Below are 57,045 nucleotides of genomic sequence, written 5' to 3' on the forward strand. Positions count from 1 at the left end.
CACCACAACTGATGAGGTGTCCCATGCAACTGCCAGAGCAGCAGCGACAGTCCGATTCATCCTGGCTTTTGCAGAGGCGCGACCTGGCACCTGAAGAGTTCGCCACCTACCTGTTAGAGCTGGGGACTCTGGTGCTGCGGCGTCGACTGGGTGCGCCCACCGCCCGACAGCCTCGCCCTTCGAAACGTTGAACAGATAACCGCATACCAAAAAAACCAAGGAGCCCCCCATGGAATCTGCGATCGATAAGCACCTCAAATGCCCGCGGACGTTGTCTCGTCGCGTCCCCGATGAATACCAGCCCCCCTTCCCCATGTGGGTTGCGCGCGCCGATGAGCAACTGGAACAGGTGGTGATGGGATATTTGGGAGTGCAGTACCGCGGGGACGACCAGCGTGCAGCGGCCCTGCACGCCATGCGCCACATCGCCGCGAGCCTGAGTTTGCCCGACGGCCCCCTGAGCCATGACCTGACTCACCACACCGACAACAGCGGTTACGACAACCTGATGATCGTCGGTTACTGGAAAGACCCGGCCGCCCATTGCCGCTGGCTGCGCTCGCCTGAGGTAATCGAATGGTGGTCATCGGAGGATCGCCTGAGCGACGGTCTCGGTTACTTTCGGGAGATCGTCGCGCCGCGGGCCGAGCAGTTCGAGACGTTATATGGCTTTCGCGAGGAATTACCCGGTGTCGGCGCCCTGATGAACACCATCAGTGACGAAATCGAAGAGCACGGTTACTGGGGATCCATGCGTGACCGCTTCCCGATTTCCCAGACCGACTGGATGGCACCTTCCGGTGAACTGACGGTGATCGCTGGCGACCCGGCCAAAGGTGGGCGCGTGGTCGTGCAAGGCCACGACAATATCGCACTGATCCGCTCCGGCCAGGACTGGGCGGATGCTGGCGAAGAAGAACGATCACTCTATCTCAACGAAATTCTGCCGACGCTGCAGGCGGGTATGGATTTCCTGCGCGACAGTGGCAAGGACCTGGGTTGCTACAGCAATCGCTTCGTGAATTACATCGACCTGGACGGCAATCTTCTGAACCTGAGCTACAACATTGGCCACTGGCGCTCCCTGGAAAAACTCGAGCGCTGGGCCGAATCCCATCCGACCCATCTGCGGATCTTCGTGACCTTCTTTCGGGTCGCCACCAGCCTGTCGAAGCTACGGCTTTATCACGAAGTCTCGGTATCCGACGCCAAGGATCAAGTGTTCGAGTACATCAACTGCCACCCGCAGACCGGCATGTTGCGTGACGCGGTGATCCCTAAAACCTGACGTCTGACGCTACCCGGCGTCCACGGGCGGTCTCGATCCGAATTCCGCCCTGACACGGATCTCGCTCCCAAACATCTTTTGGCCCCCCATCTCTAGCGCATGGGGTTGGGGGCCCTTTTGTCAGGAAATCGATCATGAAGTTGAGTCACTCTTTACTCGTGCTATGCATGCTGCCGTTTGTTAAAAGCCAGGCCATCGAGGTAGCTCCCGGCGATTTCGAGCCATTGCCGGCCGGCGCCAACGCCTTGCTGCTCTACTACCAGCACGCTGACCGCTCGGACCTGTACCAGAACGGCCACAAGGTCTCCGACGACGCCAGGCTCAGTTCGGACATCGGCATCCTGCGTTATGTGCACGCCATCGGCCTGTCAGAAAACCTCTCATGGGAACCGCAGATTCTGTTGCCTTTCGGCCAGATGAACGCCTCGGGAGATATCGGTGCCTTGGGCGATACCCGCGGCATCGGCGACCCGATCATTACCGCGCCGCTTAAGTGGACGTTGCCCACCGCAAACAAAGACATCTTCGCCTTGGCACCCTATCTGTACTTCCCGGTGGGGAGCTACGACAAAAACGATGCCCTGAACCTCGGCGAGAACCGCTGGCGCGCTACGCTACAGGCGGCGTACATCCACCATTTCTCCCCGAAATGGGCGCTGGACACGGTGGCCGAAGCCTCTTGGGTGTCGGCCAACAATGACTTCGGCCCGACCGGGGCGAAACTGGAAGAAAACACCCGTTACGAGTACCAGGCCGCCGTGCGCTACAACTGGACGCCGAGCACCACCTTCGCCGTTGGCGGCGGCTACATCACCGGCTCGGCGACTACCGTCAACGGGATCGATCAGCACGATGGGGTATCCACTTCCTACGGGCGTTTCACCGTCACGCACTTCATCGAGCCCACGCTGCAGATTCAAGCGCAGATCGGCACGGACATCGAGGTTGAACAAGGCTTCAAGGAAGGCGCACGCCTGAACCTGCGCGTCTTGAAAGTGTTCTGAGCGCGCCACGCTTGGCAGGTTGTCCTTTTCAACCAAGTGGCTGTCCTTCTCAGCCAAGCAACGGCAGAGAGGGATGCCTAACGTGATCCCTGTAACCCACTCGATTGATGTCGCTCCAGGTACCCGGCGCAAGGTGTGTTTCGAATCATCCTCGAATGCTCCCGTACAGGCTGACCCGTTGTCGATCACAGACGTCGATCACAAACAAAAAAATAGGAAAACCATGGCCATTGTTCGCCCTACCCTCGACCAACTGCAGGACATCGCTGGCCGGCTGAATATGCAGCTGACCCACGAGCAGGCAGCGGAATACCTGGCACTGATGCAACCAAGTTTCGACGCATATGACCTGGTCGACGAGTTGCCGGATTTCACCCCGCCAGTGCGCTACGACCGCAGCTCGGGCTATCGCCCGTCAAACCCGCAAAACCTGCTCAACGCCTGGTATTACAGGACCGAGGTGAATGGCGCCCGTGAGGGCAAACTTGCCGGCAAAACTATTGCGCTCAAGGACAACATCTCCTTGGCTGGCGTCCCGATGATGAACGGCGCTTCTATCCTGGAAGGGTTTGTACCGTCCTTTGACGCAACCGTGGTGACCCGTTTGCTAGACGCCGGGGCTACCATCCTGGGCAAGGCGACCTGTGAGCACTACTGCCTCTCCGGTGGCAGCCACACCTCTGATCCGGCGCCCGTACACAACCCATACCGGCACGGTTTCGCTGCCGGCGGATCCTCCTCCGGAAGCGCTGCATTGGTGGCAGCCGGCGAGGTGGACCTGGCGGTTGGCGGCGATCAAGGCGGCTCGATCCGCATCCCTTCAGCGTTCTGCGGCACCTATGGCATGAAGCCGACCCACGGCCTGGTGCCCTACACCGGGATCATGGCGATCGAGGCCACCATCGACCATGCCGGTCCCATCACCCGCAACGTGCGTGACAACGCGTTGATGCTGGAAGTCATGGCCGGTGCCGACGGGCTCGATCCTCGCCAGGCCGCCCCTCAAGTCGACGCCTACTGCGACTATCTGCAGCGAGGTGTGAGCGGACTGCGGATCGGCATCCTGCAGGAAGGCTTCCAGCTGGCCAACCAGGATCCACGAGTTGCGAACAAGGTACGCGGCGCCATCGCCCGACTCGAAGCCTTGGGAGCCCGCGTCGAAGAGGTCTCCGTTCCCGAGCACAACCTGGCAGGTTCGCTGTGGCACCCCATCGGCTGCGAAGGTCTGACCATGCAAATGATGCATGGCAATGGCGCAGGCTTTAACTGGAAGGGGCTCTACGACGTTGGCCTGCTGGATAAACAGGCCGGTTGGCGGGAACAAGCGGACGCATTGTCCGCCTCGCTCAAGCTGTGCATGTTTGTCGGCCAGTACGGCCTGGAACGCTACAACGGTCGTTTCTACGCCAAGGCACAGAACATCGCACGCTTCGCCCGGGCCGGTTACGACAAGGCACTGCAGAACTACGACCTGCTTGTCATGCCGACCGTGCCGATCATTGCCCAGCCCCACCCTGAGCCGGGTTGTTCGATCACCGAGTACGTGGCCCGAGCGCTGGAAATGATCGGCAACACTGCGCCGCAGGACATTACCGGCCATCCGGCCATGTCGATCCCATGCGGTCTGGTGGACGGCCTGCCCGTTGGGCTGATGTTCGTTGGCAAGCACTATGCCGAAGGCACAATTTACCAGGCGGCGGCAGCGTTCGAGGCCGATGTCGACTGGAAGACGTTGTAAGGCTGCCTCCCCCCAAACCTCCCGGACATCAATAAAAAACCGGGGGCTGTTCTTCACTTTTTTGACCGTGTTAAACCGATGAGGAGTTACACCATGAGCGCCACTGTATCCCCAGCATCCACTTCGACGCCCAGCGAGCGAGCCTGGGCCTTGTTCAAGGTGATGAAAGACAAGGAACTGATTCCAGAGGGCTATATCGAGCAGCTGACCGAATTGATGGTGCACCAATGGAGCCCGGAAAACGGCGCCCGTGTAGTCGCCAAGGCCTGGGTCGATCCACAGTTCCGGGAGCTGTTGCTCAGAGACGGCACCGCCGCGTGCGCGCAGTTCGGTTTCACCGGCCCACAAGGCGAATACATCGTGGCCCTGGAAGATTTGCCCCAGCTGAAAAACGTCATCGTCTGCAGCCTGTGCTCTTGCACCAACTGGCCGGTCCTGGGGTTGCCGCCGGAGTGGTACAAGGGTTTTGAGTTCCGTGCACGCCTGGTTCGTGAAGGACGCACCGTGCTGCGTGAGATGGGCACAGAGTTGCCAAGCGATGTGGTCGTCAAAGTCTGGGATACCAGCGCGGAAAGCCGCTACCTGGTATTGCCCGTAAGGCCCGAAGGCTCCGAGCACATGAGTGAAGAAGAGCTTCAGAAACTGGTGACCAAGGATGTGCTGATCGGGGTTGCCCTGCCCCGCGTACGTTGACCCAAAAGACGCTCTTCATCTTCTAATTTTCGGAGGTTTTTATTATGGATGGCTTTCACGATCTCGGTGGTTTTCAAGGCTTTGGCAAGGTTCCCCATGTCATCAATAGCCAGGATTACAAACAAGTATTCAAACAGGAATGGGAGCACCTGGCTTACAGCCTGATGTTTATCGGCGCCGACCAGTTGAAAAAATTCAGCGTCGATGAAATACGTCACGCCGTCGAACGACTTGATGTCCGCCAGCACGTTGGCACGCAATATTACGAGCGCTACGTTATCGCCACGGCCACGTTGCTGGTCGAAACCGGCGTCATTACCCAGGAAGAACTCGATCAGGCATTGGGTTCAACCTTCAAATTGGCCAACCCTCCCCACGACAAGGGCCGCCCCGCCATCACTGGCCGCCCGCCATTTGAAGTGGGCGACCGGGTAGTGGTTCGCGACGAGTACGTGGCCGGACACGTGCGCATGCCGGCGTATGTGCGCGGCAAGGAAGGCATCGTCCGACACCGCACCTCGGAAAAATGGCCGTTCCCGGACGCCATCGGTCACGGCGATTTGAGCGCAGCGCACCAGCCCACCTACCACGTCGAATTCCAGGTGAAGGATCTGTGGGGCGATGCCGCGGATGATGGCCTGGTTGTCGTCGACCTGTTCGAAAGCTATCTGGACAAGGCCGTCGATGCGAAAACGGGGGCCGCATGATTGACGGGGCCCTGTCGGGCCGGCTGCCGGTGACGGTCCTTTCAGGCTTCCTCGGCTCCGGCAAGACGACCCTGCTCAACCACATCCTGCGCAATCGCGCAGGCATGCGGGTGGCGGTCATCGTCAACGACATGAGCGAAGTCAACATCGACGCCGAGGACGTAGCACGCAATGTGTCGCTGCACCGCGGCAGCGATGAACTGGTCGAGATGAGCAACGGCTGCATCTGCTGCACGCTGCGCGCTGATCTGCTTGAGCAGATCAGCCTGCTGGCGCGTCAGCAGCGCTTCGATTACCTGCTGATCGAGTCAACTGGAATCTCCGAACCGATGCCGGTCGCCGAGACCTTCGCCTTCCTCGACTCGCAAGGTTTCAGTCTGAGCGAACTGGCGCGGCTCGATACCTTGGTCACCGTCGTCGACGGCAGCAACTTCCAGGCGCTGCTGGCCTCGCGGGACACCGTTGGCGGCGTGGACGAAACGGGCACGCCATTACGCCACTTGTCCGATCTGCTGATCGAACAGGTGGAGTACGCCAACGTCATCCTCGTCAGTCGTCTGGACCTGATAGGCGAGAAAGGCTTTCTGGAACTGAGCGCCCTCCTCGCAGGCCTCAATCCGAAGGCAGAAATCCTGCCCATGACCCACGGTGCCATCGATCTGTCGAAAATCCTCGACACCGGCCGCTTCGATTTGCCGAGTCTGGTGCAGTCACCCGGCTGGATGAAAAGTCTGGAAGCCAGTGACGAGCATCCTCCCGAGTCGGACACCTATGGAATTGCTTCCTGGGTGTATCAGGAGCGTGCGCCATTCCATCCGCTACGTCTGCTGGAGTTCCTGCAGCGGCCTTGGCTCAACGGGCGGCTACTGCGTTGCAAAGGCTACTTCTGGGTCGCCAGCCGGCATCTGGACATCGGCATGCTGGTGCAAAGTGGCGGGCAATTTCGTTGGGACTATGTCGGGCGCTGGTGGGCATTCATCGCGCAATCGCAATGGCCCCAGGACGACTATCGCCGACAAGGGATTCTGGCCAAATGGGACGACATCACCGGTGATTGCCGGCAGGAAATCGTCTTCATCGGTCAGGGTCTCGACCTGGATATGTTGAAGCGGCAACTGGACGCCTGCCTGTTGACCCCGGAAGAGATCATGGACGGTCCACAGATGTGGCCAACCTTGCCGGGCGCAACCTCCTTCGACCTCCAGGCATTGTCACACTGACTGCTCGGTGAACAGCCTTTCAATACACCCACTTTAGCGAGGCAGGGCAAACCTCGTTATGACCTTTGACTTCAATTTCACAGACTGAGAGGCGCTGTATGTTGTTCTTCAGCAGAACTACTCATCGGACACTGGCTTCACTCGCCGACAGGCTGGATCGACCCGAGATCGCTGACTCATCGATCACGTCGGCCGATCCGCTGTTGCGGCGGATTCTGACAAGGGTGGAGAGCCTTCTCAGCGAGCGGCGAGATCTGCGGGCGCGAGAAGAGAAGCTGAGCCAAAACCTTGAGCAAATCACCTCACGCCTCGCCGAGCGGGACGTTCAGTTGCAACAGCTGGAGACTCGCTGGGAGCTCGCCGTTCAAGGGTCGGGTGACCTGTTCTGGGAATTGGAGCTCGGCGCAACCACACAACCAGATACCGATAGCGCACTGCGGTGGTCGGGGTCCTGGCCGATCCAGACACCGATGCCCGACCAGCTCAATCTCTGGAGCGAGCGGCTGCACCCGGGTGACCGTCAGCGCAACCACGATGCGTTGTCGAAGCATCTTGCAGATCGCAGCGGCCGAACATCCTATGCCCTGGACGTTCGAATGGCCTTCGAAGGTGAATATCGCTGGTGCTGCATCAGCGGAAAATCCCGCCGCGATGCCCAAGGCATGCCCGTGACCATCGCCGGAGTGTTGCGCGACATCCATGCACAACGCTTGCAGGACGAGGCGCTTTCACTGGCTGCCACCCGTTTCGAGATTGCCCGGGAAATGCTTCACGACGGGCTCTGGGACATCGAGGTGGTAGCTGGTGATCCGGCCAATCCGAAGAACGCCATCTGGTGGTCTTCACAGATGCGTCGCTTGCTCGGCCATACAACGGCCGAAGAGTTTCCCAACACGTTGGAAGCCTGGTCGTCACGCCTGCATCCCGAGGACAGCCAGCGCGCTATAGGCGCCTTCGTCGCACACGTCGATGATCGCAGCGGCAAGACTCCCTTCGACGTCGACTACCGGCTCAGGCACAAGAACGGTGAGTACCGTTGGTTCCGCGGCCGCGGCCAGACCCGGCGTGCGGCTGACGGTTCGCCGTTGCGAGTCGTAGGCGCGATCACCGATATCCACGCGAGTCACGAGGAGGGTCAGTTGCGCGAGATACAGGAACGCCAGCACCAGGCCATGCAGGAAAACCTCACCAAACTGACGCAGATCGTTGCCGCCATTCAGGGCATCGCCAACCAGACCAACCTGTTGGCGCTTAACGCAGCGATCGAGGCCGCCCGCGCAGGCGAGGCCGGTTGCGGCTTCGCCGTGGTTGCCGACGAAGTTCGCAAGCTCGCCACTCGCACCAGCCAGGCGACTCAACAGGCTGCCGACATGATAGAGGGCTACTGACCCGCCCCGAAATAGCCGCCCCTTGTTTGCCATATCGAACCGAAAGAAAGACTGTTTAAGTCGTGAGTCGTTTGAAATCCGATGTCACGCCGCAATTTTTTAAACCGCCGCTATCTATCCGTGAATGAAACACCCCATCGGTTGCATCCAGCCTTTGGGGTGCAATTCATCAAGCCATCAAGAGCGTCCTACGGAACCTGTGACCGGAAGATTCCCCAGCAAGTGGAGCCCGGTACTCTTCACGAAAGCGTCATAGTCCATCGGTCTCTCGATACGGGTTTCAGCGTTGGGCAGTACGTAGGCCCAGGCACGCTTGGACGATGCGTCGTAAACCAGCTTGAACAGACGGGTCGGCACCCAGACCTTGTTGTCGCCGATGGTGGTGTGGCCTGAGTCAAAGAGCGGGCCGGTAAAGACAAAAACATTGCCATCGGCGCGCTTGGCAAATTTTCTGACATCCGCCTCGACCTTGCTCCAGATCTTCCGGTTGTTGGTGGGGTCTTGCGGCACCATGTTCGACAGCGCAAAGGATTGGGCCATTGCATTGGGGTTCGGTGCATCGGCTGCCGGGGATTGATGGCCACGGTCCACGGCTGGGTGTTGGCTACGGTAGTCGCTCAACTCTGCCCGTCCACTCTTGGGGATGCGTGGGTCCGGGTAGAACTGGTTGGTGCGCTCCTCCCCTTTGGCATCCTGCAACTGGGCGGCATTAAGGCGTTCGACCACTACCAGCGGCGTCTTGCTGGTTTGCGAGTACAGCACCGCAAAGTTGTCGGAACACAGGGCCAGGGGTTTCATGGTTGCAGGCACAGTGGCCATGTTGATCGGTTTGGCTGCCGGGAACAGATCTGTGCAGCCGTCAAACGATGCCAGTTTCTGTTTGTTTGAATAAAGCTCCAGGGCCGCGTTCCGGTTGATCGAACCCGAGTGGGACGCTTGTTCCTGATGCTGGGTGGGCGGTTTGAGGAGATCCAGCAGACTGCGGGCTTCTGCCCCGGTCGAGAGCAAAACAAGGGCCGACAGCCCAACTGCAATTTTGCGTAGGTGCATGCTTTTAATCTTCGAATTGGATTGAGGGGTAAACGTACGGCGAGTCCCGATTCACGGAACCAGGTGGAGGCGGTTGCTGATTATCTTGCGGTGAGCATGCTTTCACTGTCCTTGATCAAAATGCCGATACGGATCCGGTCGGCTCCGAGCAGTACGACCGCTGACGGTCGTGCGGGTTTTATTGACCATGACAAGTCACTTTAGTGCTGAGCAGCGTTTACATTCTACTGACTCAAATGAATCAGCAGCTCATGACCATTGGGCCTATCTAAGCGGGCTCCTTAACTGGCGCGAAGCGTTGCACGTACTCCTTTGGACTAACCCCCATCCGTCGCACGAAGGCTTTTCTGAGTACGTCAACACTGTGATAGCCGCAACATGCGAATCAAGGTCCTCACACTGGTGGCGAGCCTGTCTGCCAGTATCTCGACTGTAAGCTCCGAATGTAGATGCTCACTGATCCATACGCATAACTCATCCAGGTTCGAACCGGTCGCATGCTGCGACTGGAGTGCGACGCTGAACTGTGCCTGGCTGCCTGGACGTCGCAGAAACAGAACCAGATTCAATGGTTCACCCCTGAAAAAAGCAACGTGAATTCTCTGCTTTTTGAACGCCTGGCTACCATCGCTGTCGGCCTGCAGACTGTTTGGAACCCGATGTTCAGTCACCGCGCAGTATCAGCGCATGCGCACCGTCCCACTCAGCGAAGACTTTTTGGCCGCAGTGCATGCCAAGCAAGTTGTAATCGGCATGCGGCTTCTGCACCTGTAGCTCGAGCCCACCGCTGGCTTCGAGGTAAATGTTAACCATAGAACCGATGAACTCTTCGCCCACTACGGTGCAGGCCAGCCGGTTGCGCCGGACAGGCTGCTCGGTCAGGTCGATATGCTCGGCGCTGACGCAGACAGTCAGTCGCTCTCCAGGGGCGACCGTCTTACCCTCCGGCAGCCGCGCCAGGAATCCGCCGTGCTCCGAATCGAGATGGACCAACCCCCCATGGTCGAAGCCGACGACAGTGCCGCAAAAAATGTTTTTACCGCCAACGAACTCGGCGACGAAGCGGTTGTGTGGCTCAAGGAAAACCTCCTGGGGCGAGCCAATCTGTTCAACTCGGCCCTGACTCATGATCACAACGCGATCTGCCATTGCAAAAGCTTCGGACTGACTGTGGGTGACGTAGACGAAGGTGATACCAAGGTCTTTCTGCAGCCCGGTCAGCACACCTTGCATACGTATGCTCAGGTGAGCATCGAGAGCGCTCAGCGGCTCATCCAGTAGCAGGATCGGCGGTTCTGTGACCAGCGATCGTGCCAGCGCCACGCGTTGGCGCTGGCCACCGGAAAGCAGACTGATATCGCGAGTGGCGAAGTCCTGCAATCCAAGTCGCTCAAGCCAGAGCAACGCTTTCTTGCGCCTCTCAGCCTTGGCCATGCCACGCATCCGCAGACCGAATTCGACATTCTCCAGCACGTTAAGAAACGGGAACAGTGCCAGGTTTTGCCAGACCAGCGGCGTCTCCCGTTCCCAGGAGCAGAGGTCGTTGATGCGTTCTCCATTAAGTCGAATTTCGCCCTCGCTTGGTTTATCGAGCCCCGCCAGCATGCGCAGCGTTGTGGTCTTGCCGCAGCCGCTCGACCCCATGATCGCGACGAACTCGCCTTTGTAAATCTCCAGGTTCATGCGCTCGACAGCCTGGTAGCTGCCGAAATGTTTGACCACGTTGTCGAATACCACCAGCGGTTGAGTCATGACTGAATCCTCGGAAAATTGTCAGGGTGGTATCAGGTGCTCGCGGGTTTGCGCCGCCGCATCAATAGCAGTTGCGCGAGAATTACCAGGGTCATGGTCGTGATAAAGACGATCGTGCCGATCGCGTTGATGGTCGGGCTCACTTGCCCTTGCAGGGTGTTGAGGATGCGCACGGGGACCGTCTCGTTAAGCCCCGATACGAACCAGGCGACGGCGAACTCATCGAAGGAAACGGCCATGGTCACAAACAGCGCGGCGAATAGACTCGGCGCCGTGAATGGCAGGATTACATAACGCATGGCCTTCCACTGATTGGCACCCAGGTTCCATGCAGCAGCCTCGATGTTCGGGTCCATCTGCGCCAGGCGCATCCTGATCACCGCCATCGCGAACGGTGCACATATCACGATGTGGCTGATCATCACGGCGTAGATCTCGCCGGACAGTCCGATCCGCGACAGGAAAGCGAGCATCGCCAGCCCCATGATCACCACTGGAATGGTGGGCGGAAGCATCGCGAGCGCCATATAGATCGACTTGCCGAAGAACTGGTAGCGCAAGTCCGTGTAGGCCGCAGTGAATCCGAGCAGGGTCGATACGAGCGACACGACCACGCCCACCGTGAGACTGTTCTTGAATGCCTGCCAAACCGCCGGATCGGCGGCGATCGTTTCGTACCAGTGCAGGCTGAAGCCACCCAGTGGCAAGGACGGGAAACGGTCGATGTTGAACGAGAACACGAAGCTGCCGGCAATGGGTGTAAAGATGAAAATGAACACCAGTACGACAAAGCTGCGCAGCAAGAAGTTAATCAATCGATGCTCGTTCATGCGCGCCTCCGGTAAGCGAAACGAACCGCGCCAAAAGCCGCGATGAGCAGCGTCACGATCATCATCGTGGCGATCACCGCCGCGCGCGGCCATTGCTGACCGGACTTGGTGGTGTCAGTGATCAGCGTGCTCAAGGTCGGCGGCTGCCCCCCGCCCAGGTAGAGCGGGCTGACAAAGTCGCCGAAGGTCAGGATGAAGCAGAACAGTGCCGCGACGACAATACCTATTCGTGCCGAAGGAACCACCACCAGCAACACCGTGCGCAGTCGTCCGCAACCGAGGTTATGCGCAGCCTCGATCAACGAGCGATCGATGTACATCAGGCTGAACAGGTGCAGCAGCACCACCAGTGGCAGGCACAGCGTGAAGTAGCCGACATAGGTACCGAACGCAGTGTTCAGCATCGCAAACGGTTCCAGCCCAAGCAGGCCGAGCGCGGCATTGAAAATGCCGTTATCGCTAAGGAACACCTGCCACGAATAGGTGCGCACCAGGTAACTGGTGAAGAACGGCGTGATCAGCAGCAACACCAGCAACTGCTTTGTCGACTCGCGGAACTTGAAGGCGATCGTGTAGGCGCAGGGGAACGCCACCAGGCTGACCAGCACGGTGGCGCCCGTCGCCATTGCCAGGGTATGAACATAGGCGTCCCAAAAGAAACCGCGGCTGAGCATGTAGCTCCAGTTCAGCCACTCGAACGTCGGCATCATTCGGAAGTTGCGCACCACCCAGAAGCTGATCGCCACCAGGAATACCAGCGGGAGTAAAAAAAAGATCAACTGCCAGATCAGGATCGGCATCGAGAGGCTGAGGCCGTACCAGGGCATGCGGAAAACCTTCTTGCCACCGCTCTGGCGCATCAACGTCTCGGCAGCAGCGTTGTCGGTGAGCACCGGCGGCGAAGTCTTTAACTTGTCTGAAAGCATTGCGACACCTCCACGCGTCTCGTCAAGCACCCTTGTATTGCGACCAGAAGTCGTTCCATTCCTCCAGGCTCTGCTGGATCGGGAGCTCGCGGTACTTGATGCGACCGTCGCGGATGTCATCCATGACGTTGCGCTGACCGAGCACCATGCCTTGGCGCTTCGCTTCGGCGGGATCGACCTGATTCAGCAGTTCCCAGCCTTTTTTGCTCGGGATGAGCGCTGGATAAGCGGCCATCTTCGCCGACTTGACCTGACCTTGCGGTGAGGTGATGTATTGGATGAACTTCTTCGCCAGGTCCGGGCTATGAGCTTTTCTGGCGATGCAGTAGGACTCCGTCCATTGCAACCCGCCCTCCTCCGGTAGCACGGTTTTCACCGGCGCGCCGGCGCGCTGCAAGACACCGGTAATCCAGTCGCCGATGCCGCACATGGCATGGATCTGACCGCTTTTCAGCGAAGAAAAGGTTCCACCGTAATCGAAGAATCCACCGATCTGCGGGCGCAGGCTCATCATCTTCTGCTGGACGGTTTGCCAGTGCGCGGTATCGATGTCGTAAGGGCGCGCGTTGCCATTGAACAAACTGACCTGCCCAAGGTTCGGCAGGTGCCAGTCGAAGTGCCCGACCTTGCCTTTGAGGCTTTGATCCCAGAACACGTCATAGCTGCGGACCTTGGCTTCGGGAACGAGCTGAGTGTTGTAGGCGATGCCGAGAAAGCCAAAGCGAATCAGCACCGAATAGAGCTTGTCTCCCTGCCAGTGACCGGGGAAATGCTGGAACTGCGGGTAGAAGTCGTCAAACGGGTAGTCCGCGGGGTCGAGTTGTTCGATGTATTCGGCGGCGTTGAGTTGCTGAACATATTCGGCGTCGGACAGGATCAGATCGAAGGTGCCGGGCGGGGATTGCGAGATCAGCCCCAGCATGTTGTCCCCTCCGGTGTAGTACTTGGCCCGGACCTTGACCCCGTATTGGCGTTCGAAATCGGCGACGATGTCCGGCTCGGCGTGCCCGGCCCATGCCAGGATGACCAGTTCTTTTTCCGCTGCGGCAAAGCTTCTCAAGGGTAGGAAACTCGAAAGCGCTGCGGTGCCTGCCAGGAGGCTGGTGGTCTTGAGAAATGTACGGCGTGAAAGGTCGATGCGATTTTTCATTATTGTCTCTCCCGGGTGATGGAAAGTGCCTCTGTCCGTTTCATCCTTTTGCGCTTGCTTGCTGCTGCCGCTGCCAACCCCACGCATCATTGGCTGGCTGGATGCATTGCAGCAGGTCGCCATCACCCGTTTTTGTGCGCGTCCGACCTGGACTTTGTCAGATCCGACTCACGGCCCTTCTCACTCAAAAGCGGCCGATAACCGGACAGAAATGACAAGTTAAAGGGTGTTTTGTCATTTACGGGTCGGATTTAGACAAATCGGCGCCCTCCCCCTCTGATCGAATTGCTCTACGCGCCACCTTCGATTCCTGCAATCCAAAGGGTCGGTCAGACCATAGGCAAACGCCCCCATCCACCGGTTAAAAGTCACCAAGCGGTCAATCACTTTCAGAGGGTGTGTAGATGAACAACAGTGTCGTTATTGGAGAACTCACCTGGCCAGAGTATGCCGAGAAGGTCGCTACCGGCTGCCCGATCTTTCTGCCAGTGGGCGCACTTGAACAGCATGGCCATCACCTGTGCATGGAGGTCGATGTTCTGCTGCCGACCGCGATATGCAAAGCGGTAGCGCAGAATGTCAGCGGCCTGGTTCTGCCTGCACTCGCCTATGGCTACAAGTCTCAGCAGAAATCAGGAGGCGGCAACCACTTTCCTGGAACGACCAGTCTCGATGGCGCCACGCTGACCCACACCGTGCAGGACATCATCAGAGAACTGGCGCGCCATGGCGCACGCAAACTGGTGATGATGAATGGTCACTATGAAAACTCGATGTTCATTGTCGAGGGTATTGACCTTGCGCTTCGTGAACTTCGTTACGGTGGCATCAATGACTTCAAAGTGGTGGTGCTGTCCTATTGGGACTTCGTTAACGATCCTGGCGTCATCGAAAAGCTGTATCCCGATGGATTCCTCGGCTGGGATATAGAACATGGCGGTGTTTTCGAAACGTCCTTGATGTTGGCTCTTCACCCCGACAAGGTCGATCTGAGTCGTGCCGTTGATCACCCGCCAGCGACCTTCCCGCCTTACGACGTCTTCCCCATCATCCCGGAGCGCACACCGGCCTGCGGAACACTGTCATCCCCTAAAGGCTCCAGTCGCGAGAAAGGCGAGTTGATTCTTGAAGTGTGTGTCTCGGGCATCAGCGCCGCAGTACGAGAGGCTTTTGATTTAGAAACATAACGAGCACAAGGGTGTGCCAAAACAAGAACCCGCAGTTAACCCTCCAAAGCATAATAAAAAGGGTAAGTCTCATGTCTAGCAGCTCAACTCTGGCCCCAGGCCTCAAGCAGCGTCACGTCACCATGTTGTCCATTGCCGGTGCCATCGGTGCCGGCCTGTTCATCGGCTCAGGACACGCCATCGCTTCTGCGGGACCGGCCGCCATTCTGGCGTACATTTTTTCCGGCACCCTGGTGGTGCTGGTCATGCGCATGCTGGGAGAAATGGCCGTAGCATCGCCTGATACAGGCTCATTTTCGACCTATGCCGAGCGGGCGATGGGACGTAGCGCCGGTTTCACCATCGGCTGGCTGTACTGGTGGTTCTGGGTGTTGGTCATTCCCATCGAAGCCATTGCCGCCGCCGCGATTTTGCACGCCTGGTTTCCCTCGATACAAACCTGGGAGTTTGCGATCGCGGTAACCGGTCTGCTGACGTTGACCAACCTGTTCAGTGTCGCTCGTTACGGGGAGTTCGAATTCTGGTTCGCCATGCTCAAAGTCATTGCGGTACTGGGCTTTATCGCGCTTGGCGCGCTTGCCCTGGTCGGTGCATTGCCTGATACGACCGTGAGTGGTGTCGTTCAATTGAGCAAAGAGTTTGGTGGCTTCATGCCCAACGGCATGACCGCCGTTATCGGCGCGATGCTCACCACAGTATTCAGCTTCATGGGCACAGAAATCGTCACCATTGCAGCGGCCGAATCCCAGAACCCCTCCAAACAGATCACCCGCGCGACAAACTCCGTCGTCTGGCGCATGGGGATCTTCTATATCGTCTCGGTGTTCCTCATCATCTCCATCGTGCCCTGGAACGACCCGATGCTGATGCAAGTCGGCTCTTATCAGAGAGCGCTTGAGTTGATGAATATTCCCCACGCAAAAATGATTGTAGATATCGTCGTACTGATTGCTGTCGCCAGTTGCCTTAACTCAGCCATTTATACAGCGTCACGCATGGTCTACTCGTTGAGCAAACGCGGGGATGGCCCTCAAGTCCTTCAGAAAACCTCATCTTCAGGGGTGCCCTATATTGCGGTGCTGGCCAGTACAGCGGTTGGCTTCCTGACTACAGCACTGAATTATTTTGCCCCCAACGAAGTGTTCTCCTTCCTCCTGGCCAGCTCTGGCGCTGTTGCGCTGCTGGTCTATCTGGCCATTGCTGTTTCTCAACTGATACTTCGCAAGAAGATGAATGCTTCAGGACAGCCGATCGCCTTCAAGATGTGGTTTTACCCTTGGCTCAGCTACCTGGTTATCTTCTGCATCTTGAGCATCCTGATTGTCATGCTGATTTTGCCCGAGCACCGCATGGAAGTGATTGCTACGGGTGCACTTACACTGTCCATTGTCTGTATGGGTGCCATTTTCAACGCCAGGAAGAGCACCGTGCGCAAAGCAGAATTGGCGTGAACAAATAAACCCCAGACGCTTTATTTACATACCGCACCAACGATTAACCGTTCACCTCTTTCCGGCCCGCTTACCACGATGAGCGGGCCGGTTTTTTTTTGCCCGTCCCCCCTTCTTCCTCCTCGATATGCCTATTGATCCGGGACACAGTGTAAGATCCAGAAACCCATAAGCAGGGTTAACAACCATAAAAACGAGATGATGTTGCCGATGTCGGCGGCTTGCCGCAGAGCGCGTCACTTATGCAGTTGAGGAGCGGTAATGATGGCGAAACTCCAAGTGGCGAAACCCACTACAGGACGTTCGGCTAATGAACAACGGCCGGTAAAAACCGTGGGCTTTCTGGTCATCCCCAACTTCACCACCATCGGCTTCGCCTCCGCCGTTGAAACCTTGCGCATGGCCAATATGGCAGCGCGTAAACCGATGTTCCGCACGATTATCATCGCCGCCAGCCTGGAGCCGGTCACCGCCAGCAATGGCATGCGCATCCTGCCCGACTACACCATCACCGATGCACCCAAGCTCGACATATTGTTCGTTGTCGGCTCCAACCCGATCGTCTCAAATCACAGCAGCAGACCGTTGCTTAATTGGCTACGCAAGTTGGCACATGATCAGGTACCACTGGGCGGTATTTGCACAGGAAGTCATTTGTTGGCACGTGCCGATTTGCTCAAGGGCTATCGCTGCACGATTCACTGGGAAGACATCGAAGCGCTGAAGGAGCGTTTCCCGGGGATCATCATTTCCAACCAGCTGTTCGAGCTGGATCGGGATCGCTACACCTGCTCCGGTGGCGTGGCGTCCATGGACATGACGCTGCAATTGATTGCCCGCGAACCGGGTGGTCGGGATATCGCGGCCCACGCGGCCGAATTGCTACTGTGTGATCGGGTGCGTGGCGCGCAGGAGCAACAGCGGGTGCCATTGCGGCAAAAACTGGGCACGTCCCAGCCCAAGCTCAGTCAGATGGTGGCGATCATGGAAGCCAATCTCGAGGAGCCGGTGGGCCTTGAGGAACTCGCGCGTTTGAACGAGGTGTCGGTGCGGCAACTGGAACGGCTGTTTCACAAGCACCTGCAACGCACGCCGAGCCAGTACTACCTGGAATTGCGCCTTTCACGGGCGCGGCAATTGCTGCTGCGCAGCGAATCGCAAGTACGCGATATCGCCCTGGCCTGCGGCTTTGTATCACCTGCGCACTTCTCCAAATGCTATAGCCGCTTCTTCGGGGTATCGCCTATCGGTGAGCGCAAACAAGTGGCTGCGGTGCATTGATTGGGTACTCGTGATGGCAGGCGGGCATTCAATATTGATGTTGACTGGACTGGCTTCTTCGCGAGCTGGCTCGCTCCCACATTAAACCGCGTCCGTCTGGACAACTCGGTCACTGTGGAAGCGAGCCAGCGTTCCGATAAATGCCTCTAAAACGCACCAGATCTGTCAGTCCTGCAAGGCTGTATGCGCAGTCTCCCGGCTAGCCAGCATGGCAACCAACGCCACCGCCGCTGCGGCCAGCAGGTACCAGGCCGGGGCCATTTTGTTGCCGGTCAGTTGAATCAACCAGGTCGCGATAAACGGCGCGGTGCCGCCGAACACGGCATTGGCGATATTGAAGCTGAAGGCAAAACCACTGAAACGTACGCGGGTGGGGAATATCTCGGCGAGGAAGCACGGCAAGGTGCCGTCGTTCATCGCCAGGATGGCGCCGAAGGCAATCTGGATCATCAAAATCACGATCAGCGGCTGGTTTTCCAGCATGCCGAACAGCGGAAATGTCAGCGCCAGGAACAGCACCGAAGCGGTCAGCAACATGGTTTTGCGGCCGAACCGGTCAGACAGCTTGCCCATCAGAAAAATCAGGCCGATGTAGGTCGCCAGCGACACCGTCGACGCCAGAAACGAATCACTCTCGCTCATGCCCATCTCGGTGGACAGATACGTTGGCATGTAGCTGAGCAACAGGTAAAACGCCACTGCGTTCAGGCAAGTCACGCCAATCCCGATGAACACGCTGCGCCGATGTACGGTCAGCAGTTCGCGAACGGGAGCGTGGGTCGCGCACTCCTTCGCTTCAAGGCGTTTTTCCATCTCCAGGAACTTGGGTGTGTCTTGCAAACTCATGCGGATATAGCGCCCCACCAGCCCGAACGGTGCCGCCAGCAAAAAGGGCAAGCGCCACCCCCAACTGTGCAGGTCCTCGACACTCATCCACGCATGCAGCCCCGCCACGAACACCGCGCCAAACAGCAGACCGGCCGCCGTACTCGCCGGGACAATGCTGGTGTACAAACCGCGTTTACCCTCGGGGGCGTACTCGGCCAGAAAGGCCGATGCCCCGGCGTATTCACCCGAAGCGGAGAAGCCCTGGAACAAGCGAATCAGCAGCAACAATGCCGGTGCCCACAGGCCGATATGGTTGTAAGTCGGCAGGATCCCGATGCAGAAGGTCGAGATCGACATGATCAGAATCGACCAGGACAACGCACTGCGTCGCCCGTACTTGTCACCAAAGTGGCCCCAGACCAGTCCCCCCAGCGGGCGGACGATAAACGACAGCGCGAACACTGCAAATGTTGCCAGCAGCGCGGTCGCCTTGTCGGTTTGCGGAAAAAACGTCAGCGCGATGACAGTGGCCAGATAGCCGTAGGCCGCGTAGTCGAACCACTCGACGAAGTTACCCATGAAGCTGGCACTGGCTGCGCGCCGCAAGGCCTTGCGCTCGGACGTCTGTTCAAGTGTCTGGGCCAGGGACGGCGTAAGGCTTGCGCTTTGTGGGCTCATTAGGCACCTCCGGTTGTAGAGGTGCGGTTATCGAGAAAGGAAGTCGGGACGTAGAACATGACAAATACCCTCTATTGTTTTACTTGGCAGGGTTAAGGGTCAGTAGATGCTGCGCGTTCTTGACGAGCATGCGTTGTTTTTTTCAGGTTTATCTCAGCCGCCGGGAAGATTTTTGCCACTCACCGAAGTAAAACGCCGCACAGGTTCACTGTGCGGCGCAAGGTCTTACTTTTGGATGATGTTGTGTTCCGGGCCATACGGGAATTTGGTGATGTTTTCCCCGCCTTGTTCGTTGACGATCAGGATGTCGTGTTCACGATAACCGCCAGCACCCGGAAGGCCCTCGGGCAGCATGATCATCGGCTCAATGGAAACCACCATGCCCGGCTCCAATACGGTGTCGATGTCTTCGCGCAGTTCCAGCCCCGCTTCGCGGCCGTAGTAATGGCTCAGCGTACCGAAGGAGTGGCCGTAGCCGAAGGTGCGGTATTGCAGCAGATCGTGTTCCAGGAAGATCTCGTTCAATTGCAGGGCGATATCGCAGCAGCGCATGCCCGGCTTGATCAGTTTCAGACCGGCCTCATGCACTTTGACGTTCACTTCCCACAAGCGCAGATGCTCGTCGGAACAGTGATCCAGGAACAAGGTACGTTCCAGTGCGGTGTAGTAACCGGCGATCATCGGGAAGCAATTGAGGCTGAGGATGTCGCCCTTGTTGACCTTGCGCGACGTCACCGGGTTATGGGCGCCGTCGGTGTTGATGCCGGACTGGAACCAGGTCCAGGTGTCCATCAGTTCTGAGTCAGGGAACGTGCGGGCAATCTCGCGCACCATGGCCTGGGTGGCGTGCAGAGCCACTTCGTATTCTGGAACCTGATCGCGCAAGGCTTCGACGATCGCGGCACCGCCAATGTCCGCGACGCGGGCACCATGACGGATGATCGCGTGTTCTTCGGCGGACTTGATCATGCGCATACGCATGCAGGGCGCGCCGATATCCACCAGTTCGGCCTGCGGATAACGACTGGCAAGCTTGTCGCGGTTGAGCAAATTCAGATGGTCGAACTCAATGCCGATACGCCCGGCCTTGGGTAATGCTTGCTGGATCGCGACGAAATAGTTATCACGCTGCCAGTCGGTGTAGACGATGTTTTCAGTGCCCATGGTGCGGCGCCAAGGTTGACCGCCATCGATGTTGGCGCTGATGGTCACGGCACTGTCCTGAGTCACGACCAATGCGTACTGACGACCGAACGAGCAATAGAGGAAATCGCTGTAGTAGTTGATGTTGTGATAGGACGTGAAGACTGCCGCGTCGATATCGTTCTGCGCCAGGTACGCCCGTAATTTGGACTGGCGATTGGCATATTCCTGAGCCGAGAACGTCGGAGTCACTTTTTCGCCGTTCTTGATCTGAATGGTTTTCGGCATTTGCATGTCATTTATCCTTGTCAGTGATTGAGCGACGGAGGCGCCACTCTGGCGGGCCGCTGAAGATCATTCGAACAGATGCAAGGTGAGGTTTTTTGCGCGAATCCGACCTGTAGTTGATCAGATCCGCTCTTTGCGAAGGTGGCCCAGAGGGTCATTCGACAGAAACGACAATGCCCCCGGCAAGCGCAATGAAAGCCGCTTGGAGGGGGCATTGGCAGTGTAGGAGCGAGCTTGCTCACGATAGCGGTGACAGCCAACATCGGTGTCGACTTTCAGGGCCTCATCGCGAGCAAGTCCGCTTCCGCATGTTCGCGCGCGTGCGCACCAAAGTATTGACGGTAGCAACGGAAAAAGTGCTGCAGCGAAACAAATCCGCACTGTTGAGCGATATCCGTCATCGGCCGTTCACCAGCCTGCAATAACCGACGTGCCTGTTGCAGGCGCAAGTCCAGATAGTGCCGTGATGGCGAACACCCCAGATTGCGTTTGAACAGCCGCTCCAGATGCCGGCGGGAAATGCCCATGGCCTCAGCCAGTTCGTCGATACCCAATGTGCGGGTCAGGTGACCATTCATCAACGCCAGTGTCGCCTGAAGTTTTGCCGGGGCGTTGTGCATCGGTTGCAGAGGCCTGGCCTGACGGGCTGCGTGTTTTTCCATACGCAGCACCAGGCCGCGACCATGGGTCCGGGCCAGCAGTTCGTGCATCAGCCCTTGAACGGCCTGCGGGCCGACGCACGTCAGACGCTGGCGGTCGACACAGAAGGGTGCGGCCACCGGGCTCAAATCGCGCAAAGCGGCAAACGACAGCGATGGATCGGGCTCCGGCAGGCTGCAGCGGAAACCGTCCAGCGCGCCAATCTGCGCCAGCAGCCAACCGGCCTTGCCCAATGCGCCCAGGCCCACCGGCTGCGCGGCCCAGTGGGACAACTGCTGGTGCAGGACTGGATGCTCCGTTCGAGTGTGCAGGTTGTCGCCGCCACAGAGGATCAACACATCCAGGGGTTGTGTCTGATCCAGTCGCGTGGTCGTGGTGGCAATGCCGTTGCTGGCGTTCAGATCCCGGCCTTCCAGGCTGAGAATCTGCCACTGGCAGACGCTGCGTCCGGCCACCTGGTTGGCCAAGCGCAAAGGTTCCAGCGCATTGGCCAGCGCATACAAGTCAAAGGCTTCCAGCAACCAGAAGCCGATGCGCAGTGCCGGCGGTTGTTGCTGGCACGATTTAGTCAGTTTCAGCATGTACCGCTCTCCTGTTGCTCAAGGTGGCTCAGCACTCAATGGAGCTGACGGCCAGCCCGCCACGGGAGGTCTCTTTGTATTTGTCATGCATGTCGGCACCGGTATCGCGCATGGTGCGGATGACCCGGTCAAGAGAGATGAAATGGGTGCCGTCGCCGCGCAAGGCCATTTGTGCAGCATTGATCGCTTTCACCGCTGCGATGGCGTTGCGCTCGATGCACGGCACTTGCACCAATCCACCGACAGGGTCGCAGGTCAATCCGAGGTTGTGTTCCAGGCCGATTTCCGCCGCGTTTTCCACTTGTTCGGGACTGGCTCCCAGGATTTCCGAAAGGCCGGCAGCAGCCATCGCGCAGGCTGAACCAACCTCGCCCTGACAACCGACCTCGGCCCCAGAGATCGACGCATTGCGTTTGCACAGAATGCCGACAGCCGCCGCAGCGAGAAAATAGTCCACCACGTCGCTGTCCTTGGCCTCCGGGCAGAACTTCATGTAGTACTGCAACACCGCCGGAATAATCCCCGCAGCTCCGTTCGTGGGTGCGGTGACCATGCGCCCGCCCGCGGCATTTTCTTCGTTGACCGCCAAGGCGAACAGGTTTACCCACTCCATGGCGCTCAAGGTCGAACCGATGACATTCGGTTTGCCGATTTCCAGCAGGCTGCGGTGCAGGCGCGCCGCACGGCGCTGCACATTCAATCCGCCAGGTAATACGCCTTGGTGCTTGAGCCCGGCGTCCATGCAAGTACGCATCGCCTGCCAGATCTGCGCCAACCCCTGGCGGATCTCGTCTTCACTGCGCCATGCCCTCTCGTTCGCCAGCATCAGCTGGGAAATGCGCAGCCCATGGGCGTTGCACTGGCTCAACAACTGTGCCGCTGTACTGAAGTCATAGGGCAGTTCGGTCAGATCTTGATCGAGTTGGCCACTCGCCGCCTGTTGCTGATCGATGACAAAGCCACCGCCAATGGAATAGTAGGTTTCGCACAGTAGTAAACGATCAGCGGCAAACGCGCTCAAGGTCATGGCGTTCGGATGGTAAGGCAGGTTCTCATCCAGTAGGCGCATGTCCCGCTGCCAGACAAAAGGCACAGGGTATTGACCGGCCAGCGGCAGGCATTGTGTCTTACGCAGATCCCTCAGCCGTGGCTCGATCTGTAACGGGTCGATCTTGTCTGGCCACTCCCCCATCAACCCCATGATTACCGCTTTATCGGTGCCGTGGCCAATACCCGTGGCCGACAGCGAACCATACAAACGCACCTCGACGCGCTGCACCTGCGCCAGCATTTCCCGTTCGCGCAAGACCTCGACAAACAAAGCTCCGGCACGCATCGGGCCGACGGTGTGGGAACTGGAGGGGCCGACTCCAATCTTGAACAAGTCAAAAACACTGATAGCCATCGTTGATCTCCGCGCGCCGCTTTCAAGGTTGTTAGGAACCAACCGAATTGTCGGCGTCAGGGATCATCCAGACGTGTCAGAAATCGACTCCAAAGTGTTCGTCACTACCAATTGCGGGTTGAAGGTCAATAAGTGGCCACAGGTCTCAGGGAGATCACGCCAATGGTCCAAATCGTTCCCCGTTCCCCGTTCCCATTGAAAATCTAGCAGAAGCTTATGGCGATCCGATTTAGAAACCCAAAACCACTCAGCTTTCGTGGACTGAGTGGTCTTGGGGCTGTCTTGCGACAACTCGTTCAGGGCTGCGCTTCTAACTCACGAGCACACCCCTTGTGCAATTCGGCCGCGAGCTTCTCCTCGTCCAGTGCCCCTTCCCACTTGGCAATGAACAGCGTGGCCACACCGTTGCCGATGACATTGATCAACGCCCCGCCCTCGGAAATAAACCGGTAGACCCCAAGTACCAACACCAGCCCCGCCGCCGGAATCACATCCAGGCTGCCGAGAGTGGCCGCGAGGGTAATGAATGCACCGCCGGTGACACTGGCCGCGCCTTTGGAGGTCAGCAGCAGAATCAACAACAAGGTGACCTGGTGCCACAGGTCAAGCGGGATATCCAGCGCCTGGGCGATGAAAATCGCCAGTACCGTCATGTTGATGCAGCTGCCATCGAGGTTGAAGCAGTAACCCGAAGGCACCACCAACCCCACCACCGATTTTTCGCACCCCAGGCGCTCAAGCTTGCCCATCAACCGAGGCAATGCCGACTCCGAAGATGAGGTACCCAGCACCAGAAACAGTTCATCGCGGATGTACTTGAGAAACTGCCACAGGCTGAAACCGGCCAGACGCGCGACCAGGTTGAGAATCACGAACACAAAAAACAGCGCCGTCACGTAGTAGCAGATCAGCAAGTTGCCATACGCCCCCAGGGAACCGACGCCGTACTTGCCGATGGTAAAGGCCATGCCGCCGAAGGCCCCGAGCGGTGAGACATACATCACGATCTTGACCATGCGGAAGAACGCCTGGGCCACCAGGTCGATCAGGTTCAACAGCGGCTTACCGGCGGCACCGAGCATCTGCAAGGCGAAGGCAAACAGGATGGAGATGAACAGCACCTGGAGAATATCGCCTTCGGCAAACGCGCCAAACACGGTACTGGGCACGATATGGGTGAGGAAACCCACCACACTCTGTTCATGGGCCAGCTTGCTGTAACTGTCGATGGCATGGCCGTCGAGGGTCGCCGGGTTGATGTGCATCCCCGTTCCCGGTTGCATCAGGTTGACCCCGACCAGCCCGATCACCAGCGCCAGGGTGGTCAGCACTTCGAAGTACAGCAGCGACTTGAAGCCGACCCGGCCGATGCGTTTGAGGCTCTGCATACTGGCAATGCCACTGACCACGGTGCAGAAGATGATCGGGGCAATCAGCATCTTGATCAGCTTGATGAACGTGTCGCCCAGCGGCTTCATTTCTTCGCCGAGGCTGGGGTAGAAATGACCGAAGATGATGCCCAGCACAATCGCCAGCAGCACCTGCACATACAGGTGGCGGAACACGCGGCGCAGTCGTGAATGGCTCGGCGGTTTTTCGGCAATCGAGGGTGTAATTGTTGTTGTCATGATGGCGTCCTCGCAGGCGTGATGCATTTCCCCGGGCAGCTGACGGTGCACGACCGATCGCCTGGGAAAGAGTGTTTCGGGGGGGATGGTTACTTCTGGACGTACTCGGAAATCTCGATCAGGTTGAGATCGGGATCACGCAGGTACACCGAGCGAATCGATCCCCTGGCCCCGGTCCGAGCTACCGGGCCGTCGACCAGAGGCCAGTTCACCGCTTTGAGGTGGGCGATGACCTGATCCAGTGGCACGCTGGCGATAACGCACAGGTCCAGGGAACCCGGCACCGGCAGGTGGGCCTTGGGTTCGATTTCATGACCGCGCACATGCATGTTGATTTTCTGGTTGCCGAAGGTGAAGGCCACCCGGCCTTCGCCGAATTTTTCCAGGTGCATGCCCATCACTTCGGTGTAGAAATGAATGGTCGCTTGCGGGTCAGAAGCGGTCACGACAATGTGGTCGACGTGATCAATCATCCCCGCCACCGGGGCGCCTGGCGGTGCGATGGCCGCGGCCACGGCAGGCGTTACCTGCAACAATGCGCCCAGGGACAGTGCGGCAATGAACAACGAGACAAGCTGACGGACCGGTGTGATTGTTATTGTTTTCATAAGTGGACCTTCTTGTTAGGTGGTGAAGCATTTACGACACGAGGTTGATCAGGTTCCCCGAGTGGTAGCCCTGCAGGTTTCCAAGGATGCCGTCGGCCAGCCGTTGCAGGCTGCTCTGGCTGGCCCAGGCCACATGGGGAGTGACGATCAGGTTGGTGTGATGGCTGTTGAGCAAGGGGTGGTCGGCCGGAGGTGGTTCCTGGCACAGCACATCGAGGGCCGCGCCACCGAGGCGGCCGCTGTCCAGTGCATCGAGCACTGCGGCCTCATCTACCAACGGTCCGCGAGCCGTATTGATCAGCAAGGTGCCGGGTTTCATCTGTGCCAGTTCCGGCGCTCCGATCAGGTGTCGGGTGTGCTCGGTCAGCGGACAGTGCAGAGAAATCACATCGCTTTGCGCCAGCACCGTTTCAAAAGACTGGTAACCCTTTCGCACCGGCACCACGCCACGGTGTTCGGCAAACAGCAATTGCATGCCCAGGGCGCTCGCCAGACGCGCAGTGGCCAGGCCGATGCCGCCCCGGCCGATGATGCCCAGCACGCTGCCTTGAACATCCTGAATCGGCGCGCGATGCACGCAAAAATGTCGCGAACCCGGCCAGTCCCGCAGCGCGGCAGCCTGATAGACGAACAACTGTCGACGCAGGGCGAAGATCGACGCGATCACCGACTCGGCGACGCTTTGCGCCGAGTACGCCGGGACGTTACACACCGTCACGGCAAAATCGCGGCAGGCCGCCAGGTCAATGCAGTCATAACCGGTGGCCGCGACGCAGATGAATCGCAGGTTCGGCAATTGCTCAAGTTCAGCCCGGCCGATGCGCACCTTGTTGGTGATCACGGCATCGGCATCCCGGGCGGCGTCCACCACCTGGTCCGGCGTTGTGTCGGGGCGGTCCTGCCAGGACGTAACCCAGGCCGGGCGAGCAATGCTCACGGGCAGGCTGTCGCTGTCGAGAAACACTACTTTCATGCTGCACGCTCCGGCTGGACGGGTTCGGAAATCTCGATCAGGTTCAGGTCCGGATCACGCACATACACCGAACGGATCGGCCCGGTGGCACCGGTGCGCAACACCGGGCCTTCGATGATTGGCCAGTCGACATGGGCCAGGTGCGCAATCACTTGATCCAGAGGGATCGAGGCGATAAAGCACAGGTCCAGCGCTCCCGGCACCGGCAGGTGCGCCTTGGGCTCGAACTCGTGGCCACGCTCGTGCAAGTTGATTTTCTGCTGACCGAAAGCGAATGCCTTGCGCCCACCGGCGAAGGTTTGTACCTGCATGCCCATGACCCGCACGTAAAAATCCTCGGCAGCCACAGGGTCTATGGTGGTCAGCACCAGGTGGTCGAGATGATCGATCATGGGTGCAGCTCCGGGGTGCGGGCCGACGGCACCTGTTTTTCCAGGCTGGCGACATGGGCGGGTATCGGGTGCAGGTCCAGGCGTTTACCAGCCTTGAGGATCTGGCTGGGAATCTCGTGGCCGACCAAACCCGGCAACTGCGCGGCGACTGCCAGCACTCGATCCAGATCAACCCCGGTGTTGAAACCCATCAGCTGCAGCATGTGCAACAGGTCTTCGGTGCACACATTGCCGCTGGCCCCCGGCGCATAAGGGCAACCGCCCAGGCCGCCGAGGGACGAATCGAAACGATCGACCCCGGCCTCGATGGCCGCCAGCGCATTGGCCAGGGCCATGCCGCGGGTATTGTGGAAATGCAGGGTCAGTTGCAGCGCCGGAAAACGCTCACGGACGGCCCGGGACAGCGCCTCGACCTGACTCGGGTACGCCATGCCCGTGGTGTCGCACAAGGTCACGCCGCGAGCACCCAGGTCGGCGAAGCGCTCTACCCAGTGCAACACCTCCCCCACCGGCACATCGCCCTGCATCGGGCAGCCGAACACTGTCGACAACGACACATTGATCGCCACCGGGCCCTGACCGATGACACTGACCACTTCGCCGAGCTGGGCAAACGACTGCTCGCGGCTCATGCGCAGATTGGAGCGGTTATGCGGTTCGCTGACCGACATCACCAGGTTGGCTTCGTCGATGTTGCACGCCAGCGCCCGTTCGGCGCCGCGCACATTGGGCACCAGCACGGTGTATTCCACCGCCGGGTTGCGGCGGATGCCTTGCATCACCGCTTCAGCGTCGCGCAGCGCGGTAATGGCTTTGGGCGAGGTGAACGAGGTGACCTCGATCTTGGCGAAACCACACTGACTGAGGGCGTCAATCATGGCGATCTTGTCGACGGTTTCGATAAACCGCGCTTCATTCTGGAAGCCGTCACGGGTCGCGACTTCCTGCAAGAAAAGACGTTGCATATTCATTCTCCGGTTCAAATGATGCCGCGTTGGCGCCAGTCGGCTTGCTGTGCAGCGTCGATGCCGAGCTCGCCAAGAATCTCGGCGGTGTGCTGGCCCAGAGACGGCGCCGAGCGCATCACGCTGCCAGGCGTGGTGCCGAGCTTGGGAACGATGCCGGGCAAGGTCACCGGTGTGCCGTCATCCAGCTGACTGTCGAGCAACATGTCGCGCGCCCGGTAATGCGGGTCCTGGGCAATGTCGGCGGCGTTGTAAATCCGGCCGGCCGGAATGCGCGCCTCGGTCAGGATCGACAAGACTTCATCGAGGCTCAGTTGTGCGGTCCATTCGGAGATCGCGGCATCGATTCGCTCGACCTGCAGCACTCGGCCGTGGTTCTGCGCAAGATCGGGATCGGCCCCCAGATCACGGCGACCAATCACTTCCATCAGGCGCTGATAGATGCTGTCGCCATTGCCGGCAATCAAGGCAAAACCACCGTCACGGCAGCGATAGGCATTGGTCGGGGCGATACCCGGCAAACTGCTGCCGGCGGGCTCACGAACGGCGTTGAACACCGAGTATTCGGGCAACAGGCTTTCCATCATGTTGAACACCGACTCGTACAGCGCCACGTCGATCTGCTGGCCGTCACCGCCGTTTTGCTCGCGATGACGCAGGGCAAGCAAAATGCCGATCACCCCGTGCAAGGCCGACAACGAGTCGCCAATGGAAACGCCAACCCTGACTGGCGTGCGCCCGGGCTCGCCGGAAAGATGCCGCAGCCCGCCCATTGCTTCACCGATCACGCCAAAGCCGGGACGGTCACGGTAAGGCCCGGTCTGGCCGTAGCCGGAGACCCGGAGCATGATGAGTTTTGGATTCAGTGCGTGTAGCGTGTCCCAGCCCAGCCCCCAGCTTTCCAGGGTGCCTGGGCGAAAGTTCTCTATCAGCACATCCGCATCGGCCAGCAACTGGCGCACAACCTGTTGGGCTTCACTCTGGCGCAGATCGAGGGTCAGCGAGCGTTTGTTGCGAGATTGCGCAGCCCACCAGACGGAAGTACCGTCGTGCAGCAGGCGCCATTTGCGCAATGGGTCACCGGTGACCGGAGGCTCGATCTTGATCACGTCGGCGCCAAACTCACCGAGCATTTTCGCCGCAAATGGCCCGGCAATCAGTTGACCGAGCTCCACGACCTTGACACCTTGCAGAGGTAACCTCATGACGTTTCCCGTTCTTGTTGAGTACTTGTGGCATGGATAATCGACACAAACCGGGCAGATGAAAATTTCATATTTCGCCACTACTCTTTCCAGAATGGAAAACCTTGGATCCCTTTGATGATTAACCCCCTGCATTTCGATCTGCTGTCATTGCGCTTGCTGATCTTCGCTGCCGAATCCGGCAACCTGACCCGTGCCGCGGAAAAGGCCAACATGACGGTCTCGGCGGCCAGCAAACGTCTGGCCGAGCTGGAACGAACCACCCAGTGCCCACTGTTCGTGCGCCTGCCGAGGGGGCTCGAACTGACAGCAGCGGGACAAGGCATCGTTGAACATGCCAGATCGATTCTCGAAGGTGTGAACCGGATGGCGTGCGACGCCAGTGATTACGCGGTCGGTGTGCGCGGGCATGTGCGGTTGTTCGCCAACACGTCCGCCGTCGTCCAGTTCCTGCCGGATGACCTGGCGTCGTTCCTGCGGGCAAACCCGAATGTGCGTATCGGACTGGAAGAAGCGCTCAGCGAACCGATTATTCAAGCCGTGGAAAACGGGCGTGCCGACATCGGCATTTTTGCCGATAACGTACCGGCCGAGGGTCTGTACAAACTGCCCTACCGTGATGACCGACTCGTGCTACTTGTGCCGGTCGGCCATGAACTGGCCAATGAGCGCAGCGTGTCCTTCACGGATACGCTTGGCTTCGATTATGTGGGGCTCAACCAAGGCAGCTCATTGCTGCGCAGAATCAGCGATGCAGCCGTGAGTGCGGGCAAGATCCTCAAGGTGCGGATTCAGGTCAGCAGCTTCGACGGCATCTGTCGCATGATCGAAGCAGGCTTGGGTATCGGGATTTTGCCGTTGTCATCAGTACGTGCCGAACTGCTCGGTACCCGCCTGATGGCGGTCGACTTGAGCAATGACTGGGCTCATCGCACCTTGTTCGTGGGGGTCAGCAGCCAGACGCAACTGGCGCCGGAAGCGGTCAAGTTGTTTGATTATCTGAGCAGCGTGCATGGCTGACCCTGTCGCTGGTTCAGCGCTGTTCTTTTCACACCAGCCGAATGAGCAAAAACACCAACAATACATTCAATACGGCCAGCGACGTCAGGCCCGCCAGCACACCGCCAGCGCCCCAGGTCTGCAACAGGTAACCACCTGCGAGGGGGGTCAAGGCCTGGCCAATGAGCGAAGGCCGAGCCATGCGCCCCATCAGCAAAACATAATGGGAGGGCGACATCAGGGCCAGTGGCAGCAGACCTCGAACAATCGCTCGTAAACCATTACCCGCGCCGTAGATCACCAGACCCAGCGCAGTCATTGCCGGCGCGATGGTCACCAGCAACAGACCGATAGCCACAAATACCACGGAGATCAACGTCGTCCAGATCGGATGTCGCTTTCGCGAAAACACTTGCAGAACGCGCGAACCTACCTGGCTCGGCCCCAGCAAGGCGCTCAGTCCGATGGCGGCTGCAAGCGAGTAGCCCTGCCCCTGCAGCAATGAAATCAGCTGGACCGACATCGCCGTCATGATCACTGCACCTAATGCAAAAATCAGCGTGAGCAACAGGTAGATCCGCCGGTCGATCGAGAGGTTTTCATCACCCATGGCATGGCTTGTTGCGAGTGGCACCGCGCCCCGCGCCAGCACCCAGAGATAAAGCGGGGCCACGGCAATGACCAATAACACCCCATAAGCCACGCACGTCGTGCGCCAGCCAATGTGTTCGATGACCAGCGCAACCGCAGGCCATGACAGCGTTGTCGCAAACCCTGAAATAAGCGTGATCCCGGTAATCGCACTGCCCGCCCGCTCCCCGTACAGAGAACCTAAAGCGGCAAATAGTGCTTCATACAGCCCCAGCGCCATACCGACGCCAATCACTGTCCAAGACAAAAGAAACATCGGCAACGAGGTCGAACTCGCCATCAGAAACAACCCGATGGCGACGCCCAGGCCGCTACTGGCCAGGATGGGGCGGCCGCCGTAGTGGGCGATAAGCCGGCTGATCAATGGCGCCAGCATCGCGGAAACCAGAATGCTCAGCGACAGCGCACCATACACCCATTGGCTGGCCCAACCGGTCTCTCTCATGATCGGATCGGCCATGACGGCAATCAGGAAGAACGAACCTCCCCAGACCAGAACTTGCAGCATCCCCAATATAAAAATGCCGAATACGCCAGGCAGTCGCGTTTGTTGGTTCAAGGCAGTGCCATCAGTGGTGAGAAACTATTACACGGTGGGGCTAACAGATTGGCCGAGAATTCAAAGCATGTGTCCGGCCCAAATCTTGCGGCTGACCAGATCGGCAGCAATCTCGATGAAGGCATCCCCGACAAATTTGGCAGCCGGACTGACACGTCTGTCGGCAGGAAAAACCTGAACCAGTTTGCGCATGGGAATGGGGTCGACCAAGGGGGCAGCACTGAGCACACCCGCTTCGATTTGCGTGTAAATCGATGCCAAAGGCAAAGCGGTCAAGCCGAACCCATTGCAGACCAAGGCGATCATCGCGCCAAAGGAATCCGCTTCGACACTGGTCTTGAGCTTGATCCCGACTTCACGCGCACAATCATCCAGAATCACGCGAAGGCTATGTCGAGCGCTCGGCAACACCAATGGCTGCTCAGCCAAAGACTCGAACGACACCGGCGTATCAAGACGCAGGTTGGCACTGGCAGGACCGACCAGCAGCAGGTTTTCCATCATCACCGGTACGATACGCAGCGTATGCAGGGGTTGCGGATCGTAAGAAATCGCCAGTTCCAATTCGCCACGCTGGACCCAATCCAACAGATAGCCGCTGAAGGCCGAGGAAAACCTAACGGCGAGATTCGGATGCGCTTCTTTGATCTTGCGTACCAACGGAACGGTGACAATTTCCGCTACCGTCGGCGTCGTACCGATGACGACCGTTCCCCGAAAAGAGGTCTTTCCGCCCACCACAGAACTTCGAATGGACTCCATTTCTTCCATGATGCGGGTGGCATGCGCCAGCACTTCGCGACCGGCATCGGTAATCTCCATGCCTCGTCCATGTCGATCAAACAGGTAGGTGCCGAGCTCTTTTTCCAACAATCGAATTTGCCGGCTAAGTGCCGGTTGTGCGATGTGCAGCCGGTCGGAGGCCTTGCTGAGACTGCCGAGTTCGGCCACATGAATCAGGGTTTTGAGTTGAACGACATCCATTACCAGGCCAGTCAGCATCGGGCTCGGCGCGATATGCGTCGAAAGTGCTGTGAGTGTAATCGCATTTTCGAACCCTGGAGTGCCCCGCAAACCGTGTGTCGTGAGGTCTCAAGGCTTTCGAGCCGGCTGTATCCCCCGGCCCGTCGGGGCTGCATGCCAAGCTATAGAATTTAGGTATATCAGTTAGGCCTGCCTGACGGCTTATTACCCACCTGACTCTGCGGTAGCGTGCAATCAACGTCGGCGCCAAAGAGCGTTCGACTCACTACAAGAATAAGATTCGAGGGCTTGCGCCATGAGTTACTACCTATCTCGCTACCTGACCGACCCGTCTTACACAGCCAGCGAACAGCTGACCTCTCGTATACATCCCCCCTCTTCATGTGCCTTGGTCGTCAAAGGCTCACCACAACTGCGTTAAGCACATCAACCCATCGAGCTAGCAACGTCGGACACGCCTCAGTGTGCTCCTCGTATCGTCTCGCCTTGAAGAAAGGGTGAACATCATGTCCGCATCAACCACAGACTCAACCAGCCACGCTGCCAAGACCGATCCGGTGAAAAGTCCGAATCGAGTCAGAGCCATCATGGGGGCCTGCTCGGGCAATCTGGTGGAGTGGTACGACTTTTTCATTTACGCCTATACCGCCATCTACTTCGCAGCTTCGTTTTTCCCCAAAGGCGACACCACCAGTCAGCTGCTCGCAACCGCCGGTGTCTTCGCCGTCGGCTTTTTCATGCGTCCGCTCGGTGGCTGGATTTTCGGCTGGATCGCTGACACTCGCGGCCGCAAGGTTTCTATGATCATCTCGGTGTTCATGATGTGCGCCGGCTCGCTGCTGATCGCCGTCATGCCGACCTACGCGACGATAGGGGTCGCGGCGCCGATTCTGCTCGTGGTCGCCAGACTGATCCAGGGCCTGTCCGTCGGTGCAGAGTACGGCACCGGCGCCACCTACATCAGCGAAATTGCGACCCCCGGACGTCGCTGTTTCTATGGATCGTTTCAGTACTTCACCATCATTGCCGGTCAGCTCATGGCGTTGATGACCGTGGTCATTCTCCAGCAAACCCTGACCGGCGAAGAATTGCGCGAATGGGGCTGGAGAATCCCGTTCTTCATCGGCGCACTGAGCTCGATCGTGGTGGTGTATCTGCGCCGCGCCATGCATGAAACCGCCACCAAGAAAGACATGAACCGCAAAGACGCCGGCTCTCTGCGTGGCATGTTCAAGCACAAACGGGCGGTCGCGCTGGTGGTGGCGTTCACCATCGGTGGTTCTTTGTACTTCTACACCTTCACCACCTATATGCAGAAGTTCCTGGTGATCTCCGCAGGCTTCAGTCCCGAAACGGTCAGCTTCATCATGACGGCAGCCCTGGTCGGCTTCATGTTCTGCCAGCCGCTCTTTGGTTTGCTCGCCGACCGTATCGGGATCAAGGCGCACATGCTGATGTTTTCCGGGTTGGCCATGCTGCTGGTGATCCCCCTGCTCTATTCGCTGCAGTCGGTCAGCAATCCGTTTACGGCGTTCCTGCTGGTGTTTGGCGGACTGGTCATTGCGTCGCTCTACACCCCGGTTGCCGGGATCGTCAAAGCCGAACTGTTCCCGCCTGCGGTGCGTGCTCTGGGCGTGGGCTTTCCGTACGCCGTCGGCAATGCGGCATTCGGCGGCACCGCTGAGTACGTGGCCTTGTCACTCCGGTCCCAAGGCATTGAGGAGTATTTCTTCTTCTATGTCGCAGCCGTAGTGACGATCACTTTCATCGCCGCGATGCTGATGCCGAACCTGTCGCGCTACGGGTACATCAGCGGTTCCGGCGAGATCGAAGAACGCACCGGTTTGAAGGGTTGCGTAAAGTCGAATGCGGCGAGCGTTTGAAACACTGACGATTACAGCAAGTGATGGAAAAGGGCCCATGAGATTCATGGGCCCTTTTTTGCAAGCGCAGGAAGCCCTCAGGACGACCAGACTCACCCGGTAAGGCTGCTCGCCTGAAAATCGGCGATCTGTTGCCACATCGCGATGGGGTTGGAATACATCGGGAAATGCCCGCAATCTGGAATGGGGGCCAGCTGGACGCCTTCGGCCTGGATATGCGGCAGATAGGACAGTGACGCGTTCTGCTCGCCGTACATGAACATTCGTGGGCACTTCAACCCGAGGAATTTGCCCATCAGATCGGCATTATCGGAAAGGTCGACCATCGACTGGAAAATCCCCCGCACCGCACCGGCACGCACCTTGTGCCGCAAGCTCGCGGAATAAAGCGCACTGGCAAAGGCCGGAGCGTGCCGGGTACGTTCAATGAAGGCCGCGAAAAACGCCTCGGGATCGTTGCTCGGATAGTCAACGATCTGCCGACTCAGAAAGCAGTCTTCCGGGGCGACATTGCCCTCGATATCAACGAAGCTGAGCACCCGGTCCGGGAACTGATGGGCCAGTATCAGCGCGGTCAGCCCCCCCATGGAGTGACCGACCAGATGGAAGCGTTCGATGCCGAAATGCGCCAGCACCTGCAGTGCCGTCTGCAGCAGAAAGGGAATCGATAGCCTGGACAGATCACTGCACTGGCTTTCGCCGCAACCCGGTGCGTCGTAAGCCACGAAAGGGTGACCGGCGAATGCCGGCTGCTGCACGATGTCGGCATAGTCTTCTTTGGTAGAACCAAAACCATGCAGGAACACAATCGGTGCCAGGACGCCGTCGCGATGGAGGCCGGCCACGTTCAGTTGGACCCCCTCCACCGTCAGGGGGAGTTGCACGTGAGTGAACGTTTCTGGTGAAGGCACGTAGTTGACTCCTTGAGCGAAAGGATGGGCCGAGCCTGGGTTGCCGGCAGCCAGGCTCGCAATTTCAAGGGAATCGGGCCTTCTGTAAATTCCTGATTCGGTAAGGCTTACATACGCCAAACCTATCACTCGTATTCACGCAAGGGCCTTGGTCGACTCACGCCCGGGATTGGAGCCGAGTGACCAGCTCCTCCACCAGCGGGTTGGGCCGATCTGCATTCCAGGCCACCGCCGTGGTCACGACATTGAGCTTCTGGCTCAGCGCTCGAAACACCACATTGTCCGGCGCCAGTTTTTTCAGCGCCGCCGGTACCAGTGCGATGCCCTGGCCGCAGCTGACAAAGGCAATTTGCGAGGCGACCGAGCGCACTTCATGCAGCACGCGCGGGGAAAAACCGCTAGCGCGGCAGGTCGCGATCAGATTGTCAAAGTAGACCGGGCTGACCTTTCGGGAAAACATCACTAAGGGTTCAGTGGCCAGGCTGGACAGGCTGATTCGCGTGCGCGCAGCCAAGGGGTGATCGCTGGGCAGGGCCACAACCAGGCGGTCCTGAGTCAGCGGCAATGATTTGATCGAGGCCCCCAGATCACCGTCCAGCCGGGCGAAGGCCAGGTCGATGTCACCGGCCTCCAGCGCCGGGACGGCTTCGACGCTGTCAATCTCCCGTACAGACACGGTGAGGTGCGGGTAATCGCTCTTCAATTGCTCGATCAGCCCCGGCAAGACATCGAACATGGCCGTGGAAATCGCGCCAATGGTCAACATCCCCGACTGCCCCGCCACCGCCTCCTCCACGGCGAGTTCCAGACGTTCCAGTTGGTCGGCGAACTTGCGCACCGCCGGCAGAATCGCCGCCCCCACCGGAGTCAGCTTCGCACCGCGTCGCGAACGGTCGAACAGCTTGACCTTGAGCGCCTGCTCCAGCACCTGGATCTGCTCGCTCAGCGGTGGCTGGGACATGCCCAAACGCTTGGCCGCGCGGCCGAAGTTCTGTTCTTCGGCAACGGCCAGGAACAACCAGAGATGACGAATCAGGCGAAAATTGATCATGATTAATCCATAGGTTTAACGTATCTAACGTATCTGTGATTCGTAATATACCTATCAAACTGCCTCACCGACACTGGGCGCCTCCGTCACCACAGGGGCTTCCCCATGACCCATAAGAGTTTGCTGGATCGCTTGGCGGCGCTGGATACCAACACGGTTTCCGATGCGCTCGACTTCCTCGGCCTGCCGGGTGCCACCGTTGGGCTACGCCCGTTGTGGAATTGCCCGAAGATTGTCGGCCGCGCCAGCACCGTGCTGCTGGCTCCTAAAACCGACAACGTCCCCACGGTGCACCTGATTACTCCCGTGGTGGAACAGATCGACAGCGATGATCGTGTGCTGGTGATCGCCGGCGGCATCGAAGGCATCTCCTGTTGGGGCGATATCCTCGCCAATGCAGCAGCCAGCAAGAAGGTACGCGGCACGGTAATCGACGGTTTCAGCCGCGACATCGACGGCAGCGAGTCAATTGGCTACCCGGTTTATGGCCGCGGCGTGACCATGATCAGTGCCCGCAATCGTGTGGTGCAGATCGATGCCGCCGTGACCATCAACGTGGCTGGCGTCGATGTCAGCGAGAACGACTACGTCATCGCCGATACCTGCGGCACCGTGTTCGTGCCCTCAGCCTATATCGAGAAAGTGATCGACCTTGGCGAGCGAATTGCCCGCCGTCAGGACGGCATGGTCGAGGCTGTCCGCAGCGGTCGCTCGGTCGCCGAAGTGATGCATGACACCCAATTCGAAGCGATCCATGTGGAGCACGCCTGATGAATCTTGAAGACAAAGAACTGGTCGCCTTGTTTCAAGGCCTGGACACCCCGGGCGTCTCCGATGCGCTGGACAAACTCGGCCTGCCCGGTCAATGCCTCGGCGTGGCACCGCTGGACAATTACAGCAAGGTCATCGTCGGTCCGGCATTCACCGTGCAGTACGTCTCGGCCAGCGTACCGCCTGGCACCGTGGGCGACTTCATCGAAGACGTTGCGCCTGGCGATGTGGTGGTGATCGACAACGGCAGCCGCACCGACTGCACGGTTTGGGGCGACATCATGACCCAGTACGCCGGCACTCGGCAGATCGCTGCCACGGTCATCGACGGTGTTTGCCGTGACGTGAACAAAGCACTGGGTGATGGCTACCCGATCTTCAGCAAAGGCCGCTTCATGCGCACCGGCAAAGACCGCGTACAGGTTCAGTCGGTCAACCAGCCGGTGTCCATCGGCACCGCCCGAGTGAGTGCCCGCGACATTGTGGTCGCTGACGCCAATGGCGTGGTGATCGTCCCCCGCGCTCGTGCGGCTGAAGTGGCGGCGTGTGCCCGTCAGATCGAATCGATCGAAGCCGACATTCGCGCCCTGATCACTCAAGGCAAAACCCTTAAAGAAGCCCGAGCCGCACTGGGTTACCACAGCCTGCAGAGGAAAGTCTGATGACCACGCTCCCGCTCCCCCTGGATTTTCACGCACGGGCAAAAGTGCTGGGCAGCTCGACGCTCTATGAAGCGTCCCACCTGCCTTGCGCGGTCGACAGTGCGATCCGCCCGATCTGGGACGGTGCCTTCATCTCTGCCCCCGCCTATCCGCTGGAATGTTCGCCCGGCGACAACCTCGCCCTGCACCTGGCGATGGAACGCGTGCCCCGTGGCAGCGTGCTGGTCGTGGGTACGGGTGGCTTCATCGCCGGTTACTGGGGCGAAGTGCTGACCGTGGCGGCCGAAGCGGCTGGCGTGGTCGGATTGGTGATCGATGGTGGCGTACGCGACATCGCTGCGCTGAAGAAACGCCAGTTCCCGGTTTTTGCTCGCGGCATCTCGGTGAAAGGTACGGTCAAGGCCAGTGCGCCTTCGGTGGGGCAACCGTTCAATTTCAACGGTGCTTTGGTCTCTCAGGGTGACTGGGTGGTGGCCGACGATGACGGTGTGATCATCATTCCCAAGGCGGATGCGGCACGAACCCTGGCCGAAGGCGAGGCGCGTGCGAGCAAGGAAGCGCAGATGATGCAGGCGTTGACCGAAGGCCGCTCGACCCTGGAACTGATGAACCTGACTGAGTGGAGAACCCGCGCATGAGCGCCGATATCCAGCGGCTGAACCAACGCCTGGCCAGCGCACAACCTTCCGCGACTTACCGAATCATGGATCGGGTTGCAGAGCGCCGGGCGCAAGGTGCGACGATTATTTCGCTGTGCGCCGGCGAACCAGATTTCGATACGCCCAAGCATGTGCGCGAAGCGGCCATTCACGCCATCGAGCACGGCCACACCCGCTACACCCAAGTCGCCGGGGTACGTTCACTGCGAGAAGCGGTGGCCGCCAAGTTCCGCCGCGAAAATGGCCTGGACGTCACCTGGCATGACACCCTCGTCTGCAACGGTGGCAAACAGGTGATCTACAACGCCTTGGCTACGACCCTCAATGAAGGTGACGAAGTCATCGTGCCGGCGCCGTACTGGGTCAGTTACCCGGAGATGGTTCAACTGTGCGGCGGTGAAACCCGAATCGTTACCTGCGATGCGGACACCGGTTTCAAGCTGACGCCCTCGGCACTGGCCGCCGCGATCACCCCGCAGACCCGTTGGTTGATCCTCAATTCGCCGTCCAACCCGACGGGTGCGGTGTACAGCCGGGATGAGCTCCAAGCCTTGGCGCAGGTGTTGTTGGCTCATCCTCATGTGCTGATTCTGGCCGATGACATCTACGAACACCTGATCTTCGATGATCAAACGTTCCATACCCTGGCCCAGGTTGAACCACGGCTGGCAGCGCGAACCCTGACCATGAACGGTGTTTCCAAGTCCTACGCCATGACCGGCTGGCGCATCGGTTTTGCCACCGGGCCACGCTGGCTGCTGGAGGCCATGGAAAAACTGCAAGGTCAGCAAACCTCTGGCGCCAGCTCAGTGTCACAACAGGCTGCGCTCGCGGCACTGGAAGGTCCCAAGGATTTCATCCATGAAAGCCGCGTCGCCTTCCAGAGTCGCCGTGATTTGATGGTGGCGCTGCTGAACGACACGCCAGGCCTTGAATGCGTCAGTCCAGCCGGGGCGTTCTACGCGTTCGCTTCCTGTGCCGGATTGATCGGTCGTACCTCGGCGGGTGGCCGCGTACTGCACACCGACGAAGATGTCGCCCATGCGCTACTCGACGAAGCGAATGTGGCCGTGGTGCATGGCAGCGCTTTTGGCCTCGGCCCCTACATTCGCATTGCCTACGCCCTGGATGACGCTTCATTGCGCAAAGCCTGCGAGGCCATCCGCTCGTTCTGTACCAGCCTGCGTTAATCCGCCGCTGAAAAACCAACCCGGCCATGGCCGGGTTTTGCTGTTTATCAGCGGAGTTGACTCGATGCTTCTGGCAAACAATCGACCACGTTTTTCAATCGGGCATGAGCCATGATCACGTTCAAGCAACTGGAAGCCATCTACTGGATTGTGGAACTGGGTAGCTTCGAATCCGCAGCCATGAAACTGAACATGTCCCAGTCAGCCATCTCCAAGCGTATTCAGGAGCTGGAAGATGCCTTCGACATGCCGATCTTTGATCGTTCCAAACGCAGTGCGCGTCTGACGGAAAAAGGCACGGAACTGTTCGAGCAGGCCACGGAGATTCTGCGCCAGCGCGATTACCTGCTTGAACGCATAAGCTCCAAGGAAGTGTTGGTCAGGCGCTTCCGCATCGGCGTCACCGAGCTGACCGCCATGACTTGGCTGCCGGCGTTGGTAGAGGGTATTCGCAGTGCTTATCCCAAAGTGGTACTGGAGCCCTCGGTCGAGCTCAGCACCGAACTGGTGGCCAAACTGGAGAACGATCAGCTCGACCTGATCATCGTTCCCGACATTTTTGCCGACGCACGCTTCGTCAGCACGCCGTTGAGTGCAGTGGAGAACGCCTGGATGTGTGCACCCTCGCTGCATCGGGGGAAGCAGATCATGGACATGCAGGCGATCTCCTCGTTCACCGTCCTGACTCAGGGCGGCGGCTCCGGCACCGGGTTGATCTATGAACGCTGGCTTACCCAGAATGACGTCCGGGTCAACCGTACGATCAAAAGCAACTACCTGATCGCCCAGTTGGGCCTGACCCTGTCCGGTGTCGGCATCAGCTACCTGCCACGCCAGTGTCTCTCGCCGCTGGTGAACCAGGGCCGTCTGCAGGTCATCGAAACCGAGCCCGTGCTGCCTCCCATCCACTACATCGCGGTGCACCGCGCCGATCGTCTTCAGGGCCTCAGTGTCGAGGTTGCACGTCTGGCAGCCCGTTGTTGTGATTTCAGCCGCATGGTGTGGTAACACGGGCGCTGAATACGAGAAAAAAAGCGATGCTTTTGCATAGATAAATGTCGCTAATAGTGCCGAGCGACCTTTCTTACTATGAACGCATAGCCCACAAGGGTTCAGTCGTTTATGGAGGTCGCAATGTCATTGCCCGGTTCACGCATCGTCCCTTCTCCCCCCCAGGCTCCACGTTCACTTTTGGAAGCCTTTCAGAACGTCGTCACACCACATATCAGCGACAATCTGGGGCGTCACATCGGTGCCCGGGGTCTGACACGCTACAACCTCAAAGGCAAACTGGTGGGCACCGCCCTCACAGTGAAGACTCGCCCCGGCGACAACCTTTACATCTACAAGGCACTGACGCTGATCGAACCGGGGCATGTGCTGGTGATCGACGCACAGGGTGACGCGACCAATGCGGTCATCGGTGAGCTGATCAAGCTCTATGCCCAGCAACGTGGCTGTGTCGGTTTCGTCGTCGACGGCGCCATCCGCGATGTCGCCAGTTTTGAAGACACGCCGTGCTATGCCCGCAGTGTGGTGCATTGCGGCCCCTACAAAAGCGGCCCAGGGGAAATCAACGTCCCGGTGTCAATCGGCGGGATGATCATCAATCCGGGCGACATCATTGTCGGTGACGAGGATGGGCTGGTTGCCTTCTCGCCCGACCATGCCGAGCAGGTGTTGGTCAAGGCGCGAGAGCATGACGCGCATGAACAGCAGGTCAAAGCCGAAATCGCCACTGGCGCCATCGATCAGTCATGGCTGGACAAGGTGCTGGAAAAGGCCGGTCTGGCAAACTGAGTTCCGCTATGAAGCGATCCTGAATTCCCTTCAGCACGTTATTGACTGCGCTATTTTTGCCGGGCTTTCAGCCCGGTTTTTTTTGCGCGCACATTTTATACAGCGCGAATCAGACCTCACCGTTTCATCAATAAAAGCGATCTTTTGACAGGAGTATTTGTCGCTTTTTTTACGGTTTCATAATTACTACTTTGGCCGGACAACACCGACAAAAACAAGGTCCGCCCCATGTCTATGCCTGAAGTCATAAAACCAGCCGTGCGCAGCAAATACCGTTGGGTGGTTGCGGCACTGATTTTTCTAATTTACACCATTGCTGCCGCCGACCGAGCCAACCTGGGTGTCGCGCTACCGTTCATTCGTAAAGAGTTTGAAATGAGCAATGCCGAGGCCGGTGGCTTGATGAGCCTGTTTCTGCTGGCCTATGCATTGGCACAGATCCCTTCCGGTTTTGCCTTCGGCCGTTTCGGCGTCAGCCGGATCCTGCCCGGCGCCATGGTGCTGACCTCATTGCTGACGGGCCTGGTGGGCACAGCCAGTTCATTGCTGGCACTCAAGCTGTATCGCCTGGGCCTTGGCGTCGCTGAAGGTCCATTACCGATCAGCATGACCACGACCATCAACAACTGGTTTCCACCGCGAGAAAAAGGCACCGCCTCAGGGATCTTCCTGTCCGCCGTCAAGTTCGGGCCGGTGATTGTGCCGCCACTCTGTGCCGTGATCATTTCGGTATGGGGCTGGCGAGAGATCTTTTACTTCTTTGCCGTGCCCGGCATCGCACTGGCGGTGGTCTGGTATTTCATGGTCACCGACCATCCCTCCCGGAGCCGGTTCGTCAACGCAGCCGAGCTCAGCTACATCATCGAGGAAACCGGCAGTACTGAAGCGACTCAGCAAACCCGCCCCAAAAAGACTCCAGCCTGGGTGAGCAAACTCGATCGAGTCATACGTGCCCGCCACGAAACGCCCCTCGAGACCAATCGGCAGGTGTTCAAGTCCTGGAACATCTGGGGCTGTGCCACCAGTTATTGCTTCCAACTGGGCGTGTCGAGCGTACTGCTCGCCTGGATTCCGACCTATCTGATGACCGTCAAACAATTCTCGATCATGAATATGGGGCTGGTGTCGGCTGCGCCATGGGTGGGCGCCGTGCTCGGCAACCTGCTGGGTGGTTTCTGCTCGGATCGACTGATGGGTGGGCGACGCAAGCCCGGCATGCTGCTGTCAGCACTCGGCACTTCACTGATGATGTACCTGCTGATCAACTCGCCCGCCGAACCGATTCCCTACGGCTTGCTGCTGTTGTTGACCGGTGCCGTTCTCAGCCTGGGGTTCTCTTCCTACATGGTTTATCCGATGGGGCTGACTACCAAAAAAACGTTCCCTATCTCCAACGCCGTCGTGAACATGGTCGGTCAGTTGGGCGCTGCGGCCACACCCTTCATCACTGGGCTGTTGCTGGACAACTATGGCTGGAACTACGTGTTTGCCTGGCTGGCGGTGGGATCATTTATGAGTTTCATCCTCTTGCTGACCATTTCAGAGCCACGGGAGAGATCGAGCAACCCTGATTGAACCGCACCCTGAATAAAGCCTGGGAGCCTTTGGCTCCCAGGCTTTATTCACAAATGCACAGTTGATTCGATGGGAGCAGGGAACTGTTCGCGCACGATATCGACAAGCGCGTCGACCAAAGGATTACTGCGGGCGGCATTCCAGGCCAAAGCACTGGTTACCAGCCGAAATTTTTGTTGCAGGGGTCGAATCACGACGTTTTTGGGCGCCAGCTTTTCGAGCGCATACGGCACCAGTGCAATGCCTTGACCGCAACTTACGAAGGCTATCTGCGAGCCGATCGAGCGGACCTCATGCATGATTTTTGGACGGAAACCGCATTGCTGACAGCAGCTGACAATGTAGTCAAAAAAAACCGGACTGCCGCTGCGGGCGAACATGATCTGTACCTCGGCAGCCAAGTCTCGCAGATCCACAGACGCTTCATTAGCTAGAGGATGATTTCTGGAAAGCGCCACTGCAAGCTGATCCTGGACAAGAGGAATCGAGCGGATGGGCTCATAGTAGCCGCCTTCGATTCGTGCGAAAGCCACGTCGATGTCGCCAGACTCCAGTGACGGGATGGCCTCCCCGCTATCGATTTCCCGAATAAATACTGAAATATTCGGGAACCGCTCCTTGAGCTGCTCGATGAGATCAGGGAGCACCTCAAGCAAGGCTGCGTTGATAGCGCCTATCGTCAGGACTCCCGTTTGCCCTGCAACGGCTTCATGTACTGCAAGCTCCAGGCGCTCCAACTGCTCTGCGAATTTTCGTACTGCCGGCATGATCGCCATACCCGTTGGGGTGAGGATCGCGCCCTTGCTGGTGCGTTCAAACAACTTTACCCGTAAGGAATTTTCCAGAACCTTGATCTGTTCGGTCAACGGTGGCTGGGACATGCCCAGCCTTTTGGCGGCACGACCAAAATGCTGTTCCTCGGCGACCGCAAGGAACAGCCAGAGATGCCGGATAAGTCGAAAGTTGATCATAGAAATCCTGAATCAGGCTCGCAAAACGGGTATGAGCGGTAGCGCATTCGGCGGGTTGGAAAGCCAGGCGAGCATGCCCCAACGTTGCACAGGCACTCCCGATACGACTGGCGTATCGGGACGTTAGCATATTCGTAATGTACCTGTGGATCATGGCCGTAAATACTTGGGACATCGTCAACACAGGGTTTCACAGCCTGCAGAGCAAGGGCTCGTGAGCACGCCCTTGGCAGCCAACCAGGTTACTCACCACAAGGAATCTCGCCGTGCAAAAGTTTGATTTGGACCTGATTCTGAAGGCACAACGCCGACTTCAAGGACAAGTAGTGCGCACCCCACTTCTGAGCTCTGCGATGCTGAATGATATCGTCGGCGCGGATGTTTACGTGAAGGCTGAATGCCTGCAAAAGACCGGGGCGTTCAAGTTTCGCGGTGCCATGTTCAAACTGGCCGAACTGGAACCCAGTGACAGAAACAAGGGAGTTATCACTTATTCGGCGGGCAACCATGGCCAGGCAGTGGCTGCGGCCGCTCACCAGTGGGGCTGCCCGTCAGTAGTCGTAATGCCCGAGCATGCGCCAAAAATCAAGCAGGATAACTGCCGCTGGTGGGGAGCAGAGGTTGTTCTTTACAACAAAGACGTCGAGGACCGTGAGGACGTTACCCGGCAGCTGATTGAACGCCGCGGCCTGACCTTCGTCTCGCCTTTCGATGACCCCTTCATCATGGCCGGCCAAGGTACCATCGGTCTCGAAATCGCTGAGCAGCTGGCTGAAGTGGGGGCAACTCCCGACTCTGTGTGGTTGGGTTGCAGCGGCGGCGGCTTGGCATCCGGGACTTTGACCGCCATGCGCGCCATGTGTGGCAATTTCGAGAGCGTTCTTGTCGAGGCAGAAGGCTATACGAAATGGCAAACAGCGCTGCAAAAGGGGGAACCGGTGAAGCTCAAGCTGTTGCCAAAAACGCTGCTCGACGGGATTGCCGGTCCCGCTGTCGGTGCACTCCCCTTCGAAGTATTGAAACCTGTTCAACCGCGTACTGAAGTCGCTTATCTGGAAGATGCCTTCCAAGGCATGCGTGCAGCATTTCAGTACCTCAAACTCGTCCTTGAGCCGGGCGGTGCAGCCGCCCTCGGAACGCTGATACGAGAGAAGCAGCGCTATGAGGGCAAAACTGTCGTGGTGGTTTGCTCTGGCGGGAACGTTGACCCAGAAGTCTTCCTACAAGCCTGGGCCAACTGAGTCATTCATTTTTGAAGCGTTTGGCATCGCCAGAGGCGTGAAGAAAACCATTGGAGACTTTGATCATGAGTAGTGTTCTGGAAAAACTGGCCGCATTGGGTTTGGAGTTGCCGAAGTTCAATACGCGAGGCGGCAACTATCAGTTGTACACCCGTTTTGGGAACCTGATTTATACCGCGGGTCAAGTATGCCTGCAAAACGACGTCTTGCTATACAAAGGAACTGTAGGAACGGAAATTGATATTGAGACCGCCCAGGCCGCGGCGCGAGTCTGCGCACTCAATCTTCTTTCCATTGCCAATGAAGCGAGCGATGGCCAACTCGACCGCATACGTGTTTTGAAGGTTAATGGTTATGTTAAGTGCCTTCCTGACTTCGAGCAGCAAGCGAAGGTGATTGATGGGGCTTCAAATCTTTTTATAGAGCTTTTCGGCCAAGAGCGCGGCGGCCATGCCCGGGCAGCGGTAGGCGTTGCGGCCATCCCGCGAGGGGCGCCTGTAGAAGTTGAAGCAATCTTTGCGATCGACTGATCACAGCAGACGAAGCGTCTCAATACGATCCGGCTATGAAAGCTGGCTGACATAATAAAAACACCCTGCAGTTCTAGAAATCTGCCGTTGATGTACAACAAGTAGAAAATCATGCAGTTGCCACTGAGCTTATCTTTGCTCGGGCTTCATTTCTGGAGGTTTTATGCGCGCTCGTAATATTGCCAAACTGATGGCATTGTCTGTTGCATTTCTGTCCCACAAAGGGATGAGTGCAGAGTTATCCGGCACACTAAAAAAAGTAAAAGAATCAGGCACGATCACACTAGCCTACCGTGATGCGGCGATTCCTTTTTCCTACCTCGCCGACGCCTCTGGCGTACCGGTTGGCTACTCCCAGGATATTCAATCCAAAGTCGTCGATGCATTAAAAAAAGACCTCGACCTACCCAACTTGAAAATACAGTACAACCTTGTCACTTCACAAACCCGAATACCGTTGATTCAAAATGGCACCGTCGACATTGAATGTGGCTCAACGACAAACAATGCCGAACGTCAGCAGCAGGTCAGCTTTTCTGTTGGCATATTTGAAATCAGCACCCGACTGCTGACAGCCAAGCAATCTTCTTATAAAGATATTGATGACCTTAAAGGACGCAATGTAGTAACCACTGCGGGTACAACCGCCGAGCGACTGCTGCGTTCAATGAACGTTGAAAAACAGTTAGGCATGAACATTATCTCAGCCAAGGACCACGGCGAATCATTCCAACTGTTGGAAACTGGCCGTGCAGTTGCTTGGCTGCAGGACGACGCGCTGCTGGCGGGTGAACGCGCAAAATCGAGGAATCCCGATCGATGGGCTATATCCGGTGCTGCGCAATCTCGTGAGATCTACGGATGTATGTTGCGCAAGGGTGACGATGCGTTCAAGCAAGCAGTGGACGGTGCTATCAAGGCTCTCTATGCATCAGGTGAAATCAACGACATCTACAGCAAATGGTTTCAGCACCCCATACCACCTAAAGGCTTGAGCCTGGATTATCCGATGCCCAATGAGGTCAAGGAACTTTATGCCAACCCTACAGATCAGCCCGCGCCTGCAACAATGCCGTAAGTCTCCGTTGTAGAGACTCAGGTAACGACTAAAACAGCTATTCAGGAGTCAACATGAATTCTTCAAGCATTAATACTGTTCAGGCAATCACTCCAGAGACTCGCGACATCCACACTGCATTTCGCTCGGTGGTGACCCCACATATCAGCGATAACATGGGGCGTTACATTGGGGTTCGAGGTCTTAATCGCTACAATAAAACGGGAAAAATGGTCGGGAGCGCTCTGACTGTTAAGACCCGCCCAGGTGACAATCTCTACATCTACAAGGCATTGACGATGCTCGAGCCTGGCCACGTGCTTGTTGTGGATGCTCAGGGTGACACCACCAACGCCGTGATTGGCGAACTCATCAAACTCTACGCGTTACAGCGGGGCTGTGTAGGTTTTGTCGTAAACGGTGCAATTCGCGATGTCGCAAGCTTTGAAGACACCCCGTGTTATGCCCGTGATGTGGTGCATTGTGGTCCCTATAAAACGGGTCCAGGGGCAGTCAACGTTCCGGTATCCATTGGCGGGATGATCGTAAACCCGGGAGACATCATCGTCGGCGATGAGGATGGCATTGTCGGCTTTCCCGCGTCGGCCGCAGACCACCTGCTTGCCATGGCCCGCACGCATCAAGCCGCCGAGGATCGCGTAAAGGCAGAAATCGCAACGGGGGCATTCAACCAGTCGTGGATTGAAAGTGTCTTGATCAAGGCCAATCTTGCTTAAACACGAAAGGTCGGTAACAGGAGGCAGTCACCATCGGCCCCTCGATACAATAAAGTTATACTTGACGTGTATCTCTGCCATTTACCTTCAATGCGCCAGCTAGAGCGCCTTGGCATACCTGCTATTCACCACGAGCCATACCACGCGCTGCGTGGCAATGGTAGTTTGAATCCGTCATATGTCAAAATAACAACAACAGGATACGGCAATGATCACAGCTACCAGCAAACACCTTCTATTGCTAAAAAAAGACACCACGCTGGCCACCAAAGTAAAACCAGAGTCAGATAAGTATTGCCAACAATACTGGGCTCTCTCCTATAAGCCTCGCGCCAAAAAAATAGCATTTCACTCACATCATTAAAGCCTGCCAAAAATTAAGTAGAATCGATGCTGGCAAACTCGGCGTGTCCAATTGCCGTATTAGCTGGCGCATGGGTCTAGAAGAACCCGTTAAGCTAATTTGAGGATTTCCTGATGCGTATGTTCACTAAACTGTTGAGCGCCGCGATTGCAACAGCCATCATCAGCCCATCATTAATGGCGGCTGAACTCACCGGCACGCTTAAAAAAATCAAAGAGTCGGGCACCATTACGGTCGGCCACCGCGACTCATCGATCCCCTTTTCCTACATCGCGGACGCCTCTGGGATGCCGATCGGCTATTCCCAAGACATCCAACTTAAAATTATCGAGTCCATCAAAAAGGAGTTAGGCACTCCCAACCTGAAAGTGAAGTACAACCTGATTACCGCCCAGAACCGCATCCCCCTGGTTCAGAATGGCACCGTAGACCTGGAGTGTGGTTCGACGACAAACAATGCAGAACGCGCACAACAGGTTGACTTCTCAGTAGGCATATTTGAAGTAAGCACTCGTCTGTTGTCCAGGAAAGACTCCGTCTACCAAGACTTTGACAACCTGAAAGGTAAGAACGTGGTCACCACCGCCGGGGGTACATCCGAGCGCCTGCTTAGGGCGATGAACGCTGAGAAGCAGATGGGTATGAACATCATCTCGGGGAAAGACATCGGCGAGTCATTCCAAATGTTGGAGACCGGTCGTGCCATTGCATTCATGCAGGACGATGCCCTGTTGGCTGGTGAAAGGGCCAAAGCCAGGAATCCCGGTGAATGGGCAGTCACAGGCACCGCACAATCACAGGACATGTACGGCTGCATGATGCGCAAGGGGGACGAACCTTTCAAAAAAGTGGTGGATGACACGATTAAAACCATCTTCTCCTCGGGTGACATCAACGCCATTTATGATAAATGGTTTAATCAGCCCATCCCCCCGAAAGGCCTGAACCTTAACTTCCCCATGAGTCTTGAACTCAAAGAGCTCATTGCCAACCCTGTCGACAAGCCTGCACCTGCCACAACTCTTTAACTACCTCATTGATCTGCTCATGTCCGCCATACGCGGACATGAGGCATGTTGCATGCACAAAACTATTTGTTTGGAAGGTGTTTTCTATGAATTACAACTGGGATTGGGGCGTATTCTTAAAATCCACTGGAGTGGGACATGAAACTTATTTCAATTGGTTTATTTCAGGTCTGGGCTGGACCATCGCGATTGCAGTAATAGCCTGGATGATAGCGTTGCTGTTGGGCTCAGTGCTCGGTGTCATGCGAACCGTGCCAAATCGTATCGTGTCGAGCATTGCCAGCCTGTATGTTGAGGTGTTCCGAAATGTCCCACTTTTAGTACAACTATTTATCTGGTACTTCCTGGCACCTGATCTGCTACCCGAGCACCTGCAGGAGTGGTACAAGCAGGACCTGAACCCGACCACCTCGGCCTACTTGAGCGTCGTCGTATGCCTCGGTCTTTTCACGGCCGCTCGTGTCTGTGAACAAGTCCGTACAGGCATTCAGGCGCTGGCTCGTGGCCAGGAAGCCGCCGCTCGCGCCATGGGCTTCAGACTGCCACAGATTTACTGGAACGTGCTGCTGCCTCAGGCGTACCGGATCATCATTCCGCCGCTTACCACCGAGTTTCTGGCCGTGTTCAAAAACTCATCGGTGGCTTCACTGATCGGCCTGATGGAATTGCTGGCGCAAGCCAAACAAACAGCTGAATTCACCGCCAACCTGTTCGAAGCCTTCACCCTGGCCACGCTCATCTACTTCACCTTGAACATGGGCCTGATGCTGCTCATGCGCAAAGTTGAGAAGAAAGTCGCCGTACCCGGCCTGATTTCCGTAGGGGGTAAATGATGGAATTCGATTTCAGCGACATCACCTCTGCCTTTCCCGGCTTGTTGAACGGCATGGTCATGACCTTGCGACTGATGGCAATGGGCGTCGTCGGAGGGATCATCCTCGGCACGATCCTGGCATTGATGCGCCTGTCACACAGCAACGTGTTGTCGCGCATTGCCGGCACCTACGTGGACTACTTCCGTTCCATCCCACTGCTGCTAGTGATCACCTGGTTTTACCTGGCGGTCCCGTTCGCGCTGCGCTGGATCACTGGCGAAGACACGCCGATCGGCGCGTTCACCTCGAGTGTCGTGGCCTTCATGATGTTCGAAGCAGCGTATTTCTGCGAGATCGTCCGAGCCGGCGTGCAGTCGATTCCCAAGGGCCAGATGGGCGCTGCCCAGGCACTGGGCATGACTTACGGCCAGATGATGCGCCTGATCATCCTGCCGCAAGCGTTCCGCAAGATGACGCCGTTGTTGCTGCAACAGAGCATCATCCTGTTTCAGGACACCTCACTGGTTTACACCGTTGGCCTGGTGGACTTCCTCAACGCCTCTCGTTCGAGTGGCGACATCATCGGTCGCGCCAATGAATTCCTGATCGTTGCGGGCCTGGTGTATTTCACTATCAGCTTTGCCGCCTCGCGGGTGGTCAAGCGTCTACAAAGAAGGTTCGCTGTATGATTTCTATCAAGAACGTCGACAAATGGTATGGAAACTTCCAGGTGCTTACGAATTGCAGCGCTGAGGTCAAAAAAGGCGAAGTGATCGTGGTGTGCGGGCCGTCCGGTTCCGGCAAATCCACCCTGATCAAATGCGTGAACGCCTTGGAACCGTTCCAGAAAGGCGACGTGATCGTCGATGGCACGTCCATCGCCAACCCGAAGACCAACCTGCCGAAACTGCGTTCGCGCGTGGGCATGGTGTTCCAGCACTTCGAGCTATTCCCGCACCTGACCATCACCGAAAACCTGACCATCGCGCAGATCAAGGTGCTGGGCCGCAGCAAGGAAGAAGCCACCAGGAAAGGCCTGCAACTGCTCGAGCGCGTCGGCCTCTCGGCCCATGCCCACAAGCATCCCGGCCAACTCTCCGGCGGTCAGCAGCAGCGTGTGGCGATTGCCCGTGCGCTGGCAATGGACCCGATCGTCATGCTGTTCGACGAACCGACCTCGGCGCTGGACCCGGAAATGGTCAACGAAGTGCTCGACGTGATGGTGCAACTGGCCCACGAAGGCATGACCATGATGTGCGTGACCCATGAAATGGGCTTCGCTCGCAAAGTGGCGAACCGGGTGATATTCATGGACCAGGGCCAGATCATCGAAGACTGCAAGAAGGAAGAGTTCTTCGGCGACATCAACGCCCGCTCCGAACGAGCGCAGCAGTTTTTGGGCAAAATTCTGCAACATTAAACGAGTGATCCTGCGTCCGACTTGTCGGGCGCAGGCCGTCGTTTTGAGCGCCGGTTCGCGGCCGATGATCGCCTGCCGACCACCGTACCGCGGATAGACGCCATCTCTTCCATGATTCGCGTCGCGTGAATCAGCACATGCCGGCCAACGTCGGTAATCTTCATCCTCGCCCCGTCTTCCCACCCCCCAACCTATGCTCAATGGGCATATCTCAAAGACAAAAACGGTAGTCGTCCTTCTCCTCCATCCCTCCCAGAATGTGTGAAAACACAAAAGCAGCACTGCTTGGGAGACTGGCATGTCAACAGAAGCTGAACACACCGTGGGGCAGGATTGGCAGGAGGACGTGTTTCGCGTGCTCAAGGCCCACGACGTCAAACACGTGGTCTTCGTACCGGATGCAGGCCATTCGGCGGCGATCCGTATGTCGTATGCAGACCCGGACATCAAGGCCGTTGTCCTGACCACCGAAGAAGAAGGCATCGGCTACCTCGCCGGCGCCTGGCTGGGCGCTGAACGCGGCGCTCTCTTGATGCAGTCCAGCGGCGTCGGTAACTGCATCAACACCCTGGCACTTCAAAACTGTGCCGGCTTTCCGCTGTTGATGGTGGTCACCATGCGCGGTGACTGGGCCGAATTCAACGCGTGGCAAAACCCTATGGGCCAGGCCACCGAAGCCTCCCTGAACCTGATGAAGGTCATGACCTGGCGCGCGGACGTCCCGGAAGACGTCGCTCCGCTGTTGCACGGCGCTGCGACCATGGCTTTCAACGGTGATTCCGCCACTGCCCTGCTGCTCGGCCAGCGCCTGATTGGAGAAAAGAAATGGGTCAAGTAAGCACAAACCACACGTTGTGCCGCCGCGAAGTGGTCAAGGCCTTGCTGGCCGACCGCAAAGACGTGCTGGTCGTGACCGGGCTGGGCTCGGCGTCCTACGACGTCATGGCCGCCGGCGACAACGATCTGAATTATTACCTCTGGGCCGCCATGGGCAGCGCAATCACTGTGGGCCTGGGCCTGGCCAATGCGCAGCCGGACAAGTCGGTCGTAGTGGTCACCGGTGACGGCGAGCTGCTCATGGGCTTCGGCGCGCTGGCCACGGTAGCGCTGCAAAAGCCCGCCAACCTGACCATCGCAGTCCTGGATAACGGTCACTTTGGCGAAACCGGTATGCAAGTCAGCCATGCAGGGTTCGGTATTTCCCTGGACCAGGTGGCGAAGACTTGTGGCTTCAGCTGGACCGATGAAATCCGCGACATGGAAGGCGTACATGACCTGCGCGAGCGCTTTGCGACCCGCGATGGCGTCAAGCTCGCGACGATCAAGATCAAAGCAGAAAACCCGCCACGGGTGCTGCCTCCGCGCGATGGTCATTACGTCAAGAATCGCTTTCGTGCGGCCTTGGGTTTCAACCCGATCTGATTGCTCTTTGCCCGGACCCGGTCACGCAGGGCAGATGCCGTGCGTGACGCGTTGAGGAGAATAATAATGACTGACCGTAACTCTGAAGAACTCAATGCCATCCGCGAGGGCGTACGTGCTCTGTGCGCTGAATTCGATGCGGCTTACTGGCGCAAAGTCGACGAAGAAAAAGGCTTTCCGGAAACCTTCGTCAAGGCCCTGACCGACGCAGGTTGGCTGGCCGCGATGATTCCTGTCGAATATGGCGGCTCCGGCCTTGGGCTGGCTGAGGCCTCGGTAATCCTGGAAGAAGTGAACCGCTGCGGCGGTAACTCCGGCACCGTTCACGGGCAGATGTACAACATGTTCACCCTGTTGCGTCACGGCAGCGAGGCGCAAAAAAGCTATTACCTGCCGAAGATCGCCGCTGGCGAACTACGCCTGCAATCGATGGGCGTCACCGAGCCCACCACCGGCACCGACACTACAAAGATAAAGACCACCGCCGTGCGCAAAGGTGACAAGTACGTGATCAACGGGCAGAAGGTGTGGATCTCGCGCGTTCAGCATTCCGACCTGATGATCCTGCTGGCGCGGACCACGCCGTTGGCGGACGTGAAGAAAAAATCCGAAGGCATGTCGATCTTCCTCGTCGATCTGCGCGAGGCCATCGGCAACGGTATGACCGTGCAGCCGATCGCCAACATGGTCAATCACGAAACCAACGAGTTGTTCTTCGACAACCTGGAAATCCCCGCTGACAGTTTGATCGGTGAGGAAGGCAAAGGCTTCCGCTACATCCTCGATGGACTGAATGCCGAACGCACCCTGATCGCCGCCGAATGCATCGGTGACGGTCGCTGGTTTATCGAAAAGGCCAGCGCCTATGCTCGCGACCGCGTGGTGTTTGGGCGCCCGATCGGGCAGAACCAGGGTGTGCAATTCCCGATCGCTGAAGCGCACATCGAAATCGAAGCCGCCGACCTGATGCGCTGGCGCGCTTGCGAGGAATACGACAGCGGCATCAACGCCGGGGCCAGCGCCAACATGGCCAAGTACCTGGCGGCCAAGGCGTCCTGGGAGGCCGCCAATGCTTGCCTGCAAACCCACGGCGGATTTGGCTTTGCCTGCGAATACGACGTCGAGCGCAAATTCCGTGAAACCCGTCTGTATCAGGTAGCGCCCATCTCCACCAACCTGATCCTGTCGTACGTCGCCGAACACTTGCTCGAGCTGCCGCGCTCTTTCTAAAAACAAGAGAGAAACAATCATGAGCCAGCCCAACGGCCTCCGTCCGCTCGATGGCATTACCGTCGTCAGCCTGGAGCATGCCATTGCAGCACCCTTCTGCACCCGACAACTGGCCGACCTTGGCGCCCGCGTGATCAAGGTCGAGCGTCCCGGCACAGGCGACTTCGCCAGAGGCTACGACCAACGCGTCAACGGCCTGGCCTCACACTTCGTCTGGACCAATCGTTCGAAGGAAAGCCTGACCCTCGACTTGAAGCAGGATTCGGCCACCGAGGTGCTGGACAGTTTGCTGGCCACTGCCGATGTGCTCGTGCAGAACCTGGCACCCGGTGCGGCCGCGCGAATGGGACTGTCATTTGAGGCGTTGCATCAGCGATTTCCGCGCCTGATTGTCTGTGACATTTCAGGCTATGGCATCGGTGGTCCCTATGAAAAGAAGAAGGCCTACGACCTGTTGATCCAGAGTGAGGGCGGATTCCTGTCCGTCACCGGCGGCCCGGGTGAGGACGAGATGGCCAAGGCCGGATGTTCGATCGCCGACATCGCGGCCGGCATGTATGCCTACACCGGGATTCTGTCTGCACTGCTGTTGCGTGGACGCACCGGCGAAGGCAGCCACCTCGATGTGTCGATGCTGGAAAGCCTGGTTGAGTGGATGAACTACCCGATGTACTACGCCTACGACGGCGCGCCCCCGCCACCTCGTGCCGGCGCCGCACACGCCACCATTTACCCCTACGGTCCTTTCCCCATTGGGGACGGCACCACCGTAATGCTGGGTTTGCAGAACGAACGTGAATGGCAGCTGTTTTGCGACAAGGTGCTCCTTATGCCGGAACTGGCCAAAGACGAGCGTTTTTCTGCCAACTTCAAGCGGGTGGAAAACCGTCAAGCGCTGCGACAACTCATCGTTGATTCGTTCTCCACACTCAACTTCGATGCTGTGTTTGATCGGCTGGAACATGCGCAGATAGCCAACGCGAAGGTCAACGACATGCAAGGGGTTTGGGACCATCCACAACTTCAGGCCCGTGATCGCTGGCGGGAAGTCGAGACCTCTGTCGGCATCGTTCCGAGCCTGATACCACCAGGCAGCAATAGCGCGTTCGAGCCGCGTATGGATGCCGTGCCGGGCCTTGGCCAACACACCGAACAGGTGCTCAAGGAATTGGGGCTGGGGACGGAGCGCATTGAAGAAATGCGTGCCGCCGGGGCCATCTGACTGCAACGAACAACTATTTTCGAGTGAACACTGCCCCATGAAGATCCTGGTAGCTGTGAAACGCGTTGTGGATTACAACGTCAAGGTTCGTGTCAAGGCGGACAACTCCGGCGTCGACCTCGCCAACGTCAAGATGTCGATGAACCCGTTCTGCGAAATCGCAGTGGAAGAAGCCGTACGCCTGAAAGAACTCTCGATAAAAGAGGGGCGTGTTGCGACTGAAATCGTCGTCGTCTCCATCGGCCCGTCCACCGCTCAAGAGCAACTGCGCACCGCGCTGGCTCTGGGTGCCGACCGCGCCATCCTCGTCGAATCCGCGCAAGACCTGACTTCGCTGGCCGTTGCCAAGCTGCTCAAGGCTGTTGTCGACAAGGAACAGCCTCAGCTGGTGATCCTTGGCAAACAAGCCATCGACAGCGACAACAACCAGACGGGCCAGATGCTCGCGGCATTGAGCGGCTACGGTCAGGGCACGTTCGCGTCCAAAGTCGAAATCAGCGGCGACAGCGTTGCCGTGACTCGTGAAGTCGACGGCGGCGCGCAGACAGTTTCCCTGAAGCTGCCGGCCATCGTCACCACTGACCTGCGTTTGAACGAGCCGCGTTACGCGTCCCTGCCAAACATCATGAAAGCCAAGAAGAAGCCTCTCGAAGTAGTGAATGCGGACGCTTTGGGCGTTTCCACCGCCTCCACCCACTCGACCGTGAAAGTCGAAGCGCCAGCTGCACGCAGCGCGGGTATCAAGGTCAAGTCGGTGGCTGAACTGGTTGAAAAACTCAAGAACGAAGCGAAGGTGATCTGAATGACGATCCTGGTGATTGCTGACTATTCAACTGACCAGCAGGACAACAAAGTGCTGGCTCCGGCCACGCTGAATACTGTCGCTGCCGCTACCAAAATTGGCGGTGACATCCACGTTCTGGTTGCAGTCCAAGGCGCTGGTGCCGTGGCTGAAGCCGCTGCGAAAATCGCTGGCGTGAGCAAAGTCCTGTCTGCTGAGAATGCTGCTTACGCGCATCAGCTTCCGGAAAACGTTGCTCCTCTGGTCGCCGAGTTGGGCAAGGGCTACAGCCATATCCTGGCTGCCGCTACTTCCAACGGCAAAAACATCCTGCCGCGCGTTGCTGCGCAGCTGGACGTTGACCAGATCTCCGAGATCATCTCGGTCGAAAGCGCTGACACGTTCAAGCGCCCGATCTACGCCGGCAACGCCATCGCCACCGTTCAATCGAACGCTGCGGTCAAAGTGATCACCGTGCGTGCTACCGGTTTCGATCCGGTTGCCGCTGAAGGTGGTTCGGCGGCTGTTGAAGCCGTTGCAGCTGCTCACGATGCGGGCATCTCCAGCTTCGTCGGCGAAGAACTGGCCAAGTCCGATCGTCCGGAACTGACCGCTGCCAAGATCGTCGTTTCTGGCGGTCGCGGCATGCAGAACGGCGACAACTTCAAACACCTGTACGCCCTGGCTGACAAGCTGGGCGCTGCCGTCGGCGCTTCCCGCGCTGCGGTCGACGCAGGTTTCGTACCTAACGACATGCAGGTCGGTCAGACCGGCAAGATCGTTGCGCCACAGCTGTACATCGCCGTCGGTATCTCCGGCGCGATCCAGCACCTGGCCGGCATGAAGGACTCCAAAGTGATCGTGGCGATCAACAAGGACGAAGAAGCGCCGATCTTCCAGGTAGCCGATTACGGCCTGGTGGCGGACCTGTTTGACGCGATACCTGAACTGGCCGCCCTGGCCTGATCACCGACCGACAGGAGCGAAACTTATGAGCAATATCGATTTTTCAGCGTGGGTCGGACGTCGTCAGGAAAGCCAGGACCGAATCAGCTTCAACCTGGTTAAACGCATTGCCGCAACCTTGAGCGAAGTGGCGCCGCAACCTGGCGAACCACTGCCGCCGCTGTGGCATTGGGCATTCTTTCAAGAACCGGTTGCGGCCAGCGAACTGGGCCCGGATGGTCATCCCGCGCTCGGCGGCTTCCTGCCACCGGCCCACAACCGTAATCGCATGTGGGCTGGCAGCCGAATTGAGTTCTACCAGCCTCTGAAAGTAGAGGCTGAGGTGACCTGTGTATCGACCATTCTCAATGTCGAAGAGAAGCACGGTCGGACCGGGTCGTTGCTGTTTGTCACAGTACGCCATGAGTATTTCCAGGACGGCCAACGCGCCCTGCAAGATGAACAGGACATCGTCTACCGCCAACCCTCCCCGCCCAAACTGAGCGGAACCGAAGCGATTCCTGAAGGCCAATGGCAAGAACAGGTCGAACCCTCCCCGACCCTGCTG

53 protein-coding genes and 3 pseudogenes (1 of these 56 only partly in view) are annotated in these 57,045 nt (G+C 58.0%); 35 read left to right on the forward strand and 21 right to left on the reverse strand.

Annotation, left to right across the window (positions count from 1 at the left end; genetic code table 11):
• Positions 1-229 precede the first annotated feature (229 nt).
• From KGB03_RS14700 to KGB03_RS31345, 8 genes and pseudogenes are all read left to right on the forward strand, one after another.
• Positions 230-1,288: a phenylacetaldoxime dehydratase family protein gene (locus KGB03_RS14700; protein WP_218537042.1), complete on the forward strand. Its 1,059-nt coding sequence runs from the start codon at positions 230-232 to the stop codon at positions 1,286-1,288.
• A 134-nt stretch (positions 1,289-1,422) separates the two neighbouring features.
• Positions 1,423-2,292, forward strand: coding sequence for a transporter (locus KGB03_RS14705; protein ID WP_192408221.1), 870 nt, complete (start codon positions 1,423-1,425; stop codon positions 2,290-2,292).
• Between the two features lie 223 nt (positions 2,293-2,515).
• The gene (locus tag KGB03_RS14710; protein ID WP_223527367.1) at positions 2,516-4,030 is read left to right on the forward strand and encodes an amidase; all 1,515 of its coding nucleotides are present in this window, start codon (positions 2,516-2,518) and stop codon (positions 4,028-4,030) included.
• A 93-nt stretch (positions 4,031-4,123) separates the two neighbouring features.
• The gene (gene nthA / locus KGB03_RS14715; RefSeq protein ID WP_008157233.1) at positions 4,124-4,723 is read left to right on the forward strand and encodes a nitrile hydratase subunit alpha; all 600 of its coding nucleotides are present in this window, start codon (positions 4,124-4,126) and stop codon (positions 4,721-4,723) included.
• A gap of 44 nt (positions 4,724-4,767) precedes the next feature.
• Complete coding sequence (nthB, locus tag KGB03_RS14720) at positions 4,768-5,430, forward strand: nitrile hydratase subunit beta (protein WP_192408219.1); 663 nt, start codon at positions 4,768-4,770, stop codon at positions 5,428-5,430.
• Entirely contained in the window at positions 5,427-6,650 is a 1,224-nt protein-coding gene (locus KGB03_RS14725; protein ID WP_223527368.1) for a GTP-binding protein, read from the forward strand. The genes nthB and KGB03_RS14725 overlap by 4 nt, the downstream gene beginning before the upstream one ends.
• Before the next feature lie 470 nt (positions 6,651-7,120).
• A pseudogene (locus KGB03_RS31340) lies at positions 7,121-7,741 on the forward strand (PAS domain-containing protein); the annotation flags it as partial.
• A 30-nt stretch (positions 7,742-7,771) separates the two neighbouring features.
• Positions 7,772-8,026, forward strand: a pseudogene (locus KGB03_RS31345) (methyl-accepting chemotaxis protein); the annotation flags it as partial.
• A gap of 189 nt (positions 8,027-8,215) precedes the next feature.
• Here the strand turns inward: KGB03_RS31345 and KGB03_RS14740 are convergent.
• The 6 genes and pseudogenes from KGB03_RS14740 to KGB03_RS14765 all read right to left on the reverse strand — a co-directional run bounded on the left by KGB03_RS14740 (position 8,216) and on the right by KGB03_RS14765 (position 13,746).
• A complete protein-coding gene (locus KGB03_RS14740) occupies positions 8,216-9,088 on the reverse strand; it encodes a DNA/RNA non-specific endonuclease (RefSeq protein WP_223527369.1) in 873 nt (290 codons plus the stop codon).
• 268 nt (positions 9,089-9,356) lie between these two features.
• Positions 9,357-9,654, reverse strand: a pseudogene (locus KGB03_RS14745) (AraC family transcriptional regulator); the annotation flags it as partial.
• Positions 9,655-9,751: 97 nt separating this feature from the next.
• Positions 9,752-10,840 carry an ABC transporter ATP-binding protein gene (locus KGB03_RS14750; RefSeq protein ID WP_223527370.1) on the reverse strand — a complete coding sequence of 363 codons (1,089 nt, stop codon included), beginning with the start codon at positions 10,838-10,840 and terminating at the stop codon, positions 9,752-9,754.
• 32 nt (positions 10,841-10,872) lie between these two features.
• A complete protein-coding gene (locus tag KGB03_RS14755; RefSeq protein WP_223527371.1) occupies positions 10,873-11,670 on the reverse strand; it encodes an ABC transporter permease in 798 nt (265 codons plus the stop codon).
• Complete coding sequence (locus KGB03_RS14760) at positions 11,667-12,596, reverse strand: ABC transporter permease (protein WP_223527372.1); 930 nt, start codon at positions 12,594-12,596, stop codon at positions 11,667-11,669. The genes KGB03_RS14755 and KGB03_RS14760 overlap by 4 nt, the downstream gene beginning before the upstream one ends.
• Positions 12,597-12,618: 22 nt before the next feature.
• Positions 12,619-13,746, reverse strand: coding sequence for an extracellular solute-binding protein (locus KGB03_RS14765; protein ID WP_223527373.1), 1,128 nt, complete (start codon positions 13,744-13,746; stop codon positions 12,619-12,621).
• Between the two features lie 404 nt (positions 13,747-14,150).
• On the opposite strand from KGB03_RS14765, the gene KGB03_RS14770 reads away from it, so the two are divergent.
• The 3 genes from KGB03_RS14770 to KGB03_RS14780 all read left to right on the forward strand — a co-directional run bounded on the left by KGB03_RS14770 (position 14,151) and on the right by KGB03_RS14780 (position 17,665).
• The gene (locus KGB03_RS14770; protein WP_223527374.1) at positions 14,151-14,933 is read left to right on the forward strand and encodes a creatininase; all 783 of its coding nucleotides are present in this window, start codon (positions 14,151-14,153) and stop codon (positions 14,931-14,933) included.
• A 71-nt stretch (positions 14,934-15,004) separates the two neighbouring features.
• Positions 15,005-16,384: a GABA permease gene (gabP, locus tag KGB03_RS14775; protein WP_223527375.1), complete on the forward strand. Its 1,380-nt coding sequence runs from the start codon at positions 15,005-15,007 to the stop codon at positions 16,382-16,384.
• A 264-nt stretch (positions 16,385-16,648) separates the two neighbouring features.
• Positions 16,649-17,665: a GlxA family transcriptional regulator gene (locus KGB03_RS14780; RefSeq protein WP_223527418.1), complete on the forward strand. Its 1,017-nt coding sequence runs from the start codon at positions 16,649-16,651 to the stop codon at positions 17,663-17,665.
• Positions 17,666-17,830: 165 nt separating this feature from the next.
• On the opposite strand, the gene KGB03_RS14785 is transcribed toward KGB03_RS14780, so the two are convergent.
• The 10 genes from KGB03_RS14785 to KGB03_RS14830 all read right to left on the reverse strand — a co-directional run bounded on the left by KGB03_RS14785 (position 17,831) and on the right by KGB03_RS14830 (position 29,019).
• Positions 17,831-19,171, reverse strand: coding sequence for an MFS transporter (locus tag KGB03_RS14785; protein ID WP_223527376.1), 1,341 nt, complete (start codon positions 19,169-19,171; stop codon positions 17,831-17,833).
• A 225-nt stretch (positions 19,172-19,396) separates the two neighbouring features.
• A complete protein-coding gene (locus KGB03_RS14790) occupies positions 19,397-20,608 on the reverse strand; it encodes a M24 family metallopeptidase (RefSeq protein WP_223527377.1) in 1,212 nt (403 codons plus the stop codon).
• A gap of 269 nt (positions 20,609-20,877) precedes the next feature.
• Positions 20,878-21,843 (reverse strand): GlxA family transcriptional regulator, encoded by a 966-nt coding sequence (locus KGB03_RS14795; RefSeq protein WP_223527378.1) that lies wholly within the window; start codon positions 21,841-21,843, stop codon positions 20,878-20,880.
• A gap of 28 nt (positions 21,844-21,871) precedes the next feature.
• Positions 21,872-23,248 carry an L-serine ammonia-lyase gene (locus KGB03_RS14800; protein ID WP_223527379.1) on the reverse strand — a complete coding sequence of 459 codons (1,377 nt, stop codon included), beginning with the start codon at positions 23,246-23,248 and terminating at the stop codon, positions 21,872-21,874.
• Between the two features lie 296 nt (positions 23,249-23,544).
• Complete coding sequence (locus KGB03_RS14805) at positions 23,545-24,876, reverse strand: dicarboxylate/amino acid:cation symporter (protein WP_123365976.1); 1,332 nt, start codon at positions 24,874-24,876, stop codon at positions 23,545-23,547.
• Between the two features lie 89 nt (positions 24,877-24,965).
• Positions 24,966-25,349: a VOC family protein gene (locus KGB03_RS14810; protein WP_223527419.1), complete on the reverse strand. Its 384-nt coding sequence runs from the start codon at positions 25,347-25,349 to the stop codon at positions 24,966-24,968.
• Positions 25,350-25,515: 166 nt separating this feature from the next.
• Entirely contained in the window at positions 25,516-26,457 is a 942-nt protein-coding gene (locus tag KGB03_RS14815; protein ID WP_223527380.1) for a D-2-hydroxyacid dehydrogenase, read from the reverse strand.
• Complete coding sequence (locus KGB03_RS14820) at positions 26,454-26,849, reverse strand: VOC family protein (RefSeq protein ID WP_223527381.1); 396 nt, start codon at positions 26,847-26,849, stop codon at positions 26,454-26,456. The genes KGB03_RS14815 and KGB03_RS14820 overlap by 4 nt, the downstream gene beginning before the upstream one ends.
• Positions 26,846-27,814, reverse strand: a complete 969-nt coding sequence (locus KGB03_RS14825; protein ID WP_223527382.1) for a hydroxymethylglutaryl-CoA lyase — start codon at positions 27,812-27,814, stop codon at positions 26,846-26,848. Before KGB03_RS14825 ends, KGB03_RS14820 begins: the two co-directional genes overlap by 4 nt.
• A gap of 14 nt (positions 27,815-27,828) precedes the next feature.
• Positions 27,829-29,019, reverse strand: coding sequence for a CaiB/BaiF CoA transferase family protein (locus KGB03_RS14830; RefSeq protein WP_223527383.1), 1,191 nt, complete (start codon positions 29,017-29,019; stop codon positions 27,829-27,831).
• Positions 29,020-29,136: 117 nt separating this feature from the next.
• On the opposite strand from KGB03_RS14830, the gene KGB03_RS14835 reads away from it, so the two are divergent.
• Positions 29,137-30,039, forward strand: coding sequence for a LysR family transcriptional regulator (locus KGB03_RS14835; protein ID WP_223527384.1), 903 nt, complete (start codon positions 29,137-29,139; stop codon positions 30,037-30,039).
• Positions 30,040-30,067: 28 nt separating this feature from the next.
• Here KGB03_RS14835 and KGB03_RS14840 read toward each other — a convergent pair whose 3' ends face one another.
• Both KGB03_RS14840 and KGB03_RS14845 read right to left on the reverse strand, forming a co-directional pair.
• The gene (locus KGB03_RS14840; RefSeq protein WP_223527420.1) at positions 30,068-31,177 is read right to left on the reverse strand and encodes an MFS transporter; all 1,110 of its coding nucleotides are present in this window, start codon (positions 31,175-31,177) and stop codon (positions 30,068-30,070) included.
• Between the two features lie 111 nt (positions 31,178-31,288).
• Positions 31,289-32,230, reverse strand: coding sequence for a LysR substrate-binding domain-containing protein (locus KGB03_RS14845; protein WP_008146607.1), 942 nt, complete (start codon positions 32,228-32,230; stop codon positions 31,289-31,291).
• A 488-nt stretch (positions 32,231-32,718) separates the two neighbouring features.
• On the opposite strand from KGB03_RS14845, the gene KGB03_RS14850 reads away from it, so the two are divergent.
• Complete coding sequence (locus KGB03_RS14850) at positions 32,719-34,095, forward strand: MFS family transporter (protein ID WP_223527385.1); 1,377 nt, start codon at positions 32,719-32,721, stop codon at positions 34,093-34,095.
• A 92-nt stretch (positions 34,096-34,187) separates the two neighbouring features.
• On the opposite strand, the gene KGB03_RS14855 is transcribed toward KGB03_RS14850, so the two are convergent.
• Positions 34,188-35,006, reverse strand: a complete 819-nt coding sequence (locus KGB03_RS14855) for an alpha/beta fold hydrolase (protein ID WP_223527386.1) — start codon at positions 35,004-35,006, stop codon at positions 34,188-34,190.
• Between the two features lie 157 nt (positions 35,007-35,163).
• Positions 35,164-36,057 carry a LysR family transcriptional regulator gene (locus KGB03_RS14860; RefSeq protein WP_223527387.1) on the reverse strand — a complete coding sequence of 298 codons (894 nt, stop codon included), beginning with the start codon at positions 36,055-36,057 and terminating at the stop codon, positions 35,164-35,166.
• Positions 36,058-36,162: 105 nt separating this feature from the next.
• On the opposite strand from KGB03_RS14860, the gene KGB03_RS14865 reads away from it, so the two are divergent.
• The 7 genes from KGB03_RS14865 to KGB03_RS14895 all read left to right on the forward strand — a co-directional run bounded on the left by KGB03_RS14865 (position 36,163) and on the right by KGB03_RS14895 (position 42,714).
• The gene (locus tag KGB03_RS14865; RefSeq protein ID WP_223527388.1) at positions 36,163-36,828 is read left to right on the forward strand and encodes an RraA family protein; all 666 of its coding nucleotides are present in this window, start codon (positions 36,163-36,165) and stop codon (positions 36,826-36,828) included.
• On the forward strand, positions 36,828-37,490 hold the full coding sequence (locus KGB03_RS14870; RefSeq protein WP_223527389.1) for an RraA family protein: 663 nt from the start codon (positions 36,828-36,830) through the stop codon (positions 37,488-37,490). Before KGB03_RS14865 ends, KGB03_RS14870 begins: the two co-directional genes overlap by 1 nt.
• Positions 37,490-38,128 carry an RraA family protein gene (locus KGB03_RS14875; RefSeq protein ID WP_223527390.1) on the forward strand — a complete coding sequence of 213 codons (639 nt, stop codon included), beginning with the start codon at positions 37,490-37,492 and terminating at the stop codon, positions 38,126-38,128. The genes KGB03_RS14870 and KGB03_RS14875 overlap by 1 nt, the downstream gene beginning before the upstream one ends.
• Complete coding sequence (locus KGB03_RS14880; RefSeq protein ID WP_223527391.1) at positions 38,125-39,339, forward strand: pyridoxal phosphate-dependent aminotransferase; 1,215 nt, start codon at positions 38,125-38,127, stop codon at positions 39,337-39,339. Before KGB03_RS14875 ends, KGB03_RS14880 begins: the two co-directional genes overlap by 4 nt.
• A gap of 111 nt (positions 39,340-39,450) precedes the next feature.
• Entirely contained in the window at positions 39,451-40,347 is an 897-nt protein-coding gene (locus KGB03_RS14885; protein WP_223527392.1) for a LysR family transcriptional regulator, read from the forward strand.
• Positions 40,348-40,473: 126 nt separating this feature from the next.
• Entirely contained in the window at positions 40,474-41,139 is a 666-nt protein-coding gene (locus KGB03_RS14890) for an RraA family protein (RefSeq protein ID WP_223527393.1), read from the forward strand.
• Positions 41,140-41,367: 228 nt separating this feature from the next.
• Positions 41,368-42,714: an MFS transporter gene (locus KGB03_RS14895; RefSeq protein WP_223527394.1), complete on the forward strand. Its 1,347-nt coding sequence runs from the start codon at positions 41,368-41,370 to the stop codon at positions 42,712-42,714.
• 47 nt (positions 42,715-42,761) lie between these two features.
• On the opposite strand, the gene KGB03_RS14900 is transcribed toward KGB03_RS14895, so the two are convergent.
• A complete protein-coding gene (locus KGB03_RS14900; RefSeq protein ID WP_223527395.1) occupies positions 42,762-43,685 on the reverse strand; it encodes a LysR family transcriptional regulator in 924 nt (307 codons plus the stop codon).
• Between the two features lie 266 nt (positions 43,686-43,951).
• On the opposite strand from KGB03_RS14900, the gene KGB03_RS14905 reads away from it, so the two are divergent.
• The 15 genes from KGB03_RS14905 to KGB03_RS14975 form a co-directional block, all read left to right on the forward strand.
• The gene (locus tag KGB03_RS14905; RefSeq protein WP_223527396.1) at positions 43,952-44,926 is read left to right on the forward strand and encodes a threonine/serine dehydratase; all 975 of its coding nucleotides are present in this window, start codon (positions 43,952-43,954) and stop codon (positions 44,924-44,926) included.
• 65 nt (positions 44,927-44,991) lie between these two features.
• Positions 44,992-45,456 carry a RidA family protein gene (locus KGB03_RS14910; RefSeq protein WP_223527397.1) on the forward strand — a complete coding sequence of 155 codons (465 nt, stop codon included), beginning with the start codon at positions 44,992-44,994 and terminating at the stop codon, positions 45,454-45,456.
• 190 nt (positions 45,457-45,646) lie between these two features.
• Positions 45,647-46,534 (forward strand): transporter substrate-binding domain-containing protein, encoded by an 888-nt coding sequence (locus KGB03_RS14915; protein ID WP_223527421.1) that lies wholly within the window; start codon positions 45,647-45,649, stop codon positions 46,532-46,534.
• A gap of 53 nt (positions 46,535-46,587) precedes the next feature.
• Positions 46,588-47,250 carry an RraA family protein gene (locus KGB03_RS14920; protein WP_223527398.1) on the forward strand — a complete coding sequence of 221 codons (663 nt, stop codon included), beginning with the start codon at positions 46,588-46,590 and terminating at the stop codon, positions 47,248-47,250.
• A gap of 477 nt (positions 47,251-47,727) precedes the next feature.
• Positions 47,728-48,642, forward strand: a complete 915-nt coding sequence (locus KGB03_RS14925; RefSeq protein WP_223527399.1) for a glutamate/aspartate ABC transporter substrate-binding protein — start codon at positions 47,728-47,730, stop codon at positions 48,640-48,642.
• An 86-nt stretch (positions 48,643-48,728) separates the two neighbouring features.
• Positions 48,729-49,475 (forward strand): amino acid ABC transporter permease, encoded by a 747-nt coding sequence (locus KGB03_RS14930; protein WP_223527400.1) that lies wholly within the window; start codon positions 48,729-48,731, stop codon positions 49,473-49,475.
• The gene (locus KGB03_RS14935) at positions 49,475-50,146 is read left to right on the forward strand and encodes an amino acid ABC transporter permease (RefSeq protein ID WP_223527422.1); all 672 of its coding nucleotides are present in this window, start codon (positions 49,475-49,477) and stop codon (positions 50,144-50,146) included. Before KGB03_RS14930 ends, KGB03_RS14935 begins: the two co-directional genes overlap by 1 nt.
• Entirely contained in the window at positions 50,143-50,877 is a 735-nt protein-coding gene (locus tag KGB03_RS14940; RefSeq protein WP_223527401.1) for an amino acid ABC transporter ATP-binding protein, read from the forward strand. Before KGB03_RS14935 ends, KGB03_RS14940 begins: the two co-directional genes overlap by 4 nt.
• Positions 50,878-51,175: 298 nt before the next feature.
• Positions 51,176-51,715, forward strand: coding sequence for a thiamine pyrophosphate-binding protein (locus tag KGB03_RS14945; protein WP_223527402.1), 540 nt, complete (start codon positions 51,176-51,178; stop codon positions 51,713-51,715).
• Positions 51,703-52,299: a thiamine pyrophosphate-dependent enzyme gene (locus KGB03_RS14950; protein WP_223527403.1), complete on the forward strand. Its 597-nt coding sequence runs from the start codon at positions 51,703-51,705 to the stop codon at positions 52,297-52,299. Before KGB03_RS14945 ends, KGB03_RS14950 begins: the two co-directional genes overlap by 13 nt.
• A gap of 66 nt (positions 52,300-52,365) precedes the next feature.
• Positions 52,366-53,529, forward strand: a complete 1,164-nt coding sequence (locus KGB03_RS14955; protein WP_223527404.1) for an acyl-CoA dehydrogenase family protein — start codon at positions 52,366-52,368, stop codon at positions 53,527-53,529.
• A 19-nt stretch (positions 53,530-53,548) separates the two neighbouring features.
• Entirely contained in the window at positions 53,549-54,751 is a 1,203-nt protein-coding gene (locus KGB03_RS14960) for a CaiB/BaiF CoA transferase family protein (RefSeq protein WP_223527405.1), read from the forward strand.
• Positions 54,752-54,788: 37 nt separating this feature from the next.
• Positions 54,789-55,553, forward strand: a complete 765-nt coding sequence (locus KGB03_RS14965; RefSeq protein ID WP_223527406.1) for an electron transfer flavoprotein subunit beta/FixA family protein — start codon at positions 54,789-54,791, stop codon at positions 55,551-55,553.
• The gene (locus tag KGB03_RS14970; RefSeq protein ID WP_223527407.1) at positions 55,554-56,498 is read left to right on the forward strand and encodes an electron transfer flavoprotein subunit alpha/FixB family protein; all 945 of its coding nucleotides are present in this window, start codon (positions 55,554-55,556) and stop codon (positions 56,496-56,498) included.
• 25 nt (positions 56,499-56,523) lie between these two features.
• A protein-coding gene (locus tag KGB03_RS14975) for a MaoC family dehydratase N-terminal domain-containing protein (protein WP_223527408.1) crosses the window boundary here: on the forward strand, positions 56,524-57,045 show its 5' portion. Its footprint extends 321 nt past the window's final position; 522 of the gene's 843 nt are visible here — the first part of the coding sequence; the start codon lies at positions 56,524-56,526; its stop codon lies beyond the right edge, outside the window.

Source organism: Pseudomonas sp. BF-B-26, from assembly GCF_019956495.1.
GTDB lineage: Bacteria > Pseudomonadota > Gammaproteobacteria > Pseudomonadales > Pseudomonadaceae > Aquipseudomonas.

What these genes read in the sequence shown, in the direction of transcription:
- KGB03_RS14700 (WP_218537042.1), top strand. Translation starts at nt 230, where the DNA reads ATGGAATCTGCGATCGATAAGCACCTCAAATGCCCGCGGACGTTGTCT.
- KGB03_RS14705 (WP_192408221.1), top strand. Translation starts at nt 1,423, where the DNA reads ATGAAGTTGAGTCACTCTTTACTCGTGCTATGCATGCTGCCGTTTGTT.
- KGB03_RS14710 (WP_223527367.1), top strand. Translation starts at nt 2,516, where the DNA reads ATGGCCATTGTTCGCCCTACCCTCGACCAACTGCAGGACATCGCTGGC.
- nthA (WP_008157233.1), top strand. Translation starts at nt 4,124, where the DNA reads ATGAGCGCCACTGTATCCCCAGCATCCACTTCGACGCCCAGCGAGCGA.
- nthB (WP_192408219.1), top strand. Translation starts at nt 4,768, where the DNA reads ATGGATGGCTTTCACGATCTCGGTGGTTTTCAAGGCTTTGGCAAGGTT.
- KGB03_RS14725 (WP_223527368.1), top strand. Translation starts at nt 5,427, where the DNA reads ATGATTGACGGGGCCCTGTCGGGCCGGCTGCCGGTGACGGTCCTTTCA.
- KGB03_RS14740 (WP_223527369.1), bottom strand. Translation starts at nt 9,088, where the DNA reads ATGCACCTACGCAAAATTGCAGTTGGGCTGTCGGCCCTTGTTTTGCTC.
- KGB03_RS14750 (WP_223527370.1), bottom strand. Translation starts at nt 10,840, where the DNA reads ATGACTCAACCGCTGGTGGTATTCGACAACGTGGTCAAACATTTCGGC.
- KGB03_RS14755 (WP_223527371.1), bottom strand. Translation starts at nt 11,670, where the DNA reads ATGAACGAGCATCGATTGATTAACTTCTTGCTGCGCAGCTTTGTCGTA.
- KGB03_RS14760 (WP_223527372.1), bottom strand. Translation starts at nt 12,596, where the DNA reads ATGCTTTCAGACAAGTTAAAGACTTCGCCGCCGGTGCTCACCGACAAC.
- KGB03_RS14765 (WP_223527373.1), bottom strand. Translation starts at nt 13,746, where the DNA reads ATGAAAAATCGCATCGACCTTTCACGCCGTACATTTCTCAAGACCACC.
- KGB03_RS14770 (WP_223527374.1), top strand. Translation starts at nt 14,151, where the DNA reads ATGAACAACAGTGTCGTTATTGGAGAACTCACCTGGCCAGAGTATGCC.
- gabP (WP_223527375.1), top strand. Translation starts at nt 15,005, where the DNA reads ATGTCTAGCAGCTCAACTCTGGCCCCAGGCCTCAAGCAGCGTCACGTC.
- KGB03_RS14780 (WP_223527418.1), top strand. Translation starts at nt 16,649, where the DNA reads ATGGCGAAACTCCAAGTGGCGAAACCCACTACAGGACGTTCGGCTAAT.
- KGB03_RS14785 (WP_223527376.1), bottom strand. Translation starts at nt 19,171, where the DNA reads ATGAGCCCACAAAGCGCAAGCCTTACGCCGTCCCTGGCCCAGACACTT.
- KGB03_RS14790 (WP_223527377.1), bottom strand. Translation starts at nt 20,608, where the DNA reads ATGCAAATGCCGAAAACCATTCAGATCAAGAACGGCGAAAAAGTGACT.
- KGB03_RS14795 (WP_223527378.1), bottom strand. Translation starts at nt 21,843, where the DNA reads ATGCTGAAACTGACTAAATCGTGCCAGCAACAACCGCCGGCACTGCGC.
- KGB03_RS14800 (WP_223527379.1), bottom strand. Translation starts at nt 23,248, where the DNA reads ATGGCTATCAGTGTTTTTGACTTGTTCAAGATTGGAGTCGGCCCCTCC.
- KGB03_RS14805 (WP_123365976.1), bottom strand. Translation starts at nt 24,876, where the DNA reads ATGACAACAACAATTACACCCTCGATTGCCGAAAAACCGCCGAGCCAT.
- KGB03_RS14810 (WP_223527419.1), bottom strand. Translation starts at nt 25,349, where the DNA reads ATGATTGATCACGTCGACCACATTGTCGTGACCGCTTCTGACCCGCAA.
- KGB03_RS14815 (WP_223527380.1), bottom strand. Translation starts at nt 26,457, where the DNA reads ATGAAAGTAGTGTTTCTCGACAGCGACAGCCTGCCCGTGAGCATTGCT.
- KGB03_RS14820 (WP_223527381.1), bottom strand. Translation starts at nt 26,849, where the DNA reads ATGATCGATCATCTCGACCACCTGGTGCTGACCACCATAGACCCTGTG.
- KGB03_RS14825 (WP_223527382.1), bottom strand. Translation starts at nt 27,814, where the DNA reads ATGCAACGTCTTTTCTTGCAGGAAGTCGCGACCCGTGACGGCTTCCAG.
- KGB03_RS14830 (WP_223527383.1), bottom strand. Translation starts at nt 29,019, where the DNA reads ATGAGGTTACCTCTGCAAGGTGTCAAGGTCGTGGAGCTCGGTCAACTG.
- KGB03_RS14835 (WP_223527384.1), top strand. Translation starts at nt 29,137, where the DNA reads ATGATTAACCCCCTGCATTTCGATCTGCTGTCATTGCGCTTGCTGATC.
- KGB03_RS14840 (WP_223527420.1), bottom strand. Translation starts at nt 31,177, where the DNA reads ATGCTGCAAGTTCTGGTCTGGGGAGGTTCGTTCTTCCTGATTGCCGTC.
- KGB03_RS14845 (WP_008146607.1), bottom strand. Translation starts at nt 32,230, where the DNA reads ATGCTGACTGGCCTGGTAATGGATGTCGTTCAACTCAAAACCCTGATT.
- KGB03_RS14850 (WP_223527385.1), top strand. Translation starts at nt 32,719, where the DNA reads ATGTCCGCATCAACCACAGACTCAACCAGCCACGCTGCCAAGACCGAT.
- KGB03_RS14860 (WP_223527387.1), bottom strand. Translation starts at nt 36,057, where the DNA reads ATGATCAATTTTCGCCTGATTCGTCATCTCTGGTTGTTCCTGGCCGTT.
- KGB03_RS14865 (WP_223527388.1), top strand. Translation starts at nt 36,163, where the DNA reads ATGACCCATAAGAGTTTGCTGGATCGCTTGGCGGCGCTGGATACCAAC.
- KGB03_RS14870 (WP_223527389.1), top strand. Translation starts at nt 36,828, where the DNA reads ATGAATCTTGAAGACAAAGAACTGGTCGCCTTGTTTCAAGGCCTGGAC.
- KGB03_RS14875 (WP_223527390.1), top strand. Translation starts at nt 37,490, where the DNA reads ATGACCACGCTCCCGCTCCCCCTGGATTTTCACGCACGGGCAAAAGTG.
- KGB03_RS14880 (WP_223527391.1), top strand. Translation starts at nt 38,125, where the DNA reads ATGAGCGCCGATATCCAGCGGCTGAACCAACGCCTGGCCAGCGCACAA.
- KGB03_RS14885 (WP_223527392.1), top strand. Translation starts at nt 39,451, where the DNA reads ATGATCACGTTCAAGCAACTGGAAGCCATCTACTGGATTGTGGAACTG.
- KGB03_RS14890 (WP_223527393.1), top strand. Translation starts at nt 40,474, where the DNA reads ATGTCATTGCCCGGTTCACGCATCGTCCCTTCTCCCCCCCAGGCTCCA.
- KGB03_RS14895 (WP_223527394.1), top strand. Translation starts at nt 41,368, where the DNA reads ATGTCTATGCCTGAAGTCATAAAACCAGCCGTGCGCAGCAAATACCGT.
- KGB03_RS14900 (WP_223527395.1), bottom strand. Translation starts at nt 43,685, where the DNA reads ATGATCAACTTTCGACTTATCCGGCATCTCTGGCTGTTCCTTGCGGTC.
- KGB03_RS14910 (WP_223527397.1), top strand. Translation starts at nt 44,992, where the DNA reads ATGAGTAGTGTTCTGGAAAAACTGGCCGCATTGGGTTTGGAGTTGCCG.
- KGB03_RS14915 (WP_223527421.1), top strand. Translation starts at nt 45,647, where the DNA reads ATGGCATTGTCTGTTGCATTTCTGTCCCACAAAGGGATGAGTGCAGAG.
- KGB03_RS14920 (WP_223527398.1), top strand. Translation starts at nt 46,588, where the DNA reads ATGAATTCTTCAAGCATTAATACTGTTCAGGCAATCACTCCAGAGACT.
- KGB03_RS14925 (WP_223527399.1), top strand. Translation starts at nt 47,728, where the DNA reads ATGCGTATGTTCACTAAACTGTTGAGCGCCGCGATTGCAACAGCCATC.
- KGB03_RS14930 (WP_223527400.1), top strand. Translation starts at nt 48,729, where the DNA reads ATGAATTACAACTGGGATTGGGGCGTATTCTTAAAATCCACTGGAGTG.
- KGB03_RS14935 (WP_223527422.1), top strand. Translation starts at nt 49,475, where the DNA reads ATGGAATTCGATTTCAGCGACATCACCTCTGCCTTTCCCGGCTTGTTG.
- KGB03_RS14940 (WP_223527401.1), top strand. Translation starts at nt 50,143, where the DNA reads ATGATTTCTATCAAGAACGTCGACAAATGGTATGGAAACTTCCAGGTG.
- KGB03_RS14945 (WP_223527402.1), top strand. Translation starts at nt 51,176, where the DNA reads ATGTCAACAGAAGCTGAACACACCGTGGGGCAGGATTGGCAGGAGGAC.
- KGB03_RS14950 (WP_223527403.1), top strand. Translation starts at nt 51,703, where the DNA reads ATGGGTCAAGTAAGCACAAACCACACGTTGTGCCGCCGCGAAGTGGTC.
- KGB03_RS14955 (WP_223527404.1), top strand. Translation starts at nt 52,366, where the DNA reads ATGACTGACCGTAACTCTGAAGAACTCAATGCCATCCGCGAGGGCGTA.
- KGB03_RS14960 (WP_223527405.1), top strand. Translation starts at nt 53,549, where the DNA reads ATGAGCCAGCCCAACGGCCTCCGTCCGCTCGATGGCATTACCGTCGTC.
- KGB03_RS14965 (WP_223527406.1), top strand. Translation starts at nt 54,789, where the DNA reads ATGAAGATCCTGGTAGCTGTGAAACGCGTTGTGGATTACAACGTCAAG.
- KGB03_RS14970 (WP_223527407.1), top strand. Translation starts at nt 55,554, where the DNA reads ATGACGATCCTGGTGATTGCTGACTATTCAACTGACCAGCAGGACAAC.